The following is a 57671-nucleotide window of genomic DNA, read 5'->3' on the forward strand; positions in this document are numbered from 1 at the left end:
CGGCGGTGCGCCCTGCGAAATGCCATCGGAAGGTTGGGTGGAAGCTGAACCGTGCACGCTGTCCATAACGCATCCTCTGCTTAAGTGCGACGAATCCGACGATCTCCGTAGGCTCGTCGAAAGCCAGAGGCTAACTGTAGGTTGCGGACCCGGTGCCTTCAAGGCACTTTTCGAAGTCTTGTGTTCGGCGCCGCACAGAAAAGCGTCGCTGCTTTGTTGGCGGTGTTCAGCAGACTGGCGAGCAAATGCACGCGTGAGGCGGATCTGCGCTCAGGACTGATCTGGAAGGAACATCCCGGCGATGCCTGTTGCTTTACGAGAAAACGTTAAAGCCCGACATCAGCACTTGACAGGCAGATAAAATCTGACATCGCACTTAGCAGAATCCTGTCGCCGGGGTTTTATGCTCGTTAGTACAGGCGCACCGACTACGGCACGATCACCACGGCATTTTTTCGCAGCCCCCGTATCGGGACGCTTAAAAAGCGTATTGATTCGACCGTCTGTTTCGTGTCTCTATCTTCGATTAACGCTACGTCAGGAATTCTGTGAAAAAAGCTGTACGGCGGCGCATTCCGTCAAGCAGCGATGTCGTATTGAGCGCACACTCCGTTTCGGGTTGAACGATCGATAAACCCACGCGTTTTCTTTTGTAAATCGCACTCAACACCCATCACTCTTTCTGCTGTCTCAAGCCGCCTGATGCATCTGGACAGGCGCGCAATCAAAAGCACCGGTCAACAGGCCAACGCGGGTCAATACAAAAAAGTACAAGGGGAGACGATCGCGAGACAGCGTCGCAACTGACGCCATTTGCACGCTCAGGGAAAGCGTGCCGGTTTTTCTCGTGAAACCCCGAGTCCTTTGGCCAGCATTGGCCACCCGGCAATGTTTATTGAACATCGTCACGCAACCGTGCGCGGGCTCCGGATTCTCGTTCACCGGCGCTTATGGGGCGTGACATCGACACGATGCCACAATAAAAGCTCGACGCGGGTTGGATGTCCCGGCTGACGAAGCGCGAATTACAAATTCTCGCTTTGATTGCCCAAGGCAAAAACTCCTATCAGATTGCGGGAGAACTTGAAATCACCGCCTTTACTGTGAGAAAACACCGAAGCAATATCACCAGAAAATTCAATTTGCATACCACTGCCCAACTCGTTTCCTTCTCCATCAACTATTCCAGTCCCCAGATAGCAATCCCCTCTGACATCGACATCACCCAACCCGATTCTCTAAGCAAGCGCGAAAAGCAGATTCTCCACACGCTATCGCTGGGTTTGACCGGCAAAGAGATCGCGAGAAATCTCGGCATCAGTCCGAGAACCGTCGGCAAGCACATCGAAAATATCAAGCTCAAGACCCAGGCACAATCGCTCGCCGCCCTGATGAAGCTGTCAGTTGATATCGCCCGCAAAGACAACGAACAGGCGTAATTCAACAGTGAGCCCTCGCACGCGGATTCCCTTGGTGCGTCCCGGTGGCAACGAAGTAACGGCTGACGACATCGACGAAAGTGAAACAATCGGACGAATTGAGTCGGAAAAAAATTCATTCGTCGTACGTATTCTGAGTAATATCGGCCGGCCTTTGCACAGACAACACTGGTTACAGCGGCAAACGTTTGACGTCGCTCTCCCCGAATGAACACCACGTGCGAGGTAACGAGACCATGAACTGGAATCGCTTGTTCACTGACCTGATCCGCAACGGCAGGCCTGCTTACTGGGGCAACTGGACGCTCTCTCCAAAACTCAAACCGGGTGCCGTAGGCATCATCGCGCCTGACAGCGGGGAATTCACGCTTGTCAGGGAGGAAACGCCCGGACAGGTCATCGGCACCCGCGATGTTCCAAACCAGTGGAAGCTCTCATCGGCCAACGTACACCGCACCGAGGCCAAGGTCGAGCTTGACGGGTCAGGCACCGATCCCGATACGGGCACGAAGGTCACTGCGGGCGTCGAAGTGAAGTGGGAATTCTCGGTGATGGGTTCGATGGCTTCGGAATTCGGTATCGCGTCCGAAGCCTACATCAGCGATCTGACCGTGCTCACCAGGCCTGAAACCTTGAAGTGGCTGGCTGAACAGGCGGAATCCGTAAGCATGGGCTCCGGGGGAAGCATTGCGCAGGGCTTTGGCGTCGTTACCAGCGCGATCTACGCGCATAGCGGCCTGAACGTCGGATCACAGGACAACAGTTCCTCGTTTTCGATGACGGGTTCGGCGAGTGCCGTCCATGAGATGCTCGGCGGCGCGAACGGCAAAGGCTCTTTTCTTTCGGTCAACCAGAACAAGAGTGTCGATCAGCACATGTGGCCGTACAAGGCGGAGGCGCTTGCAGCATCGCCGATTCCAATCGCCTACACCGTTGCATCGTTTGACGGAAAGCTGCTGATTCCGAACTGGATCACCCGCCTTGGCGCCTTTGAGATTCTGTTCAGCAACAAGCCTGGGTGCACCTACGTCACGCACATCCAGCTCAGCTACGACACCCCGCAGGGCCGTCGCAACGACGAGTTCTCGCTAACCGGTGGCATTTCAAAAACAGCGGGAAACATCCCTCTGAGCGCGACGAACATCCATGTCGACGTGAAGTTCCAGGGTGTGGTGAACAGCGACCACTACACGTTCAACTGGCCGAGCCCGCTTGGTCAGTGGCTGACAGGGCGTCGCGAGATCGAGATGACAGGTGTCTGGCCCGGCCAGACCCATGCCGCCGAGCACTAGTTCGAAGAGACACTTCCGCAGGTTAACCCGTGATGTCGGGTGGATGTGGACTTTCGCGCCGGTGTCCGCCCGACATGAGCCAGGCCTCGGTTACACCGGGCCGTTCAAACCAGGAGCAGGATCATGAAGATTACGCCTCCAGACCGGAGCACTGTGCATCAGCCCGCAAGCAACGGAACGGTCGATGCTGCAGTCCTGATAAGCGGCATCAAGCAGAGCGTCGCGCTAGCTCAGAAAATGCAACGACCGGATGACCTCGTCAATACATTTACCGGCAATTTTCAGCAGCTCGCAAAGTGCGAAATGGGAACCCCAGCGTTCCTTCTCACAGTCGCGAGCCTGCCAGGTTGCTTTTTGCTGCTGAGTACGGCGCTTAGCAGTCGCGGAGGAGGAGCCGTAACGGCCTTTATGAATGGGGCAGGCTGGCCGCAGATGACAATATGGCTCGGACAGCATGCTCCGCTCGTCAGCATACCGAACGTCCAGGCCCTTCTCCTCCAATGGGACCAGGCGTTGGGTAGCGCGGCTAATGCACGAAATCTGGCCGGGCAGCTCATTCAGGCATTGCTGTTGCCTGTCCTTGAAGCGCTGTAGCACATCACGCGATCTCCTGCGATGGTGGCCATCGTCCCTCCCGTTGCAATCCAGACGAACCGGATCGATCTGCACCCCATCGCCGCAGCCGACGTACGTGCACTTGCAACGCTCATGTGTGAGCCCGCAGTACTGGTGTGGATGCCGGCGATGGGGGTGTCTCTTTCCATCGATGCTGCCGTGACGATGTTTGAGACGTCAGTATCGAACGCCGAATCGCACGGCGCTTTCGATCTTGTCGCTGTCAGACGGAACGACAGTGCCCTCATGGGACAGGTGACCATTCCGTCTCCCGGCGGCAAGCTCGAGTTCTGGCTCGGCCTTCCCTTCTGGGGATACGGATACGCCACCGAGATGGTGAACGCGGCATTGCAACTGCTTGCCGCCCACGACGCAGCAGATCTGCTGACAGCCCGGGTCCATCGGGACAATCTCGCCTCACGCAAGGTTCTCGAAAAAACGGGCTTCAGATTGACAGGCGAAGCGTGGTGCAGGTTTGATAGCTATAAGAACCCGTTACCGATACTCGACTATAGTCTTTGAGACTCCTAATGCGCATGTGCTACGTTGGTTAAAGCGCGCCGCCCAGATGAAGAACAACAAAGAACGTCGCGGCGACAGCAATGATGATCAACGCGTTGATTCTCGTGGTCATGACGATTACCGTTGCAACGATGGCGGTAACCCAGGCGAACCAGCCGCCGTCGAGCCCCTTGATCAGCACGTAGACGCCCGCAAGAATCAGCCCCGCTGCAACCGGACGAAGCCCAGATTGCAACGCGTTCTGCCAGCGCGCTCCGCGATGCTTCGTCCAGAGATGCGCGACGCCGTACATCAGGAATGCCGTCGGACCAAACAGCGCGAGCGTCGCGATGACTGCACCCGGCAGTCCGCCGACCTGCCAGCCGATCAGGGTCGCGAGGAGTGAGCCTGGTCCTGGAGCAAGCCTTGCGATGGCAAAGTCGCTGACGAACTGCGCGTGCGTCATCCAGTGATGCACGTCCACGACCTGCCGCTGGATGTCCGCAATGATGGCCTGACCACCACCAACGGTCACTATCGACAACGGCGCAAAAACAGAGACAAGGGCAATGAGTGTTCTGGACAATTGATTGCTCACGCAAGGTTAAAGCCGTGCTTACGCATCTTTGGACAAGCGGACATATTCAAGGCCGACACTCATCGTCCCTGCGATCAGTACAGTCCAGACAAGTGGCAGTGCGAAGATCGCGACCGCAGCGAACGTCGCGACAAAGATCAAGATCGGAAAGATACGTCGCGGCAACCGGCGTACTGCCGTTATCGCCATCGAAAGGGACAGGCCGATGGCGCCGGCCGCGGCACCTGCCAGCGCGAAACGTGTCAGCGAAAAACCCTCCATCGCCGAGAAGAACACGCCGAGGATGACGATCGATACCGCCGGTGGGAAGATGATTCCGCAGAAACCGGCTACCGCGCCTCGCCAGCCGAGCAGACGGTGTCCGATCCAGATCGCGAGGTTCTTGACGTTGACGCCGGGCAGCGCCTGCGACAACGCGAGTCCGTCAAGAAACTCTTCCTCCGTGAGCCATTGCCGGTCCTGCACAAATTCACGCAGAAACCATCCGCTCAAACCACCGCCGAAACTTGTGAGCCCAATTCGCGAAAAGATGAGAAATAGTTCGAGTGTCGTCGGCTTTGGGCCCGGGTGCGGCGCCAGAGCGCTCCTTGCTTCGCTAGCTGGAGTTCGCTCGTGTGGCTCTTGTTTACGTGCATTCCTGGTCAAGGCAATTCCTCCGGCATGCAGCGGTCGCGCTCAGGAAGCCGCCGTGCTGATCGCGGAAGTATCCCATAGTGAATGGAGGCAATGCAGTGAACGCCGGGGATACGGCTCGATATCGCGCCGCACTCCCGGGCTGCAGAATTTCATGCAATTACAAACGCTAACAGAGCGCTTTCGATGGCTGACGCCGGCCCTACGAATGGTTCCGCGCAAGGAACTGCGTACAACGACACACGCGCTAGTGGCTCGCTCCCAGATAGGCTGCCTTCACCGAGGGATCGTTGCGCAACTGCACCGCCGGTCCGTGCGTCGCGATTCTGCCGTTCTCCAGCACGTAGCCGTAATCGGCGACATTCAACGCGGCCGCTGCGAACTGCTCGACGAGCAGCATCGTCACGCCCTGCTCCTTGAGCCGCTCGATGATCCTGAAGACTTCGTCGACGAGAATCGGCGCCAGTCCCATCGAAGGTTCATCGAGCAACACCAGATCCGGATTGAGCATGATCGCGCGCGCCATCGCAAGCATCTGCTGTTCGCCGCCCGACAGCGTGCCGGCGAGTTGGTTGCGCCGTTCCTTTAGTCGGGGAAACAGCTCGATCGCACGTTCGAGATCGGCGTTCACGTCGCCGCGCGGGCGCGCCCACGTCAGGCGTGGAAACGCGCCGAGAACGAGATTGTCCGTCACCGACATCGTCGCGAACACGCGCCGCCCTTCCGGCGAATGCGCGAGGCCAAGGCGCGCGATGCGATGCGAGTCGAGCGAATCGATGCGTCTGGCGTCCGCGCCCTGGCCCATCGTGATCTCGCCCGCGCTCGGGCGGATCATGCCGGAGATCGCGCGCATCGTCGTCGTTTTGCCGGCACCGTTCGAGCCGATCAGCGTGACAACCGACGCCTTGGGTACGTCCATCGAAATACCGTGCAGCACTTTCACCTTGCCGTAGCCGGCGTGCAGATTGCGTATCGAGAGCATGATGCTGTCCCCGTTCCTGTTCTGGTTTGCGCGGGTATCCATCAGGCAGCGACGCCGCCGAGATACGCTTCGATCACCTTGTCGTTCGACTGGATTTCCGCCGGCCTGCCCTCTGCAATCTTCTGGCCGAAATCGAGTACCGAAACGGTGTCGCACACGCTCATCACCACATCCATGTGATGTTCGATGAGCACGATCGTGATGCCATGGTCGCGCACCTTGCGGATAATCGTGACGAGTTCCTTGATGTCAGGTGCGGTGAGGCCAGCCGCCGGTTCGTCGAGCAGCAGCACTTGCGGATCGAGCGCAAGTGCGCGTGCAATTTCGAGCAGACGCTGCTTGCCATATGGAAGGTTGCGCGCTTCCTCGGCGACGACGTTCTCCAGCCCGACAAAACGCAACATGCCGAAAGCGCGGTCACGTGCTGCACGTTCTTCGCGACGGTAACGCCCCGTCATCAGACCCACGTCGGCGAAATTCGATTTGAACGTGTGGTGCAATCCGACAAGCACGTTCTCAAGCGCCGTCATTTCGCCAAAGAGCTGCACGTTCTGGAACGTGCGCGCAATGCCCGACAGCGCAATCGACGCGGACGTCCGCCCTGCAATCGATTCGCCGCGATACGCGATTTCGCCGGCGGTCGGCACGTAGATGCCGGTCAGCACGTTCATCATCGTGCTCTTGCCCGAGCCGTTCGGGCCGATCAGCCCGTGAATCGTGCCGCGTTGCACGGTCATGTTGACGTTGTTCAGCGCCTTCAGACCGCTGAACTGCATCAGCACACCGCGCAGATCCAGAATGACTTCCGCGCCTTTGGAGTGCACGTCGAGAATGGCGTCAGCCGAAATCTCCGCTGGTTTCTCCATATCGACCGTAACCGTGCGTACGCGGCCGTGCATGACGAACTTGCGGACGAAACCGACCACGCCGTCCTGAAGGTAGTACACGACGAGCAGGATCATCAGGCCAAAAATTGTCAGGCGCCAGTCCGTGAGTGCGTCGATCCAGTACGAGAACACCGCGAGTCCCGCCGTGCCCGCAACCGGAATCGCAACGCGGTGCGGCGTGCTGGACTTGCGTACCAGCGTGAATGCGGCGCCGGTCACCACGACGGCCGCGAGTATCGTGGCCACTGTGCGAAACATCACGATATCGTCGAGCAGCTTTGGCAGCATCACGATGATCGTCGAACCGATGATCGCGCCGGTGCGCGTCTTGCGTCCACCCATGATGATCGCGAGCAGGAACAGGATCGTCAGCTCGAAGTTATACGTGTTCGGCGAAATGTACTGTTCGGAGTACGAGTACAGACACCCGGCCAGGCCTGCAAACCCCGCACTGATCACGAACGCGTACACCTTGTAGCGATAGACGGACACGCCCATGCAATCGGACGCAATCGGGCTGTCGCGCAGCGCTTCGAACGCGCGACCCAGATGCGACTTCAGCACGCGATGCACGACCACGAGCGACAGCACCAGCAGCGCGGCGACCAGCCAGTAATACTGGACCTCGTTGAGTACATGACCGCCGAACACCGGCTTCGTGATCTTGATACCCATCGGGCCGCTCGTCAGGAAATCCATTTCGTTGATGAGGATCTGGATGATCGTGCCGAACGCAAGCGTCACCATCGCGAGATACGGCCCCGACACGCGCAACGCCGGCAGCGCGAGAATCGCACCGAAACCGGCCGTCACGGCAATCGCGAGCGGCGCCGTCACGTAGAACGGCATGCCGAGCTTGATGAACAGCACGCCCGCCGTGTACGCACCGACACCGAAAAGCCCCGCATGGCCAAGCGACACCTGCCCCGTATAGCCGACAACGATATCGAGACCAAACAGCAGGATCGCGTAGATCATGATGGTCTCGACAAGATGGATGTAATACGGATTTCCCGACAGCACGGGAAACACCGCGAGTGCGATCAGCCCGATGGCCGACGCAAGCAGTTTCATGTTCTTCACGGCGGACCTCAAACTTTTTTGATCGCGGTTTTACCGAAGAGACCTGCCGGCTTCAGCGCAAGCACGATCAGCAACAGGACGAGTCCCGGTACATCCTTGTAGCCTGTGGAGATATAAAAGCCCGTGGTGGTTTCGGCGATGCCGAGAATCACGCCGCCGACAATGATGCCCATGCCGCTCGACAGGCCGCCGATGATCGCCACGGCGAACGCTTTAAGGCCTAACACCGCGCCCATCGTCGCGCCGGTGAGCGTCAACGGCGCAATCAGCACGCCCGCGAACGCGGCCGTCAATGACGACAGCGCGTACGAGAACGTGATCACGAGGCCCGTGTTGATACCCATCAGCGCGGCGGCATCGCGGTCGTTAGCGGTCGCGACAACGGCCTTGCCGAAGATCGTCTTGCGGTTGAAAAATTCGACCGCGAGCATCATGACCAGCGCGCCGCCCACTACCAGCAGTTCCATCGGGAGCACGTTCGCGCCGAACACTTTCAGCGGCGCTTCGGGCAGCGGCGAAGGAAAGCGCAGGTCGTCGCGACCCCAGACGTTTTCGGCCACGTTCTTGAAGATGATGCCAAGCGCGATCGTCGACATGATCCAGCCGAACTCCGACTTGATCCGGATAGCAGGCCGCACGCCAATACGTTCGACGAATGCGCCCTGCAGCAGGCCGAACACGCAGACGAGCGGAATCATCAGCCAGTAATTGACGCCGAGCGTGACGAGCGTGAGGCCGACGAGCGCGCCGAGCATCAGCGCATCGCCCTGGCCGAAATTCAGCGTGCCAGAAGTGGCGAAGGTAAGTTGATAGCCGAACGCGATCACGGCGTAGATCATGCCGAGCGCGATACCGCTATAGACAAGCTGAAGCAGAATGGCCATGAATTAAATCGCCCGAAAACGTAGTGCATTGAATCCAGTGGATTCAGGAAGGACAGCGCAACGACAAGGCAAAGCCGCGCCGGCCGTGAGGCGGGCGCGGCTTGCGGTCAAGGTCTGAAGATCAGTTGGCGCTTGCCTGCTTCGCGCGCAACTGGCTGCCGCCCTTCCTGTCGTTGTCGTACGCGTAGACGACGCGGCCACCCTTCACTTCGCCGACCACCGGCACGTTCGGGCTCACGGCTTCGTGATCGTCGTGCGTGAACGGCTTGTCGTACACCATCACGACGCCTTCCACTTTCGCGTTCAGGTTCTCGAGCGCGGCGCGCACCTTCGGGCCATCCGTCGAGCCTGCCTGCGTGATCGCAGCGGCCAGCAGATAGACCGAGTCGTAGCCCTGGGCGGCCGACACCGGCGAATCGATGCGGTTGTTCTTCGGCTTGAACTCCTTCAGGTATGCGTCGATGAACGCCTTGCGCTTCGGCGTGTTCGGTTCCTGAATGAAGGTTTGCGGCATGCGGGCGCCTTCGCCGTTCGAGCCGGCGTTGTCGATGTAGTTCGCCATCGAAAGCGTCCAGCTTCCGATCAGCGGCACCTTCCATCCGAGCTTCGCCATGCCGTTCGCGATCTGCGCGAGTTCCGGCCCGATGCCGTATGTCAGCACCGCTTCAGCGCCTGCTTCTTTTGCCTTCAGCAACTGGGCCGTCATGTCGACGTCCTTGATGTTGAATTTCTCGACCGCGACAGGCTTCACACCTTTAGCGGCAAGCGCTTTTTCAAGGTCTTCACGGCCGAGCTGGCCATAGTTCGTGGAATCGGCCAGGATCGCGACCTTTTTGAAGCCGCGCTTCGTTACCGCTTCCTCGACGATCATCGGCGCCTGGATGCGGTCGGCGGCTGAGTTGCGGAACACGTAATTGTCGGGTTGATCGGTGAACTGCTTCGTCACGACGCTGCCTGTCGCGACGTTATTGAAGACGGGGATCTTCGCTTCCTGGAAGAAGCGCTGCGACGCGAGCGCGACGCCGGTGTTGATGTACCCCACCACCGCGACGACTTTTTCCTTGTTGATCAACTCCTGCGCGATCTGCACGCCGCGTTCGTTCTTCGCTTCGTCGTCGCGTTCAACCAGTTCGATCTGGCGACCGAGCACGCCGCCCGCCTTGTTGATTTCAGCTGTCGCGAGACGCACGCCATCGCGCATGCTCACGCCCATCGAAGACGACCCGCCGGTGAACGGTCCGTCGACGCCAATCTTGATCGGATCGGCCGCGTAACTACCGGTTGTCACCACACACAGCGCGAGTGCTGCCGCAACGCTTTTCAGGCGAAGTCCCATGATCGTCTCCGTAGCTTCTTTCTTTGAATGACCGACGCCCGTCGATGACGGACGCCGCCCCGATGCCTCTTGCAAGGTCATCCGGTGTCGGGCACCGGACATTATTTTCGGTGACCTAGTATAGAAATCGTAAGGTACCTGTCACATGCGGAGTTACCCGTAATAAACACTCAAGCCGATTGAAGACGTTCGTTTCGATGCACAGGAAAGGTGCGCGCGCAACGATTGGGGCCGGATGAAATCGACGCTCGCATGCTGACAGAGTCCGCAACGACGGATCGACGATAATGGCTGCGACGAAGCACTCAACGATATCGTCGGCACCGTGGAATAACACCCTGTGCCGTTTGGACCATCACCATGCCAATCAACTATTTGCGCGGCTTCGCAAGCCGCGAGCGAACCGAGACGACCAACCGCCGCCTGGGGCGCTGGCTCGCATTCGTCGCCGGTGCGGCGAACGCGGGCGGCTTTCTTGCGGTCGGCCAGTACACCTCGCATATGTCGGGCATCGTGTCTTCGATGGCCGACAATCTCGCGCTTGGCGAAATCGGGCTCGTGACGGCAGGCCTCGCTTCGCTGCTTGCGTTTTTATCCGGCGCCGCAACCTCGGCGATCCTGATCAACTGGGGGCGCCGCCGCGATGCGCACAGTCTGTACGCGACGCCATTGATGCTGGAGGCCGTCCTGCTGATGTGTTTCGGCCTCGTGGGCGCCAGGCTCGACAGCCATCATCTGTTGTCCGTCACGGCCACTGTCGCCGGTTTGTGTTTCGTGATGGGCTTGCAGAACGCGATCATCACAAAGGTCTCACGGGCGGAAATACGCACGACCCACGTCACGGGACTGGTCACCGACATCGGCATCGAACTGGGCAAGATGGCGTACTGGAACGCCCCTGGATCGGTTGCATTCCCCGTGCGCTCGGACCGGCAAAAGCTCTTGCTGCTCTCGTCGCTGCTCGGCATGTTCCTCGTCGGGGGTCTCATCGGCGCGCTCGGATTCAAGCACCTCGGATTCGTCTCCACGCTGCCGCTCGCGTTTATCCTCCTCACGCTGGCGGTTGTGCCGGTGCTGGACGACATCCTCGGCAGGGTGCCACCCCACAACCGTTAGGCCGCGCGGGGCGTACCTGCATGCGAACTGGCGATGCAGCAAGGCACGAATGCAACTGGCACATCAAACCTTTTTGGATTTCCCTGCTTTCACCTGGATATTGGCGGGTGCACTCTTCTTCGCGTTCTTCTTCAATTTGCTCAAGTTGAATTCGATAGCGGCGCGGACCAGCGCTTTTAACGCACGATCGTCAACCTTGTCGCCCTCGAAGAAATCGATCGCCCGCCTCGCGTTGCCTGCAAGGCCTGCGTTAAAGAGCCGGTCAGGGTCCGGGATGTGCGCCCCATGGGCAAAGGTCAGCTTCACCTTCCCTTTGTGGGCGTTAGCGACCGCGATCATTCCGTCGCGAGACCATACCGGGCTGCCCATCCACTTCCACTCCTCGATGATCTCCCTGTCGGCTCCAAGCATGCTCTTGCGAATGCTGGCAAACGTCTTGCCACGCCAGTCCGTGAGTCCTGCGATTAGTTCGTCGATTTTTTCCGCTGGATTCATTTGATCTCCATGCATCGAATTTAATTCGCGCTTCAGGTAATCACAATAATCATGGAGTGACTGCGTTGTCAAACCGGACGCAGATAGCAATATGACAAGGTCAGCATAATAATTGCGCTCGTGATACAGCACGGCGATACTACGATCACGATTGAACAGCCTGGGCGCTTGACCGTTGTCGCCTGTCAAAACCTTCCATATCGGTAAATGAGGCATACATGCTGAGAAAATCGAAGTTAGTCGCGCGTGTCATTTTCTTTTTCTCGACAATAACCATATGGGGCACGGCCATCGAGGCCCGGGCTCAAGTCACCGATGCACACGGCTGGGCCGGTACGGGATCGATTTCCTCGCGCTATGGAAATCTTGATTTCGTGGGCGGCTACCCCACGGCGGACACGGGCCGAAAGCTGGACGCGTTACTGGTCGTGAATCGCGCAATCGAAGCGTATCTGACCCAAATGCCGACCGTGTCGTGGTATCGGGTCTGGAAAGGCGTTGCAGAAGCAGGCACGGCAACGCCGAATCAGATGGTTGTGTGGGAGAGCCTGATGAACGCGCAGACGTTACTTCTGACCGGCAACACCGAAACGGTGTACGCCATGAGCGCACTTGATCTGAAACGCAATGGCCCGACCGTCATCGAAGCACCACCCATGTTGCTCGGCGGCGTATCGGATCTGAGGCAAAGCGAACTCGCCGGCATTGGCCCGACGGGGGCCGACAAAGGCCGGGGCGGCAAATTTCTCTTTCTGCCGCCGGGCTACACAGGCACGGTCCCTGAAGGATATATTGTCGCCCGATCACCCACCTGGAAGGCGGTGTTCGGCGTACGCGGCTTTCTCGTGGACGGCAAGCCTGACAAGGCTGTCGCATTGATGAAATCGACGAAGATCTATCCGCTGGCGCAAGCTTCGAAGCCACCGAAAATGACGTTTGTCGATGGCTCTACTTCACCTGTCGATACGGTTTTCGACGACAACTTTCAGTATTTCAGCGATCTCGCCGACATTGTCACCTCTGAGCCCGCTGACATCGTCTCTTCGACCGACCGCTTCACGCTCGCCAGCATTGGCATCGCGAACGGGACGCCTTTCTCTCCCGACGCGAACCGCAAGGCACTTCTCGACGAAGCCGCGCGTCTCGGTGGCGCCATCGCGCGTGAAAATACCTTCGCGTCAAACGATCCCGCGCGCCTCGTCTATTCAGATCGTCGCTGGGAATACCTGTTTATCGGCGGCAGTGCGACCTGGGATTCGCAAGGCTATCTGAATATCGACCGGCGTGCGGGATTTGCCTATGCCGCGATCGGCATGTCGCCCGCCATGGTGGACAAGGTAGTCGGCAAGGGATCGCAGTATGTCTGGACGCCCCGGGATGCTAACGGCGCGTGGCTCGACGGAGCGAGGAACTACCGCCTTCACCTGCCTCCCGGCATTCCGGTCAGCAATTTCTGGTCTGTCGTGGTCTACGATCCGCAAAGTCGTTCACTGCTGCAAAACGGCGAAAAATTCCCGAGTGTCAGCCAGTACACGCATCCCGTGACCAACGCCGATGGATCGGTCGACATCTATTTCGGACCAGCCGTGCCGGGGGAACAACGCGCGAACTGGATCAGAACAGTGCCAGGCAAAGGATGGTTTCCGATCATCCGGTTCTATGGTCCCTCGCAGTCCTTCTTCGACAAGACATGGAAACCCGACGATATCGTCCCTACGTCATGAGTATTCGCTGACGGGAAGGAATGAAGCGCTATGGTGTCATCGGGTACTGGAGAGTGTGTTCACCGTCGAAATGTCTTCCTGTCACCCGGATTTTCGATTGTGTTTCATTCCCCCTTTGCGCGGCCGTGGCTGAGGCGACCGCCGTTCGCGGCCGCCGCCTGATCCAGAATCCTTGTCCGGCTTCGATAGCGGTAACGTTTCTGGCGCAGCAGGTTCATCGCTGGCGTCGGCATGCAACGCGCCGTCATCCGCTTCTTTCATGATCCATTGACTGAACGCGCGCATCGCAGGTGTCGCCGGTTTCGCCTTTTGCCAGGTAAGCCAATAGCTGCCCGCGTGCACGTCGATATCGAACGGACGCTCGAGGCGCCCCATCGTCAGATCCCGTTCGAACATCGAGGCAGGGGCAAGCGCGACGCCTGCGCCTTGTATCGCGGCCTCCACCATCAGTCGCGATGAATCGAACACGGGGCCGCGCACGGGACGCGGCGCAAGTCCGGCTGCGTCGAACCAGTTCGCCCAGTCGTCGGCGCGATAGGAACGCAGGAGCTTCTCGCTGGCGAGATCGGCGGGCGCGCGCAGACGCTGCGCGATCTCCGGCGCGCAGAGCACCGACAGCGGCGCGTCGAACAGCTTCAACGCACGCGAGCCCGGCCACGTGCCGTCACCGAAACGGATCGCGAAGTCGAGGCCTTCACCAGCCAGATCGACGAGATTGTTGTTCGTCATCGTGCGTAGTTCGATGAACGGATGCGCATCATGAAACGACTTCAGACGCGGCATCAGCCATCCCACGGCAAACGTCCCGACCGCGCCGACGGTGAGCACCTCGTGAAAGTGCCCGCCTTCGAACTGCCGCAACACGGCTTCAATGCGATCGAACGCGTCGCTGAGCACGGGGCGCAGCGCGAGCCCCTCATCCGTGATCGCCAGCCCGCGCGGCAGGCGCTTGAAAAGCTTCGCGCCGAGCCGTTCCTCGAGCATCCTGACCTGCTGGCTGACGGCCGCCTGCGTGACGTTCAACTCCAGCGCAGCGCGCGTGAAACTCAGATGCCGGGCGGAGGATTCGAAGGCGCGCAGCGCGTTGAGAGGCAGATACGGTCGCATGATCGATTCATAAGAATTTCTGGGGCATCAATCAATTTATCATCGTTTGTCACCGGTCTGCGAAAACGCGATAGTGGCGGCTCTTCAAGGAGGCGCAATGGTTACGCGGCAGCGATTCACAATCGGGGGTGCGGACAATGGGTTAGCTCGTCTTGCGGGTCGGGCACCCGGTACGCTGGCAGTCAGGAGAATGATCCTGCTCGCTGCGCTTTGCGTCACAGCAGGTGCAAGCCACGCGGAAAGCGTGGAACGCGATCGCATCGGGCACGCAGTCGACGAGGCGATACGCCCGATGATGGCAAAGGACGACATTCCCGGCGTAGCGGTCGGCATCATCGTCGATGGCAGGCCTGCAGTGTTCAACTTCGGCGTGGCGTCGATCCAGACGCACAAGCCCGTGACCGGCGAGACGCTCTTCGAACTCGGCTCGGTGACCAAAACCTTCACGGCCACGCTGACTTCATGGGCGCAGGTGAACGACCAGTTGTCGCTCTCCGACAGCGTCGGCAAGTACCTGCCGTCGCTGCGTGGCAGCCCGTTCGGAAACGTAAGTCTGCTCAACCTCGGCACGCATACGCCGGGTGGACTTCCCTTGCAGGTGCCCGACGACATTCAGAACGATGCGCAGCTGATACGTTACTTCAAGGCATGGCGTCCGGCGTATGCGCCGGGCACCTGGCGTACCTACGCGAATCCGGGCATCGGTACGCTGGGCGTGATCGCGGCAAAAAGCATGAATCAGGATTTCACTTCGCTAATCGAGCAGCGCCTTTTTCCGGCGCTCGGCCTGAAGAACAGCTTCATCGACATTCCGCCCGACCGTGCAGCCGATTATGCGCAGGGCTATACGCGGGACGGCAAGCCCATTCGCATGGCGGGAGGGGTGCTGGCGCCTGAAGCGTATGGCGTCAAATCGACAGCCGCCGACATGCTGCGCTTCGTCGAAGCCAACATGAAGCTGATCAAGGTCGATTCCCAGTTGCAGCGCGCAATCACGGATACCCACACCGGCTACTTCACCGCAGGGCCGATGACGCAGGACCTGATATGGGAGCAGTATCCGTATCCCGTTGCATTGAAGTCGCTACTGGAGGGCAACGGGCCGGCGATGTCACTCGACGCGACGCCTGTGACGGCGATTGTGCCGCCGCTGCCGCCAATGAACGATGTCTGGATCAACAAAACAGGTTCGACCAACGGGTTCGGTGCGTATGTGGCGTTCGTGCCGGCGAAGCGATTGGGCATCGTCATTCTGGCCAACCGGAATTTCCCCATCGAAGACCGCGTCGCCGCTGCACACGGGATTCTCACGTCGCTCGACGACATCAGACAGTGAAAGCTGAGGTTCTCATGAACGCGTTTCGTCGTGCTCTATTCGTTCTGGTCGCCGTCGCATGCGCACCTTTCGCACGTGCCGCCGATTCGACGCCCGAGGTGAAAGAGACTGTCGTGCTGCAAAGAGTGGCCGTACCGCAAACGGACCGCGAGATGGGAATGGGCATCGCCGAATTTCCGCCCAACGCGACGAAACCGCGTCACAAGGCGACGGGCCCGGAGGTGTGCTATGTACTCGAGGGCGAGGTATCCGTGCAGATTGCCGGACAGCAGACCACAGTATTTCGCGCTGGCGAGACGTTCACTCTGCCCGCCAACGTTGTGCACGTCACGACGGCGGGTCCGGCGGGCGCGAAAATCCTCGCAGCGTGGGTTCATATACCGGGCAAGCCGTTCAACGTGCCTTCAGGCGGTGAATGAGCCATTCGTTCCGCGCGACTCGACAGGCACGTGAAGACTCGCCGGTTGGGGCTGAGATTCCCCGGCCACACGGACCGACTTAAGCTCTGATTTCGTTCACCGCCTTCCACGTCGATCTTTGCTGTCGTGTCGGGCATGGCGATCCTCAAGCGCCGTTCCCCCGAGGCCAGCACACTTTTTCAGTGTGCGAAGCCCGAGGGAACCACGGCAGTTCCGAATCGTGCGAAGTCCCTCGTCAGATCACCGCATCCCGCCACTCGCGGCAACGTGCTCGCCTGTCATCCAGCGTGCGTCATCAGATGCGAGAAACACTGCGATCGACGCAATGTCATCCGGCTGGCCCAGTCGCCCGAGAGGCGTCTGGGTGAGCGCCCATGCATCGAGGTCGGAACCAATGATCCCGGCGCTGTGGGTGCCCTCGGTTATCACCACGCCGGGGTTGATTGAATTTACCCGGATTTTCCTCGGCCCGAGTTCGCGCGCGAGCACACCGGTGATCGCATCGACTGCGCCTTTCGTGCCGCTATAAACGGCACTTGCCGGCGGCGTAATCGTCGTGACGACCGAACTCACATTGACGATACTCGCCCCCTCGCCCAGGTGACGCACAGCGGCCTTCGTGGTGAGCAGCACACCGAGTACATTGGTGTTGAACTGTTTGTGGAAATGCTCTTCCGTGACATCTTCGATCTGTGAGAATTCATAGATTCCGGAATTGTTGACGAGGATGTCGAGGCGGCCGTACGTTTCGATGGCCGCGTTGACGATGCCTTGCGCGTCTGCCTCTTTTGATACATCGCCACCCACGGCGATCGCCTTGCCGTTGGCTGCGGTAATTGTCGCAACGACCGAATCGGCGCCTGCCTTGCTGCTGGCATAGTTGACAACCACTGATGCGCCCTCGGCCGCAAGCGCCACTGCTATTGCGGCCCCGATACCCTTGGATGCGCCCGTAACGACGGCTACCTTACCTGCAAGCTTACTCATGATCTTTGCCTTGGAGAGATGTTGTGCTGTGAGAGCTGATCGACAGTTGATCGAACCATCTGTCAGCGACCACGCAAATCTAGACGTCTGAGCGCTTGCGATAAAGGCGCTGAGAACGAATTGACTGGATGGATTTCCCGAACAATCGAAGGGCGACCGCGACGCGACGCTTGGGTCGCGCTACCAGGAGGGGTTGTGGTTGTTCGATGCCTTGCGCGACATATTTCTGGATATGCCGGCACTTCCCGATTCGAATCGAAGCGCGACGTTGTTGAACCGACCGTCGTGCACCTTGTCTTGAGTAACTTCGCCCCGATAGTGGCATCGAGTGTCGAAGACCAACTAGACCTTCCACGGTGCGACGGCCGTGGGCAATGAACCGCGGCTGGACAATAAGGACGCGCAATACCTTTAGACGCAAAGCGTTTGCGGCAAGCACTGCACGCCGTGCTCAAGTGCCGGAAGCGTTCGTGCAGTCGCAGGTGCTGCGGGGAGGAGTCGGTTATCTGGGCGGCGGGAGCGAAGGATCGAGCTTCGCCGATTCCCTGACGAGTTGGTCGGTCATTGCGGCCGCGACCGGGTTCGAGCCCGTGCCTGGTTTCGAGCTACGCTGGTCCAGGGCGGCGCGGGTGGCGGACGTATCCGGTGGCGGGAGCGAAGGATCGAGCTTCGCCGATTCCCTGACCAGTTCGTCCGTTTCCGGTGTCGCGCCCTGAGTCGTGATCGCGCGACGGTCGAGCCCCTCTTGTCCACGGTGGGCGGGCTGCGCCGAAACCACCTTCGGCGTACCCGCCTCGTGCACGTTCACCGTCGCGACTGCCGTCGATGGAGCCTGCTTCAGTTGTGCGGGCGGTTTCGGTTGCACGGCGACCTGTGCGGCGAGTGGACTGGCTGCAGACGCGGCCGCCGGGGGCGCAGGGACGCCTGCCAGCGCGGAAGCCGGAGCGGGAACCGCGGGCTGGTGTGCGAGGGCAGCGTCGCCCGGGATTACCGCGGATGGCCCCGAATGGTCGATACTGCCTTCCGTCACGTGATCGCTGATGCGCGAATCGACAACGGGAGGGCGCGCGGAGTCATCGATGGCTGTGACTTCTGCCGTTGCGCGGCGGTCGTCCTGAAGGAGCATCAGGTACGTGGTCCCTGCTGCGCAGAGCAGCAGCCCTCCGACAATCATCGAAATCTTTCGGGTATTCATCATACTTGCCGACGGATCGTTCAAACCTCATGAACCACCCATGATAAACGACCGGCCACTGCTTTTATCAGACGAATACGGGTTGGTCCAATGATGGCGGGCGACACACCATCCGCAGCAGAAGAGTCCGCGCTAGCGGCCAGGGTTCAGGCAGCAAGCGGCGGTCGCATGTCTTCAAAGACGCCCGGATGGGTGAGCGCAAGGCGCCCTCTACCTGCTCGCCGATGCCACCTCGAGGCGCTTGCGCTGCAGGAACCGGCGCACGGCCGGATCGCGCTCGAGTCCGATCGCGAGCTCGTACGCGCCGAGCGCTTCAGCCGTCGCGCCGGTGCGCGCGAGCAGGTCGGCGCGCGCGGCCCAGTACGGCTGGTAGTCGGCGAGCCGTGGATCGGTGGCATACGGTTCCAGCGTGTCGAGCGCCGCCTGCGGGCCATCCCGTTCCGCCACCGCGAGCGCGCGGTTAACCGCGACCACCGGCGAGGCCGCAATCGCGAGCAGCGCATCGTAGAGCTGCACGACTTCGTCCCAGTTGGGACGACGCGTCTGGCAGCGGTGCACATGTGCCGACTGCAGCGCGGCTTCGAGCTGAAAGCGTCCGATTGCGTTGAAAGTGTTCGCGCGCCGTAGCAGTGCGTCGGCTGCCTCAAGCATCGGCGCGTTCCATTTCGCCGGGTCCTGAGCCGACAGCGGCACATAGTCGCCGGCCGCATCGCGCCGCGCATCGCAACGCGCCTGCGCATACAGCATCAACGCGAAGAGGCCAAGCGTCTCTGGTTCCCCGGGCAGCAGTTCGACGAGCAGTTGAGCAAGAAACAGCGCCTCGCCGGTGAGATCGCGTCGTCCGGTATCGCAGCCGACCGGGTCAGTCCACCCTTCCGCATACACCGCATAGACCGCTTCGAGCACCGCAGCGAGCCGGTCGCGCAGTTCCTCCCGCTCGGGCACGCTGAACGGAATGCCCGCTTCGCGGATCTTGTTCTTCGCCCGCACGAGTCGCTTGCCCATCGCAGCGGGCGACATCAGGAACGCCGAAGCAATCGTCTTCGCCTCGAGCCCCAGCACCACCTGCAGCATCAGCGGCGTACGAATCGCAGCCTCGAGCGCAGGGTGCGTGCACGCGAACAGCAGTGCAAGCCGCCGGTCGGGCAACGCGCCCGCTTCGGTTCCGTCGATCTCGTCGGCAAGGATCGTGAGCTGGTTGACCACTTCGTCGCCGGCTCGGCGATGACGCGCGCTGTCGATCGCCCGGCGGCGCGCGACCGTCATCAGCCACGCTTCGGGATTCGCCGGGGAGCCACGCTCGGGCCAGTCGGCGAGCGCGGCCGCAAACGCGTCGGCGAGCGCGTCCTCGGCGGCCGCGACATCGCGCGTGCGCATCGCCAGCAGCGCGACGAGCTTGCCGTAGCTGCGACGGGCAACCGCCTCGGCAATCGCACGCGCGGCGCCGCCGGCGTCACGGCCGCAACCGGACGAACTCATGCAGCAGATGGCGCGTCGTACGGGGCAGTCCAGACCGGACGCACTTCCATGAGTCCGTGCGCCGCGCCGGGACAACGCGATGCCCACGCGATCGCCGCGTCCAGGTTGGGCACGTCGATCAGGTAGTAGCCGGCGAGCTGCTCCTTCGAATCGGAATACGGTCCATCAAGTACCTGCGGCTTGCCGTCGACGAGCCGCACCGTGGTCGCCGTATTCGTGTTCTGCAGCCGGTTGGCACCCACCAGAACCTCCGCTTTTTTCAACGATTCGGTGTACGCGTGATACGCGGCGACACCTTGCTGCCGCTCGCTGTCGGTCATCTGGTTCCAGCCGTTTTCCTGGGAATAAATCATCAGCAGGTATTGCATGTGAGCCTCCGTCATGGGGTTGAGGCGGGGAAATGACATCGAGCCGCCATCACAATGACGCGCGGCCAGCATGCTAACGGACAGGCTGCCTCGAAAAAATCGCGAACGAAGCGCCGGACGATTTTTTTAAGCGATCGCCTGGTCAAGGAATCCGGGTTCCCCCCAATCATCGGGCAACCCATCCGGGGTTCCGTCGATCCGATCGCTGTGAACGCAAAGTGTGCACCGGAACCCGGCTACCTGGCCAGCACAGGCATCTGGAGGGAGGCGCAGGTGCCACCGGTGTGAATGACATGGGGCGCCGCTGCTGGCGGGGACATACTCGCGTATCCCCGGCATCAGCGCGCCCAGAAGACTTCGCCAGCCAGTACGTTGACCGGGTGCACACATGACGGCACTGCATCGACGGTGTGCGCGGTAGAATCAACCCTCTCTCTTCATCGCGTAGCCCTTATGACGCCACGCATTGAATCCGGATCCGCCGATCCGGCAGATCATCAGCAGGGTATCGAAAGCGCCGCCGCGGCGCGAGGTGGGAACGTGCCAATTCCGGCTATCGTTCCAGCGCAATCCGCTCTGCTGGTCATGCATTATCAGACCGACGTCCTGAAGTTATTTCCGTCAGTCGCGCCCACTTTGCTCGCCAGCACGCGCAAGCTGTGCGACGCAGCGCGCGCCAGAAGCATTGAAGTCTATTTCGCGCAGATCCGCTTTAGTCCGGGCTATCCGGAGGTGAGTCCGTTGAACAAAAACGGACAGGGCATCAAACAACTGGGGCTTTTCGTCAACGACAGGATCTCGCCAGCGCTGGGCCAGCAGGCCGGTGAACCACTCATCATCGCGCATCGCGCCAGCGTGTTCTTTGGTACCGATCTGGAGGCACGACTTGCCGCGAAGGGTATCGATACGCTGCTTATGGCAGGTATAGCCTCGACCGGTGTCGTGCTGTCATCGATTGCCTATGCGAGCGATGCGGATTTCCGCTTATTCACGGTCAAGGATTGCTGCTACGACCCGGATCAGGTCGTGCACGATCATCTCTTTTCAACCGCGTTCGATTCACGGACGACAGTGCTCTCGCTCGCTGATGCCTTGTTGTTGCTGGCCTGACCGTGCCTGGCTGCGGCTCGACGCTTCACTCAAAAAACAGCAGCGCCCGCAGTTCGATGCTACGGCGCGGCGGTGCATCCGCGGGTGAAGAGGGATCATCGAATGCCGTATGCGCGGTCAGCCGCGCGACGTCGTCCCCTGCCGAATCGTAAATCTTCAATAGCAGCACTTCTTCCGGCGTCATCTGCGGAAAGTAGTACCAGCGGTGTCGCGGATTGAACACGAAGGCATAGGTTTCGCCGACCTTGTCGGGATAGATGAGATCCGACGGCACGAGATCGTTAAGTGCGATGCTACGCGCGTCACACAACGCAAGCGGTGACGATTCGACCGTCGACCCGACCGGACGCCACAGGTTGACGATCGCCACCCTGCCCTTGAGCAGTGCTTCGGCCTCATCCGGCGGCAGGTGGTCGCGCACGCGTCGCGGACCGGACACGAACGTCTGGTCGTTATGAATGTACTTGACGGGCTCACGGACGCCCTTAGCCCGCGTCGCCTCGCCGTCCCGTAGCGTGTGATCGAAAATGACGACACGCTTCGCGCCCGTCGAGCGCCTGAGCAGCGCCTCCGATTCCGGGTAATACACGTGCTCGATCGCGTCCGGGTCGGAGAAGTCGCGCAGTTCACTCGTGTGGCGTCGCAACTCGAAACCGTTCCGGTCAAGCGACAGTCCGCCCGGGGGCGGCGAAACGCGCGCATTGGTGACGCTCACACGGTGCATCCGGTACGTGCCGCTGCGCAGCGGCACGCCGGCAGGCGGCTCGTATGCGTATGTGGCGGGCTTTTCTCCCGTCGCGACAAGATAGTTCAGATCCGCCTCGACGGCGGCGGCCTGCTCAATGACGATATCGCTCATTACCTGCGCTCCCGATATGCGCGTCCAGATCAGTCCGGCGATATTTCACCGATGACATGAAACATATCGAACGTGTAGCCCATGTTGAAATAGCCGGCGCGCGCGTAGACAGCAATCCGTTCGAGCCGTTCGGCATTCTCCAGTGGCGTACGTTCTGCCTGCGCGCCCTTTTGCCGGTTGCGTGCTGCCTGGAACGGACGGAATAGCGCTTGACCGTAACGCAATGCGAAGTTCATCGACATGCTGTGCCCTCCTGCGCCTGGCGATATCGATGGAATCTAGTCAGTGGCAGGGCATTGCACAAACAAGCATTTGTGCAATGCATTTGCGAGGCGCCGCCGGTCCACCCATCGAAGCGCCGGTGAATAAGCTAAGAACAAAATATTGGTTGGTGCCGGGCAGGAATTCGCTAACGTGAGAGGCTCGCATAACGATTCGCGCGCGCGTGATCACGTCTGGAACGCCATGCAGCACACTGCCGACAAGCTAGCCGACTGGCTGCTCTCCAGCCTCGAACTGAAGAGCACGATTTTTCACGTCGGCCAGTATTGCGGTACATGGCAGGCGTCCACGGCCGGCCGTCAGCTGGCGAGCTTTCACGTCGTGCTCCATGGCGAGTGCTGGCTGCACCTGCCCGCCAGCGCGGAGCGCGAAGCACACAGTCTGCGCCTGTCTACTGGCGACGCCGTGTTCCTGCTGCGCGACATGCCGCATTGCCTTTCGCCCGATCCACACCCGCCCGCGCGCGGCCACGAGAGCGAGCGTTTCGGCAGCATGTCGCCGCTGGTTTCCCCGGCAGGTACGTCGGCGCTGGCCGTCGGCGGCGTCGGGATCGCATGCGGATTCTTCGAGTTCAACTCGGCGCTCGACGACATGCTGCTCAGCCTGCTGCCCGATCACATCGTCGCGCGCCGCGACAATCCGTCGCTCGACGGAGCGCGCGCCGTGTTCGAGCTGGTTCGTGCCGAAGCGCTGCGCAATGGACAGTTGCCTTCGCCGGTCATCTCGCGTCTCACCGACCTGCTGTTTGTCTACGCACTGCGAGCGCTCCGTACCGACGACGAAATCGATCCGTGTTTCTGGTCGCTGATGCGCTGCGCGGAATTCGCGCCACTGGTGACCGCGATCATCGAATCGCCCGGCGAACGCTGGACCACCGACACGATGGCGACGTTCGCCCACATGTCGCGGGCCCGCTTTTGCAAGCACTTCGTCGAGATTTCCGGGCAACCGCCCGCGCAATTCGTCACGCTGATCCGGATGAAGCTGGCTGCGGCAATGCTCAGGAGCGGCGCACGCACGCCCGACGCCGCGGAGCGCGTCGGCTATCAGTCGGAGTCCGCGTTCTCCCAGGCATTCAAGCGCGTGACGGGGGTTCAGCCCGGTGCATGGCGGCGCGCCTCGATCGCCCACGATGCCGTCGATATGCAGGCCGCCGCCGAAACAACAAGCGCTGCCGCACTGCACTGATCGCGACACGCGCACGCGTGTCGTCATCGTTATCGTTATCGTCATTCTCATCGCGAGACAGATTCGCAGAAACCGCAGACAACGGCGCATTGTGGACGCCCCCTGCGGCTACCACAATCAAGGCCTGTCCATGAGGAACCGACATGAGCCGTCTACCACTGCAAACAATCGAAAGCGCGCCTGAAGCGAGCCGTCCCTACCTCGAACGCGCGCAGGCGGCCAATGGCTTCCTGCCGAACCTCGTCGCTTCGCTGGCGAATGCACCGACGGCACTCGAAACGTATCTGACCGTCGCGGAAATCAACGGCCGCAGCGGTCTTACACTCGCCGAACGCGAAACAGTGCAGATCACCGCAGCCGGCATACACGGCTGCGGATTCTGCGTCGCGGGCCATACCGCTGTGGCGTTGAAGAAAGCACAACTCGATGCGCAACTGGTCGAGGCGATCCGTGAGCAACAACCGCTGCCCGATGCGCGCCTCGACGCCGTGGCGATCTTCACGCGGGCGGTGATCGCCACGCGCGGCGCGGTGCCCGACGCCGCGCTCGCCGCATTCCGCGCGGCGGGATTCAGCGACGCCAACGCACTCGAAGTGGTGCTCGGCGTGAGTCTCGCGACGTTGTGCAACTTCGCCAACAATCTCGCGCAAAACGAACTCAATCCGCAACTGGCCGCGTATCGCTGGGAAGCGAACGCGCACGTCGCATGAGCGCCGTGCCGCTCGTCGCCATTGCGCCTGAACCGGCGGCATGGCTCGACACCCACGCCGAGGCGCTCGACGCGCAGCAGGAGCTTGCGCGCGAGATCCTGCCGCAACTAGCGGGCGCCGGTCTTTTTCGTATCGGGGTGCCGGCGAATCAGGGCGGCCTGGACGGCACCACAGTCGATGCGATCGAAGCGATCGCGAGCGTGGCCGGTCACTCGCTGACGGCGGCGTTCGTGTTCTGGGGTCAGCGCACGTTCATCGAATACCTGCTGCACAGTCCGAACGAAGCATTGCGTGAACGCTGGTTGCCTGCGTTGCTGCGCGGCGATCTGGCGGGCGCGACGGGGCTGTCGAACGCGATGAAATATCTGTCCGCGATCGAGCCGCTGCAGATGCATGCAACGCGCCGCTCCGGTGATAGTTCAAGCGCTGGCTGGACGCTCAACGGCAAGCTGCCGTGGATCACCAACCTGCGCCGTGAGGGTTTCCTTGCGGCCGCTGCGTTCGATCATATCGAGGGCGGACCGCCTTCGATCTTTGCGATTCCGCATGATGCAGTGGGCGTGGCGCGCAGCGACGATCTCGATCTCGTCGCGCTGCGCTCCAGCAACACCGCTGCGCTCGCGCTCGACGGCGCCGTGCTCGACGCAAGCTGGCAGATCACAGCCGACGCGCCCGCCTTCCTCGCGCGGGTACGCCCGGCGTTCCTCGGTCTTCAATGCGGACTGTCGACGGGTCTTGCGCGCCGCGCGCTGGCCGCCATCGAAGCGGCCAGCCCCGCCGCCCGCGCCGCCGTCGAGGACGAAGTCCGCCCGCTTGCACGCGAACTCGACAGCCTGACCCGGCGACTGCTCGACGGCGTTCAGCACGGCACCTTTCTGTCGACACCCGCTGCGCTCTTCGAAGTGCGGATAGGCCTCGCTGCCGTCGTCGACCAGGCGGTACGTCTCGAAGTCGTGACGGCCGGTGGGCGCGGCTATCTGCGCGACCAGGGCGGCACCGCGCGGCGCACGCGCGAAGCCGCGTTTGTGCCGATCGTCACGCCGAGCATCGTGCAGCTGAAAAACCAGCTGGCACAGCATCGGCAGACCAAAGCCGCATGAACGACACAGCCAGCACAAACGCACCGCGCGTGAACGTACGGCAAGTCGGACTCGGCTACGCCGGGCGTCGCGTGCTGGACGGCGTCGATCTCGACGTGCGCGCGGGCGAACTCGTCTCCGTACTGGGTCCGAGCGGCTGCGGGAAATCGACGTTGCTGCGCATTGTCGCCGGCTTGCAGCATCCGGAATCCGGGCAGGTTGTCGTCGATGGCACGGCACTGCGCGGCCCGCGGCCCGACGTCGCACTGGCGTTTCAGGATCCGTGTCTGCTGCCGTGGCTGTCCGTCGAAAAGAACGTGGCGTTCGGGCTCGGCTTTTCACGTCAGCCGGATGTGTCGCGCAGCGCGCGGCGCGAGCGTGTGACGACCGCATTGAATCAGGTCGGGCTTGCGCACGCCCGTCACTACGTGCCGCGCCAGTTGTCGGGCGGCATGGCGCAGCGCGCAGCGCTCGCGCGGTGCCTCGCCCGCAAACCGCGCACGCTGCTGCTGGACGAGCCGTTCGGCGCACTCGATGAAGTCACGCGCGCCGAAATGCAGCAACTCCTGGTGAGCGTGGTTCGCGAGACCGGTGCCGCAACCCTCCTCGTCACGCACGATATCGACGAAGCGCTGCTCGTTTCCAGCCGCATTGTCGTGCTCGGCAATCGGGGCAGGCCAATCCTGCAACTGACAGTCGATGTCCCGTCGCCACGCGACATGCACCTCGACGCGCTCGGCGCGTTACGCATCCAGATTCTTCAGGCGCTGCACGATTCGATGTCGCGCGTGGCGCTTACCTCTTCCACCTAGAAGGCAGACACGCATGTGCCAGCTTCCGATGTCCCGCCGCGAGTGGCTCAAGCTCGCCTCCATGTTCACCGTGGCCGGCGCTGCCCCGTTGCTCGGCGCGCTCAACGCGCGGGCCGCCACGGACCCGGATGCACCCGTGCGCATCGGCTATCTGCCGATCACGGATGCCGCTCCGTTGCTGGTCGCCCATAACAACGGCTATTTCGAAGCGGCGGGCCTCGCCGTCGAAAAGCCGACGCTCCTTCGCAGTTGGGCGCAGCTCGTGGAGGCCTTCCTGTCCGGTCAGGTCAACGTCGTGCATCTGCTCGCACCGATGACGATCTGGGCGCGCTACGGCGGTCAGGCTCAAGCGAAAATAGTCGCGTGGAATCACGTCAATGGCTCGGCGCTGACCGTGTCGCCGGACATCGACAAGGTTGGCGACCTGGCTGGAAAAACCGTCGCCGTACCGTTCTGGTACTCGATCCACAATGTGGTCGTTCAGGACCTGTTGCGCGCGCAGGGGCTCGCGCCGGTCGTGAAGAAAGACGGCGAGCTCAAGCCAGACGAGGTGCGGCTCGTCGTGATGGCGCCTTCGGACATGCCGCCCGCGCTCGCGTCGAAGCAGATCGCCGGGTTCATTGTCGCCGAACCGTTCAACGCAGCGGCCGAGCAGCTGAAGGTGGGTAAAGTGCTGCGCTTTACCGGCGATGTCTGGAAGAACCACGCGTGCTGCGTCGTGTTCATGCACGAGCGCGATCTGACCGAACGCGCTGCGTGGTCGCAGAAGGTCGTTGATGCGATCGTCAAGGCACAGTTGTGGACGCGTACTCACCCGCAGGATGCCGCCCAGCTGCTGTCGAAGAGCGGCCAGAACCACTACACGCCGCACGCCGCTGCCGTATTGAGCGACGTGCTTGCGCCTGCGCCTGCCGATCAGGGCCGTTATCTGGCCGACCGCGCGATCATCCATGCGGACTGGCACGCAAAACGCATCGATTTCCAGCCCTATCCCTATCCGGCCTACACCGAAGAACTCGTGCAGCGTCTGAAGACGACGCAACTGGAAGGCAACACGCAGTTCCTGCGTCAGCTCGATCCGGCGTTTGTCGCGCGCGACCTGGTGGATGACCGCTTCGTGAAAAACAGCATCAAGGCGGTTGGCGGCATGCAGGCATTTGGCTTGCCGGACGGGTTTTCGCGCACGGAGACGATCGTTGTCTAGTCTGGCCACGCGCCCCGTCGACGCTCATACCGCCCGTTCGGTCCCGCGTACGGGCGGCACCGCTTCGGGCTGGCTGGGGCGCGCCGCGCTCGGGCTCGGCGGACTCGTGGCTATCGTCGCGATCTGGTGGCTGGCAACGGCGCTTTTCGCCGGACCGGGGACCCTCGCCGCGCAGTTTTCACCGGCCCGGGCGGCGGCAGCGCTGCCGTCGCTCATCACCGAAGACCGGCTTGCCGTTCACATCGTCACCAGCTTGCGGCGGATCGCCATCGGGCTGCTGTGGGCGCTGCTGACGGGTGTGCCGCTCGGCTTTCTGATCGGCCGCATGAAGGCGCTCGATACGGCCCTGTCGCCCACACTTCAGTTTCTGCGCATGATCTCGCCGTTATCGTGGATGCCGATCGCCGTGATGTCGCTCGGCATCGGCGATCGCGCCGTGTATTTTCTGCTGGCTTTCGCCGCCGTGTGGCCGCTGATGATGAGCACCGCCGCCGGCGTCGCGCAGATCGACAGGCGCTGGTTGCAGCTCGGCGAAAGCCTCGCCGCGACCCGCGCCGAAATGCTCTGGCATATCTATGTTCCCGGCATTGCCGCCCATGTGCTGACCGGCGTGCGGCTCGCCATCGGCATTCTCTGGATTGTCCTCGTGCCAGCGGAAATGCTCGGCGTGAGTTCGGGCCTCGGCTATCTGATCCTCGATACGCGTGACCGGCTCGCCTATTCGGAACTGACCGCAGTTGTACTGGTGATCGGTGCGCTCGGCTTTCTTCTCGACTTCGCGGCGCGCCTTGCTTACCGGCGTTTCGGTCTCAATCAGGTCGAGCAGGAACGGTAGTGTGACTGGCTGATGCAGGCGTCAGCGCGACGCTGGCGCGCCAAGGCGCTAACGCGCTAGCGCATTCACGCGCACGCCACCTGACGGCGTTGCGCGCGCCGCGCGAACTCGCCCCTCGCCAGAGAGCAGGACGGCTCGTGCTGCACGCGCCGGGTGGCGGCCGCAGCGTTTGTTTTCATACGTCACGCCGTGAAAAAAAGCGGTTTTCAGGCCGCGGTAACCCCAGGTTCTCGCGCAGAGTCGTACCTTCATACTCGCGCCGGAACAGGCCTCGTTTCTGCAACTCGGGAATGACCTTGTCGACGAAGTCGTCCAGACCGCCCGGCAGCCACGGAAACATCACGTTGAATCCGTCCGAGCCCTCTTCTACCAGCCATTGCTCCATCTGATCGGCAATCGTCTGCGCAGTGCCAACCATTTCAAGTCCCGAATATCCGCCCATACGCTGCGCGAGCTGACGGACCGTCAGCCCGTCACGCCGCGCCCATTCGACCACACGTTGCCGCGCAGTGCGGCTCGCATTGGTCTCGGGGATCCCGGGCAACGGACCGTCGGGATCGAGACCGGACACGTCGTGCCCCAATGCAATCGACAACGAAGCGATACCGCTCTCGTAATGGACGAACGTATCGAGCCGCTCCCGGATTTCGCGCGCCTGATCCAGCGTATCGCCGACTACCACGAACGCTGCCGGCAAAATCTTCATGTGATCGCGTGAACGCCCAAGCTTCTCCATCCGGCCTTTAACGTCCGCATAGAAGCGCTTGCCGTCGGCGAGCAGGGTCTGCGCCGTGAAAACCACTTCAGCGGTTTCGGCGGCGATCTGACGCCCCGCTTCCGACGATCCCGCCTGCACGATGACCGGCCATCCCTGAATGGGCCGCGCGATATTCAACGGACCGCGCACCGAGAAGTTCTCGCTGCGATAGTTGAGCACATGCATCTTCTCCGGATCGAAGAAGATGCCGCTTTCGGTATCGCGGATAAAAGCGTCGTCGGCCCAGCTGTCCCACAGGCCCGTGACCACATCGAAAAACTCGCGGCCGCGCCGATACCGTTCGTCGTGTTCGACATGCTCGTCGAGACCGAAATTGAGTGCGGCGTCGGGATTCGAGGTCGTCACGAGATTCCATCCCGCCCGGCCGCCGCTGATATGGTCGAGTGAGGCAAACCGCCGTGCGACGTGATAAGGCGCGTCGAAGGTCGTGGACGCGGTTGCGATCAGGCCGAGCCTCTCAGTGACGGCAGCCAGCGCGGGCAGCAGCGTCAGCGGTTCGAACGACGTGACCGTGTGGCTGTGCCTGAGCGCGTCGAGCGGCATATTGAGCACCGCCAGATGGTCGGCCATGAAGAACGCGTCGAAACGGCCACGCTCGAGCGTCTGCGCAAAGCGTTTCAGATGCGTGAAATTGAAATTGGCATCGGGGTAGGCGCCGGGATAGCGCCATGCACCGGTGTGAATGGTGGTCGGACGCATGAACGCGCCGAGGCGAAGCTGACGTGGCATGTTGCGGCTCCATCGCTAACAGGTCGAGCCAGTTTAATCGTGCTTCGCCGACGTTGCTTGTTGTCGCTCCGCTCCCAGCGTGCTGAACCGTCAGGCGTCCATCGTCATCGAGGCAACGGGGTCCGGTACGCATCGCGCCGTTGACGATGGTCGACCCGTCGCGACCGGTCGAGGTTGCAGTAATTGATGTCCGTTTGTGGGAGCGATGTTGACATGGCCATCCTCATTCCCGTAAAGCGGCTGGGTTGGTTGCGTAACGGTCAGCAGCTTTATCGCGCGGCTTCGAGCGCCGCCGGTTGTTGCCACGCCATCGCTACCATGTTATAAAACCGCGTCGGAAAAGGCAGACTTGGTTTGGTAAGCCCAAGTCCTTTCGGTAACGAAAGCTCTGGTCTTTGGCCTCGCGCACGAGATCCCCGCGACGAATATTTGGCGCTGTTCAGGCGTCCAAACGTTCGTCCGTGTGGCTCCCGAATGAGGAACGCTCCGGTCGGACATCGACAAGGAGCAGTTCATGCACGAGCATCATCAAGATATTTACGACGTCGTCATTGCTGGAGCCGGTCCCGTCGGCCTGTTTCTCGCCTGCGAGCTGCGCCTGTCTGGCCTCTCGGTCCTGGTGCTCGAGCAAGCCGAAGACCCACACTCTCCCCTGAAGCGCCTTCCGTTTGGAATGCGCGGCCTTTCGGTGCCCACACTTGAAGCCTTTTACCGTCGTGGGTTGCTGGACGAAGTCGTCGCGGCGCAGCGTGCGAGCGATGCCGCAGGCAAGACTGCTACCACCCCGCACTGGATGCGACAGCCGCGCCGGCCTGCCGGCCACTTCGCAGGCATTCAGTTCTACCACGATGACATCGAAAGCTCGAAGTGGCCGTTTCGTCTGCCAGGTCCAGCCGACACCCCCATGGCAGTTGCACTTGAGACACTCGAAACCGTGCTGGCGCGCCGAGCCTGCGCGATGGGAGCCGAGATCCGGCGTGGCTTCGGGGTCGGCGAATTTCAGGCATCAGACGAAGGCGTGACCGTTCACGCTGGCGCGGACACTTTTCGTGCACGCTGGCTCGTCGGCTGCGATGGGGGCCGCAGTGCAATTCGCAAGGCAGGCGCCTTTGATTTCGTTGGCACCGATCCCGAATTCACGGGCTATTCGGTCGAAGTCGAGATGGCCGACCCGGCGGCGCTCCGCCCCGGCCGGCACTACACGCCCACTGGCATGTACACCTATGCGCGGCCCGGCACGATCGCGATGGCTGATTTCGACGGCGGCGCCTTTCACCGGATCCGGCCGATCACGCTGGAGCATGTGCAGACGGTCTTGCGCCGCGTGTCTGGCACAAATATCACCCTGACAAGACTTGAGCTCGCTACCACCTGGACGGATCGAGCCTTTCAGGCGACAACGTATAGAAAAGGACGCGTGCTGCTCGCGGGCGATGCCGCACACATCCACTCTCCCCTGGGCGGTCAGGGGCTCAATCTTGGTCTGGGAGACGCGATGAATCTGGGTTGGAAGCTGGCATCCACGATTCGTGGCGACGCACCGGCCAATCTGCTCGACAGCTATCACCGGGAACGGCATCCGGTGGGAGCGGGCGTTCTCGACTGGTCGCGCGCGCAGGTGGCACTCATGCGGCCTACCCAAAGCACGCGCGCGCTTGCAGCCATCATCCGTGATCTCATCGAGACCCGCGATGGCGCGACATACTTTGCTGGGCGCGTATGGGGGGTTTCGCTCTGCTACGACCTTGGCGGCAGTCATCCTCTGGCAGGCCGCAGCGCTCCTGATTTCGAACTGGTCGACGGAACGAAGGTCGGCAGTCTTCTGCGCGAAGGAAAAGGCCTGCTCCTGGAGTTCGACCCGACCGCATCGCTTCAGGCGCTGGCGAGCCGTTGGCGAGAGCAGGTCATCTATGTGGCAGGCGAGGTCAAGGAGCGGCTGGAATTGCGCGCTGTACTGCTGCGTCCTGACGGGGTCATCGCGTGGGCGAGTGAAGCCGCCCCTCGCTATGAGGAGATTGCCGGGGCCTTGGCGCGATGGTTCGGTAAACCCAGGAATGCGGGTGGATGAGGGACCGTTTCCCGTGGCACGTAAAGCGGTGATCTGCGGCAGGCGACGCGGAGCGCCCAGCCATCGCTACGAGGAGCAGACGCGTGACGCGCGTAATCAGACTGGCGTTGCTCCAGTGCCGCTATCCTTGTGCGTATTCCAGATGCCTGCAGCACGGATTGCCCGCGCGGCCTGTTAGCGTCCCGGGCTCGCTCGCCTGGTGGCGGGCAAGCCTCAACCGCGGAGCGCCACAGTGGCCACAACGAGAGCCGAGAAGATCAGCGCTGGGGCGAGATGCCGGAACGGCTCCCGGTTTCGCAGCAACGTGAAGAGCACGGCGACCAGAATGGCACCGGCCAGCGTCAGGCCCAGGACTCTGGTTTGTTGTCCAAAGAGAAGTGCCGCACTCAACAGTTCAAGCGCGCCACAGAGCAAATGAAACCATGCCGGGTAACCCCAGCGCGCGAAGTCGCGCTTCACCGTGCCGCGTCCTGTGAGATTGACCACCCCGGCAACCGCGAACAGAACCGCTACGATCATCGCGAGAATCGATTCGAAAGATGCACTGGCCCACACCATGATCATGCTCCGCTGATCTGCTGAAAGTGCTTTTGTGCGGAGAGGTCCGCAATCAGGCCGGGGCCATGGGGCTGCCACGCAAGAACGCGCCGGGCATGCTGGCCGCTTACGCTCTGGTCGAGCGCCAGGGCGTCGGCGAACGGTCCGAGCGATTTGCGAGCATCGTCGAGCGGCCAGGGTTCGACGCGACCGGCGCCGACCGACGCCCGGATCGCTTCACCCATTTCGGCTACCGCAACGGCGTCTTCCGCGACCACGTTGAAGATCTGTCCCGCGACTCGAACGTCCCCGCTTGTCGCCCCTTCTACCGCGCTCAGGTAGGCCGCAGCGAGGTCATCGACGTGAACGGCAGGCCAGTGGTTGCGACCATCGCCGACGACCCTCACACTGCCGGTCTGACGGGCCATGCCGGCAAGCATGCCGAAGACGCCGCCGCCGTAGCCGTGCACCATCGCCGGCCTGAGGATCACTGCAGCAATCGAGCGGCGTGCTGCCAGCGTCAGCACCTGTTGCTCCACTGCGGGCCGCCAGGCGATGAGCGGTGTCGGGTTCAGCGCCGATGCTTCGGTCGCGGGCTCCCCCTCCGTATTGCCGTAGACCCAGGTGCCCGACGTGTAGACAAACGCCGTGCCTGGACGCAAATGCGAAAGCATCGCTACAGCCGCGGCCTCATCAGCCGCGGCGGCGGAAGCATCGTTGGTCGACGCGGCGTGCACGACGCCATCAGCGGCACCGGCAGTCGCAGCGAAAGACTGTGGCTCACGCAGGTCGCCGGAATGCAGTGTCACACCGAGACGCGCCAGCGCGCTGGCGGCCGCCGAGCTGTCCTCGCGCACCAGCGCCGTCACCTGATGACCGAGGCTGATCGCCTTGCGCGCGACCGCTTGCCCGATGAAGCCAGTACCACCTGTAATGAACAGTTTCAAAGCGTTCTCCAAGATTGGCTGCGAAGTTGAATAGCCACACAAACGAGACTAATCGGTCTCGTTTTGACAATCTAAACGAGACTGCCCAGTCTTGTCAACTATTCGACGATCTGTTATTTATCTCGCATGGACACTTTCTCTTTCCCGGGCCTGAGCCCGCTGCAATGCCGCAAGCGGTCTGCAATCCTCGACGGCGCGAAAACCATCTTCCTGCGCGAGGGTTTTGGTCAGGCAACGATGGACGATGTCGCCGCGGCCGCCGGCGTCGGCAAACAGACGGTCTACCGCCATTTCAAGTCGAAGGAGGCGCTCTTCGTTGGTCTGGTGAGCGCGATGTGCGCGCAAGTGGGCGCGGTGCTTGCGAGCGCTCAGGGCGAGCAATCGGGTGGCGCACCCGAAGTCGAGTTGCGCGAGCTGGGATGGTCGCTCGCACGAAGCCTTATTACGCTGGATAATTTGCGGCTTTACCGCGCCATCGTTGCTGAGGCCGAGCGTCTTCCGGAACTCGGCCAGGTGTTCTACGAAAATGGTGCAAAGGTCGTGCGCGCCTTCGCCGCAACAATTCTGCGAAAGCGATTCGACGAATCGACTGCTGCATTGCGGGCAGCCACATTCGTTCAGTTGGTGCTAGGCGACGCGTATCTGGAACTGTCAATTGGCTACACGGTGCCTGATGTTGAAGCGCGCTTTGCGCTGCAGATTGACGAGGCGGTAGCGGCTGCACTTCGCTAAGGAGCGCCGCACAGTATGCCGAGCCGCTGCATGCGGAGCGCAAGAGCGTGTAGCGCGGGAAGGAAGACACCGCGTGCGCGAACGTCCAAAGCCGGGTTGCGATCCGGACATTCGCTTCGCGATGCCCGTCGCAACGAAGTGTTCCGTCGACAATTCTCCGCCTTCGCGGTCGTTGAGAAGTACGATGCCTTACCTGATAGCCGCTTTGATTGCACGGGCCGCCTCGTCCAGAGCGCTAGCCGTTGCAAGCGACTCGCGTGGAATGGCTTTTCCTGCTGCGGCGCTCGTCGGGCGCGCGGCCTGATCGGGATATGATGAAAACTTGACGATCGTGAGCCCGACTTTGGGATTCACGAGAATCGACTGGCCAAATCGCCCGCCGGCCGCAAATGACCGGTCACCGTCGTTCACCTGGTACCAGTAGTCGTGATAGGAATAGCCGGGCCGTCCTGCGGCGTCACTCCGACGTTGCCGTGAATCTGCACGGCCTTGTCCGCGATTTCGAAGCAGCGTTCCGACACGAACAGCTTGCAGGCTGCCGCCTTCATGCGCAGATCGGCGCCCGCATCGGCAAGCGCGGCCGTCTGCGCGATCATGCTTTCGCACGCCCACAGCGCCGCGGCCATATCGGCAAGCATGTGCTGGATCGCCTGAAACCGCGCGATCGGGCCGCCGAACTGCCGCCGTGTGCGGGCGTAATCGAGCGACGCTTCATAGGCTGAGGTCGCAAGGCCGAGCATCGTCGGACAATGCAACAGCCGGTTGACGTTGATGCGCGACATGCCAAGCCTGAAGCCGTTGCCCTCGCCGCCGAATACGTTCGCACGCGGCACGCACATCGGCAAAGCGGATATCCGCATCGATGTGCTGTCCCGACATCGGCACATATTGTTGCTCCACCGTCACGCCAGGCAGATCGAGATCAAGGAGCACCGCGGTGATGGCAGGCGGCGTGGTCGTTGTGTCTGTCACGCACATGACGATCGCGAAATCGGCGAACGGCGCGCCGCTGATGTAATGCTTGACGCCATTGATCACCAGTTCGTCACCGGCTACAACCGCCGTGGTGGAAATGCTCTGCGCATCCGAACCGGAGTGCGGTTCGGTTAGCGCGAAGCAGGTCGACTTCTCGCCACGAAACGTCCGTGTTCGTCAACGACGAGGACTTCGGTCTCGCCCGTGGGACGGCCGCACGACGCGAGCCGCTCCGGGCGATGGAGAATCGCGTCGGCATGATCGGCGATGGAAAGACGTGTGACGCCCGAGGTCGACTCGCTCGCACCGTAACCTTGCGACAGCACCGGACCGATACGCGTCCACGCTTCCTGAATACGCGCCGGCGCCATTGGCGCCGCACCGTAGCCGAGCATCTTCAGGCTCGTCAAATCGGCCGCGTCCAGTGCGGGATCGTTGAGCAGCATATTGATCATCGCGGGCACCATGAACACGTGCGTGATCCGCAGCCGCTCGATTTCCCGCAGAAAATGCGCGGGCTCGAAGGAGTCGAACAGGACGAGCGTGGCGCCCGAATACAGGTACGGCTGCATCAACATGCCGGATGCGTGCGTGACCGGACCGATCAGGGCGAGCCGGTCGCCGGGTTTCGCCGGACGATCCATGCCCAGCAGAATCTTGCGTAGCGACGCGAGGCGGTTGCCGTAGGTCTGGATGGCGGCCTTGATCCTGCCGGTCGAGCCGGAGGAGAAATGCAGCACGGCGAGATCGTCGGACGACAACACGACATCGGGCAAATGCGGGCTGGCGCGCGAGATCAGTGTTTCGCAATCGATGTATCCGTACGCGGGAACGCCGAGTGAAATGAACGACTCGACCGAACCGAACCCAGGCGACGCACGATCATAAGCCGTGAATCCTTCGCCTGCGATCATGACGCGCGGCGCGCAATTCTCGACGACGTCAGCGGCTTCGTGCGCCGTGAAGCGCGGATTCAGCGCCGCCTTGACAAGCCCTGTCTTGTATAGCGCACATTCGATTTCCACCAGCTCCGTGCAGTTGCGGGCTTGAACCGCAACCCGGTCTCCTTTTGCGAGCCCAAGGCCGAGTAGTGCATTTGCCAGCAAGGTCGAGCGCTCGTCGAGCTGACGGTACGTCAACTCGCGGTTGCGATGAATCACCGCAACGGTGTCGCCCCAATAGCGCGCGGCGCGGCGCAGAAAGCAAGCAAAGCCCAATCGGTGTCTCCTTTAACAGTGCTGACGTTAGTCTGTAAGATGCATGTCATCACCGCAATGCGGCATTGGCCATAAATCCATAACCAACAGGAATGACCATGGAGACGCGGGATCTGGATTACCTGCTTGCGGTCGACGAGCACGGCGGCATCGGCAAGGCCGCGGAGGCGCTGGGCATGAGCCAGCCGGCGCTCACGAAAGCCATTCAGCGTGTCGAGGCGCAGACCGGGCTCGCGTTGTTCCAGCGCACCGCCCATGGCGTCGCGCCCACTCAGGCGGGTTCGCTATTCCTCGCGCGGGCACGGCGGATTGCACTGGAATACGAGGACGCGCTGAAGGAAATGCGCGCGCTCCGCAGCGGCGAACAGGGCGTGCTGAGTCTCGGCTATTCGCCGACGGTGCCGCGGCGCTCGTTCTGGGCGCATGTCGCCAGTTGCTGAAGGAACGACCTGCTGCACGCCTGCGACTGCGGCGTCGGCTGGCGCGCGATCTTGTCGATTTACTCGTTGAGGGCGAACTCGACCTGATCGTGGCGCCCGAGCCGCCCCCGGATGCGAACGGACTGTCATTCGTCGAACTCTTTCGCGACAGCCTGTCCGTGCTCGCTGATGAGTCGCATCCGCTGCACCGGAAGCGCAATCTGCGGCTGGCCGACCTGGCGGATCAGGAATGGCTGCTACCGGGGCCGACCATCCCCCTTCGTCAGCAAGTGGACTCGGTCTTCGCGAGGCAAGGACTCGCCGCGCCAAAGCTGCGTGTCGAAACAGACTTCGGCAGCACCTCGCTGCTGCATCTGCTCCGCGGAACCGCGATGCTCTGCGTTGCGGGCACTGAATCGTTCGATACGCTCGAAGGACTGCGCGCGCTCAACCTCGACACGAACGAACTCGACTTGCGCAGGCACATCGGCGTGGTGTTTCGGAAGGAGGCGTATCTTTCTCCGCTTGCACAGCGCGCGATGGCGCTGTTGCAGGAATGGACCAACTGAGCAATGCTGACATTGGATATCTGTTGACGCCCCTCTTGTGTCCTGACTTTACGCTGGTAACCACCGACCGTCCCTTCGACCAGGTATGGAGCAAAACATGGCCTATCGCAACTATCACAAGCGCAAGATTGCCGATCGCGATCTGCACCCGGAAACGCAGATGATGTCGTACGGCTACGATCCATTTCTGTCCGAAGGGTCGGTGAAGCCGCCTGTCTTTCTCACGTCGACATTTGCGTTCCGCACCGCCGAGGACGGCGCCGAATTCTTCGATATGGTTTCAGGCCGCAAACCTCTACCGGAAGGGGAAAGCGCGGGCCTCGTGTATAGCCGCTTCAATCACCCGAACCTCGAAATCGTCGAAGACCGTCTCGCGCTGCTCGACGGTTCTGAATCCGCGGTTGTGACGTCGAGCGGCATGTCCGCCATCGCTGCGATCCTGCTTGCGTTCCTGCGGCCCGGCGATTGTGTGGTGCAGTCAGTGCCGCTCTACGGAGGCACCGAGACGCTGATTTCAAAGTTCCTGCCAGAATGGGGAGTCAGCTCACAGGTGATCGATAATGGTCTATCGGTAGAGGCCATTCGCGCCGCACTCGAAGCAGCAGCGCAAAAGGGCCACGTACGAATGTGCTACATCGAAACGCCGGCGAACCCGACGAATGCACTGTTCGATCTTGAAGGATTGCATCGGGAAATCGATGCTTTCGAGAAGCGTCACGGCTATCGTCCGCTCTCGGTGTGCGATAACACGTTGCTTGGCCCGCTGTTCCAGAAACCTGCCAGACAGGGAATCGACCTGAGTGTGTATTCGCTGACGAAATACATTGGCGGCCATAGCGATCTGGTCGCAGGCGGTGTCACGGGCAACCGCAGCCTGATCACGAAAATACGGGCAATCCGCAGCACACTGGGTTCGCAACTCGATCCGCATTCGTCCTGGATGATTACGCGCTCAATGGAAACGCTTGTGCTGCGCATGGAGCAGGCCGCACGGAGCGGCAGCGCTGTAGCACGATGGCTTTCGATCAACCCCTTTAAGCCCGTCAAGGTACTCCATTCGGAACTCATCGACGACCCTGCCTATCAGGCTGTCTATCAGCGGCAATGCAGCGGGCCTGGCTCGACATTCGCTTTCATCCTCGACGGCGGTCGCGAACAGGCGTTTCGCTTCATCAATGGCCTGACGCTCTTCAAGTCTGCGGTAAGCCTTGGCGGCACGGAGTCACTGATCTGTCATCCCGCCTCGACGACGCATTCGGGCGTCCCCGCGGAAGCGCGCGCTGCGGCAGGCGTGTCCGAAGGTTTGATTCGCGTATCCGTTGGCCTGGAGCATCCTGACGACCTGATCGCTGATCTGTCGAACGCGCTTGAACGCTGCTAACGCAATCGGGATGCGTGACGACGTAACGCGTCGTTGCGCCATGGCAGACAAAACGGTCGCTGCGACATAAGCCGCTGAAGATGCAAAACATCCCCAGGAAAGGGATCCGGTGAATCAAATGCGGGCCTGAAGGCCGGTTCCGAACGCTGGATGCGGATCAGCATTCTTGCGACAAGTTTTCTATTATGAATCGGTAAGCCATGAAAACGCTGCCTGCCGGCTGGCGCACTGCCTCCGTTGCCGCGGCGCGGTAAGCGCGACACGTTTCGCGCTGCATGGCTCTGGCGCCACGACGAGGCGCAACCCGTTTGCAGAGATCGGGCACAAGACTGCGGAAATCGCAGTGTCGAACCGCGTTCCCTTTTGCTGCGGCTTTGCCGGCCGGATTCGCCTGAACCAGCCTGGGTGCCCGCGGCGAAGCACGTCGCCCATCCGCCATGCCCAGCAAGGGAGTCGAGATGTCTCACGAACTCTACATCCAGGTACTTAGCGCGATGTTCCTGTTCTGGAACGGGGCGCGCATCCTCACCTACCTCCCCACCATCGGCAAACTCCTCGCGAGGGAAGCGGACATACGTAGCCACAGTCTGCTGAGCTGGGGAAGCTGGACGCTCAGCAATGGCACTTTCGCGCTCATGCTCCTCGAAATGAGCCGGGGGATTCCGAACGGCATGTTCTGGATGAACCTCGCCAACACGCTGATGTGCGTCATCGTTTCGCTCATCATTCTTTTCCGACGGTTCCCCCGGTTGCACACAGGCGTGAGCAAAGTCTGGGGAAAGATCAGACGAATTGAACCGGCGCCTCGCGCTGTCTCCGGACAGTCAGCGTCGCTGAATCTGGATGCGGGTAGCCCAGTTGGCGCCCATCCTGCGGATAATCAGGCGCCAGTCTCAACTCATACGTGGTTCGGACGTCCTGCGGCCTGGATTGCAGCGGCAGGCGTCCTGGCCTTCGGGGCCGTGGGTGCTGTCACGTTTGATGTCCGGCCCGACCATGGTCAGAGCGGCTTCGTCCAGTCGCAGGCGAGCACAGAACAGTTGCCGGGAATAATCGAACCGACGTCGCCCACGCAACAGGTGTCTTTGCCTGCTCCGGCCACGCCTGCAATTGCAGCACCGCCCGTTCGCGAGATCGCGAGCGCTCGTACCGATCTCACGCCACCTGTAGCGTCCGCTTCGTCAGAACGCCGCGCGGCGCCTTCCCGGGGTTCTGCTGCACCGCGACCGTCCACAAGAGCGCGGCAAGCCAGGGCAACTGCCGTCGCGTCCCAGGATCACGGGAACTGGGCGACGCACTTTTTAGCGAGCGTGAAACAGACGCTCGGCATCACCCCATCGGCGCCGCCAAAGCGGCCAACACCCTCCTCGCGCCGTGGCGTCGCCTCGTCGTCGGGTTCTGCTCGCGGAAGTGCGGTTGCGCGTGCTGAGATCGTCCGGCATGCGCCTTCCGTTTCGAACGATCATGGCACTCCGTCATCGCGGAATTCCGCCCCACCGCAACTGCCAGCAGCGCGGTCTGGTCATGCAGACGATTTCGTCACGCAGGATCGTCCGCATTCGTCGCAGAGCGCCGTGTATGCCGCGCCGCCCACGGTCGTCTTCGGAGCGATGCCCGTCGCGTACGCACAGGCCCCTGTTGCCTACGGCTACGGATATGCCGGCGACTACAGGGAAAGCCGGCAATGGCACGACAACGGCGGGCACAAGGGCTATAAACATCCCCAGCAGGACGAGAACGACGATTAACGCAGGCCGTGCCAACGAGGTTGCGCTGTATCGCGGTCGAACGCTGATCATGACGCCGCCTGCGGCAACGATCGGCGCCATCAGGCCACGCAACACAACTCCGGGCGCACGGTAATCATGTACTCAGCAATCTGGTTACCCATCGTCACGCCGTTTCGCGGCGGCAGAATTGACATCGACGCGTTGCAGAACATGCGGGCCGAGCCTGCCAGCACAACGGGTTAGCTTTCAATGATGGCGTTCGGCCTGCGACGACCTCCACCCACTTCATATGCATGCGCTCAATCGATACGGGGCGCCCGCCAGACTAAAGCCCCTTCAGGAAGGCAACCAGCAAGTCGCTCACTTCGGCTGGGCGCTCGCGCTGAATCCAGTGCCCCGCTCCATCGAGAATATGGCATCCGCGTAGCCCTGGTAGCACATGAGCCAGATTTTCGATGCGGGCTTTCGAGCCTGGAAACTTGAGGACGTCGTCTTTCGCGCCGGCGACGAATAACGAAGGTTGCCGGATCACGCATCCGCGCCACGCCGACATGAGTTCCGATGAACGTCTAAAATTTCGGTACCAGTTCAGGCCGCCTCTAAAGCCCGTGCGCCTGAATTCGTTCGCCATGTAAGTGATTTCTTCGCTGCTCAACCAGCCTGGCAGTGTGCCAGGATCCACTGTGCTGTCGAGAAAACCCGCGCCAGGCGCCATTATTCCCGCCACCACGCGACCGGGTCCATCGCCCGACATACTGAAGGTGACGCGCCGAATGGTCGCTTCGGGATCAGCCTCGAACTCACTCTCGGCTACGCCGGGTGTCTGGAAATATTGCATGTAGAACGTGTGCACACCTTGTCGTTCCAGCATACGCAGCAGGTCTTCCTGTGCCGGCGGATGAAACGGCACACTCATGCCGGCAACAGCACGAAACAGATCGGGTCGCAACATCGCCGCGTTCCAGGCCACCGGTGCACCCCAGTCGTGTCCGACGATGACCGCCTCGCTCTCGCCGAGAACATCGACGAGCCCCACCATGTCGCCGACGAGATGCAGCATCGTGTACGACTGCACATCGGGTGGCGCATCGGTGCCGCCATAGCCGCGCATATCGGGCGCGACAGCCCGGAAACCAGCGGCGGACAGCGCCGCCAGCTGGTGTCGCCACGAATACCATGACTCCGGAAAGCCATGGCATAGCAGCACGAGCGGGCCGCTGCCCTGGGTGGCCACACGCATGCGCAATGCGCCTACCTGCAATGTCTCAAGTTGAAGTTCGTGCAAGGTCCGCTCCATGATGTTCAGGTCAGGGTGGCAAGCAACGCTGGCAGCTTCGCAGCGGCCGCCGCAGCCTTGGCTCCGGTCTCCTGCAACAAGGCGATTTTGGCGGTGTCGTCCGGCCGCATGCCACGCATCATCGCGTTGATACTGTTCAACCGGCAAGTCGAAAGCCATGCGTTCAAACCCTCGTCCTGCCGCCAGCTGGTCATGTTGGCAAGCGTCACGGCCCACATGCGTAGCCAGTCAACCGGACGCTCGGGGCTGGGCACGAGGCGACACAGCGCGTTCTTCGCGGCCTCATCGGCGATGTGGCTCTCGACCCATGCAATCAGCGCGGCACTGAACACAGGTTGGCACCAGCGCACCATCAGCAGATTGATCTCATCGCCATCGAACACGGGCAGCGCCGGCGGCATCTGTATTGCGCTGGCGGAGCAGTCGACGTAGAGCGTGTCCGGTTCGGCGGGCAGCGAGCCTCGATCCAGCGTGATCTGCGCGGGCTGCACCGAACGCAGGTGTCCAAGGCGCACAACATCTTCGATGCGCCGCAGTTGCGCCAGCTCCGCCTGCGAAATGATCGCGCACCGATACGTGCCCGGCTCGACCGTTTTGTCGATGCGCAGGAGCACACCGCGCTGTTCCAGCCTCGCAAACAGATCGGCAATTGACGTTGCCTCGATGATGGCCTCGAACTGATCGATAGTGCTTACCATCGAGCGCTCGAAATTCTCCGCGCCGGGTTGCGTGTTGGCGCGATCGATCAGCCATGCGTCGCGCGGCATGATCCAGCGGATACGCGATGGAGGCACCCCGTTTTGCAACAACCAGAGGCACGCATCCATTCCGGTCTTGCCAGAGCCTACTACCGTATAGCGAAGATACGGCCGCTGAATGTCGGGCAACCCGTTCAGCGGTATGCAGTCCACGCCCTGCGCAACCGCGTAGCGGGGACGATGCGTCGAAGGCACGGCTGTCCGCGCGTGGGTGGCGTTCACGCGTTTTCTGCGCGCGACGACCTGCTGTTCTTCGCCATTCAGCAATGATTTGAAGTGATGCGCGCCGCCGTCGCCCGCGCTGTATTCGCTCATCGGAAACCATTGAACACGACCCGAAGGCAGGAAGCGCTGCCGCATCACCTGGTCGAAGTGGCTCAGTACTTCTGCGCCGGTGGCGAGCTCGTACATGCCCTGATTCAGGCCGGTCGTGTCTTTGGTCCACGTGCTCAGTTCGCGCGAATTCACACCGTAAAACGCCGAGGGCTGATGCAGTCCGACGAACGAATAAGCATCGTTCCAGTGACCGCCGGGACGATGATGTCGGTCGACCATTACAACGTGAGCATCGGACTCGCTGAGCAACGTGTCGACGAAGGCCATCGCAGTCGCGCCGGCGCCGATGACAAGGTAGTCGGTTTCGAGTAGTTTCGTATTCATGGTCCCTCGCCAGCAATCCGTTTTACAACGTCGACGCGTTGCGGGTGAATCACGTCGACAACGTATGTAAACGCTCCAGCGGATCAGAAGATATTGATGGTGTCGGTACCCGTCCCGCGAGGAAGTCGCTACACCGGTGCACGGAAACGAGCAGGTGCGTCGCTCTCAAGCATAGTCAACGCCCGTCGCATTGCAACGCTCCCTCTCTCGTCGCCATCACTATTCGCACGCGATTAATTTGCATGCTATTGACATTCACGATCCCTTTCTTCAATATGCATCGCATAAGATCTAATAGCGTGCAATCTTAAAACTCAAACACCCTCCCAAATCAAGGAATCTTTACCGCGTGATCTGATCAGGCGGCTGCTTCTCACCCGGATCTTCCTGATGGTTCCGGCCCGGCTTGACCGCGCCGGAGCCCGTCTGCTACGAAATCCGGTCCGGCGGTAGCACCAGCGCCCCGCACCCGGTATCGGCGACGAATGTTGCAAGCAACCTTGCTCCCTGCGTCGGATCGGGATTCTCCGCAAAAAGATGGAGTGCCTGCGGCGGCTCGAACCATGTCTGACCGCTCACGTACTCGATGGGCAATCCGCCCTCCAGTTGAGAGCGGATTCTCCCTTCCAGCACGACCGCCGTCACCGAACCTGGATGCCGATGCGCGGGCGTGAAGCCTAGCGGCGGAAAGTCGACGATCGCGGTTGTCACCGACTTGCCCGGCATGTCGGGCATCACCTCACACGAAAGAATCCGGACCGTCGAAGCGGGCCGGCTGGCGGCGCCGGCTTCGGGCCATGCGCCGGACAGCAGCGGAACGCCGTTGCTACCGCAGATGCCTGCAAACCAGTCTGACCGGGGCACTGCTGCGCTGAGCATCAGCACGGACGTGACCATCGCGACAAACATCGCGGGCCTGCCCGACAAGACCGGAAGGCAACCAGCCAGCGATGGAGCACGCGGATTCATACGCGCGTCTCGAGACGCATGTCCGCCGACCAGTCAAGCTCACGTTTGGCCTTCTCACTGGTGACCTCGGCGCCATCCTGCGCGATGTTATAGACCCCTGCCTTGCCCCGTTGAAGCGCAAGCAACGCCGCATACGCAGCGGCTTCGACATGCAGCGGGCTTGTGCCGGCAGGCGCGTCGGCGCCTGTGCCGGGCCCGTAAATCTGCCCATATCTAAGCACCGTGCCAGTCAGCGGTGCGGTTTCGAGCACGTGTCGCTCCAGCGCCGCGACACCCCGCACGCTTGTACCGCGCGGACCTTGCGCGTCGATATCGAGCGGACAATTTTCGTCATAAGGCGTCGCGGCCGGCCGGTACGCCCACGCGATGCTTTGCGCAATCATCCGCTCGCTGCCGGCTGAAATGGCAGCCGCAACCAGGTTTCGTGTGCCCTCGTCGCGTATCCGCGCGTTGGCTGTCACGGCCTGCGCCATACGAGCCGGGTCGAGTCCGAATGGCAGGTCAGTCAATTGATGAATCACACTATGCGGCTCGATACGAAGCAGTGCGGCGCGTAGCGCGACCGCATCGAACACGTCCACGACAACCGGCGTGACACCGGCATCTTCGAGCTGTTTCGCCCGCTCCGCGCGTCGCGTACTGCCGAACACCGTGTAGCCCGCGGCAATCAGCAGCGGCACAAGCGCGGCGCCAATCGCGCCAGCCGCCCCGGCCACAAAAACCTTGTGTGTCATTTCGCTTCTCCCGTCTGCGATTACGAATGTCTGCAACATCGGCCGCCCGTTCAACGAAGAGCAGGATAAGACTGTTAATGGTCATGAAAAAGGTCCATTATCGCGATATTGACTAGACCAATATGAAGGACCGAATGCGCCGCGCCGAACAGATCGAGCTTGCACTGGCCCCACGGCCGAACGGGATGTCGCTGCAGCGCTGGCTCTATGACGAACTGCGCGCGGCGATCCTGGCAGGCCGGCTTTCGCGCGGTGCACGGCTGCCGTCGTCGCGCGATCTCGCCGCGCGTTTTGGTCTCTCGCGCGGAACGGTGCTCGGCGTGTTTTCGCAACTCGCGGCCGAAGGGTATTTGACGGGCGCAGTGGGACGCGGCAGCTTCGTCGCACCCGAACTTCCAGACCGACGTCTCGACGTAAGTGATCGCCCGTCGACCAAGAAGCGCGATGGACGGTCCCTTGCGCAGGGCGGCAAGGAAGACACCGAAGACAGTGCGCAGTCGCACGGCATTGCACTTTCGACTCGCGGACGTCTTCTTGCGCGCACCGCTTTTGACGTGAGCGGTCGTCCGGGTCCCGCACGGGCTTTTCGCACCAGCCAGCCTGACCTCGATGCGTTTCCGTTCGAACTCTGGACCCGGCTCGCGGCAAAACGCACGCGTCGCGCCCGGCGGGATCTGCTCGGCGACGGTGAGGCGCAAGGCTATCGGCCGCTGCGTGAGGCGATCGCGGGATATGTGGGCATGTCGCGCGGTATCACGTGCACGGCGGATAGCGTCGTGGTGTTGAACACCGTCCAGCAGGCGATCGATCTGGGCGCGCGCCTGCTGCTCGATCCAGGCGACGCCGCGTGGATCGAGGATCCGGGTTATCCGGGCGCGCGCTTCGCACTCGAAGCGGCGGGTGCCCGGGTTATCGGTGTGCCTGTCGACGCGGGCGGTATGAGTGTGGAATGGGCGCGGCAGCACGCCCCTGAGGCGCGTCTCGCCTACGTCACAGCCGGGCGGCAGACGCCACTTGGGCCGCCGCTCGCGCTCGAACGACGCCTGGCGTTACTCGAATGGGCGCGGGATCGGGGCGCCATCGTTATTGAAGACGACTACGACAGCGAATACCGCTTCGAGGGCAATCCACTGGCCGCGATGAAGAGTCTCGACCACGACGGACACGTGATCTACTGCGGCACGTTCAGCAAAGTGCTGTTTCCTGCATTGCGGACCGCGTATGCAATTTTGCCCGACCGGTTAATCGATCCCTTCGTGGCGGCGTTGTCGTTGACGGCGCGGCATGTTCCGCTGGATCAGCAGTCAGTGCTGCATGAGTTCATCGCGGACGGTCATTTTGGCCGGCACATCCGGCGCATGCGCATGCTGTACGGCGAGCGCGCCGAAGCGTTGAAGATCGCCGCCGACCGGTATCTTTCCGGACGGCTACACGTTCCTCGAATCATCGCGGGACTCGATGCACCGGCTTTCCTGCCACCCGGCATCGACGACGCCGACATGGCGCGCCGCGCGGCGCGCCACGGCGTCGAGACGCGGCCGCTCTCGTTATACGCAATCGACCGTCCGGCACCACCGGGGCTGGTGCTGGGTTTTGCGTCTATTGACAGCGACGCGATCGAGTCGGGCGCGATCGCGCTTGCGCGCGCGCTGGAGGGGCTTCGGCACAGGCCATAAGCGGACTCGCTGAACTCCGGTTTCACGCTGGACCGTTTGCGCACCTTGACCGGCCCTTCGCACGACCGCGCCCTCAAGGTCCTGGTGCCTTGCCCGTGCGGTCGTTTTCGTCTTCACGCCCCTGCGCGTCTCTGGCTTGTGTTTTGATCGGGTCGTCGCCGCGGAGCAACGCGGGTGCAAAGAAACAGCCCATGACTGCCGACAGAATAATGAAAATGGAGGCCGCATCAACCAGCAGTCCGAGACGCACGAAAATAAAGAAGCAGAACAGGACGTTCAGCAGATGCAGGGAAACGCCCAGAACGGCGGAACCCTTGGGCACGGCCCGCAGGAATACCGCAAGCCGCGACTGGGTGCGCGGCACATACCAGATGATCAGCAGCCCGAACGCCATGATGAAGGCGCTTTCCGCCCATTTCAGCCACGTGGGGCGGCGCAGGAAACGACCCTCGAAAATCGTCTCGATCACCTGCGCCTGAATTTCGATGCCTGGCACCAGTTCACCCAGCGGGGTCGTGCGCATGTCGGTTGTGCCGGTGCCGGTCAGGCCAACCAGCACCAGTTTGTCCCGGATCCGTTGCGGATCGACTGTTCCCTTCAGAATGTCGCGTGCCGAGACGTAGCGGCTCAGCGTCGACCGGATGGACGCGAAATGCAGCCAGATGTCGCCGCCGGGCTGCGTAGGCACCTGCACATCCGCGACACCGACTGCCTGCACACCCGATCCGTCCGCAAAGACGTCGATCGCCGATGAGCCTGTTGCAAGGCGGAGCATTTCCATCGGCAGACCCGGAACCACCTTGTCGCGCAGTCCCATGATGAGCGGAATATGCCGGACCACACCCTGCTCGAGTGTGACGCTCAGCATCGCCTGCCCGTGCGCTGCCTCCTGCAATTCCGGCAGACTGGCGAGCACATAGTCGTACCGTCGCAAACTGTCGAGTGGGTCGGTGCCGTGCACGAGAACCGGTGCGCTTCGCAGGTCGGTGCTGGCGGTGTCGGTGGCATGATCGAGCGCCGCTGCACCCAGTATGGTCGGCGCCGCGCGCAAGGATCTGGCGAGGATGGCTTCGTGACTGGGAAGCGCCCGCAACGCGGCGGCGAGCGCCGCCGCCGTTTCCGGCAGATTGGCGGCCACCTTGTCGGGCGAAGTCTGATCCGGCTCCGGCATGTAAATGTCGAGACCAATAGCCAGCGGTTTGAGCGCCGCAACGGCATCGATCAGGCCCGCGAGCCGGTTTCGCGGCCAGGGCCATTGGCCGACCGTCGCCAGCGTCTCCTCGTCAATCTCGACAATGGTCACAGGCTGGGCCGTCGGAATCCGCGGGAAGTGACGTTGATACTGGTCGAACAGAAGTTGGCGGGCCGTTCTGAAGGAGTCAGGGACCGCCTCGTCAAGCGCGCCCACGAAAGCCGGACGACCCATGTTGCTGGGCCACTCGCTCGACAGATTGAGCAGGCTCAGGCTGAACAACACCACAAGCGCCATCGGACGCCCCTGAGCCGCCTTCAGCAGATTCCTGATCCGGACAAGCCAGGGGTCGAAATAGCGTTTCATCAAAGGAAAGGCCATTCAGCGTCGATGACGGACTCGGGTCACTGGATTGTGATGACTACGCGTCGATTCATGTGATTGGGAACGCCATCTGCCGTGGGGACCAGCGGCTCGCGCTTGCCCCGGCCAGCAGTCTCTATCTGTCGGGCAGGAATGCCTTGCTTGATCAGGAACGCTGCAACTGTCTCGGCCCGCCGCATCGACAGTCTGTCGTCGAACTCCTGAGAGCCCGCCAGATCAGTATGACCGACCACGACGACCTGAGGCGCCGGCCAGGTCGCCAGGACGGTTTTCAGCTTTTTGACCGTGGCGGATGACTCCGGAGCCAGTTCGGTGGCGGAATCAAACAGAAAAAAAAATCGTGAACGTCATGGGGCGCGGAGGCCGTGCCGCGAGTAGCTCGCCATATCGTGCCTGCACAGTGGACTGGCTGCCCACCGTTTTTTCGATCGCGCCGCCCTTCGTGACGTCGGCCTCAGCGTAGGCCTTGTCTATCGTTTGCTCGCCGGTGGCGCTATGGACAATGACCTTTCCGACTTTGCCCTCCGGATCAGGCAACAGGATGATTCTGTCCGGGGGCGTGCTGCAGCCGGCGAGGAAAACGAGCGCGGCGAATGCCGCCCCAGATGCCAGCCCGTGACGTCGGATCGCAGCCTTCAACGTGCACGCTCCCCGGTATCGCCGACTTCGATGATAAATTCCGTGCCCCGCACGCCCAGCGTGGTGGTCGGTGTGCTGAAACGTACGGCATCGGGGTTTGCCTTCGCCAGCTTCCCGGAAATCACGGCTAGCGAACCGCGTTTGATGGTGGCGTCGAGCACACCGTCGTGGGTCGTGCTGTTGAACGCGAACCGGTTGAGGTCGAGGACGGTATTCGCGCCAGCCGAAAGTTGCGTGCTGTCGCGCAACGTGATGCCGACGGAGGATTCCGGGCCGGTCACGATGCGATCGCTGCCGTAAACCTCGCCGCCGATGGCCGCGCCCGAACTACTTCCTGCGCGCTCGATTTGAACCTTGCCTTTGACGGTCTTGACGACGCCTGCCGCATCGTCGGCAAGTGCATCCGCGACGCCCACGCACCCACACCCGCAGGCAAGAACCAGCGCATATTTGAAGGCCTGAAGACGCATCGGTGGCACCTGATTGCGTAAGCGCTGCTATCTGCGGGTCACCGCGGCTCCCCACTGTCGGCTTCGCGTTGTGAGCGATCATTCACCGACTGCCCGTAGAGCCCAGGCTTGTGAAGGACGTGCAGCCACACTGCTTGTTGAAGCCCGATGGTGACGTCTGCGCGCGATCGGACAGAGTACCGCACTGATCCCGATGACTCTGTGCGCTTCCGCGCATATCGCTATCGGGCGCTTCGCTGGCGGTCGGGGGTGCTGCGGTGTCCGTGGTATGGAGGATTGTCATCGTTCTGTCTTCGGACCCGCGAATCATGCAGCTTCTGCAGCTCCGAACGGCGCCAGTCCGCCGGCGTCATGCCCATGTGCCGAGTGAAGGCGCATCTGCATGCAGCCACCGATTTGTAGCCGACGGTCTCCTCCACTACTTCGGTCGATACGCCAGGGCTTTTTCAGTTCGTTGGCGACCAACGCGATGCGGACTTTTGCCATGGCGGCCGAGGTGTATCCCGGAAGATGCCTGCTTCAGCAGCGTGGGCAGGCGCAAAGGTTCTTCGAGAAGCCAGAGCACACGTTGCCAGCGCGAATTTTCAAGGTGATGGGCGACGATATTCACAAGCGCGCCTGGTAACCCGATTGTGGGTTTTCCCCTGCTTGTGCGAACAGCCTTGTTAGATGCGAAATATTACCTATCGTTGATTCAGGATCTGCGCGTCGGACGAGGAGAGGAAAACATGAAGGCACGTAACGTCGTGAAACTGCTCGTCGTCCTGGGATGCGTCACGCTGACGTCGAACGTCTACGCGCAAGCGAGCAATGCCATGCCGATGGCGTCAAGTCCGACGGCAAGTTCAGGCAAGGCGACGCCAGCGGACAAGCACCTGGTTCGCGATGTACGCAAGGCGTTATCGAAAGCGCCTGGCTTTGACGTGTCTAACGTATACGTCAAGGCGCGCGGAGGTGTGGTGACGCTATCCGGCAGCGTGCCGGACGGTCCCCAGATCGAGCAGGCCACCGAAGTCGCGAAGGGCGTGCCGGGTGTCACTTCGGTGAGTAACCATCTGACGCTCTATACGAAAGGATATTAACGCTTCAAGGCCGCGCCGGGACGTATCCGCCTTTAAGGGGCCTCGAAACGCTCCCATTTGAATGATTCGCTCAAGACATCCACAACCAGGCCATCAACCGGAATTGAGTCGACGGAGCCGCACCACGCGGCAGGATATGCCTGCTGCTGCTTGCCCGCGGCATACAGGGCCGCCCAGACCTCGTGGGTTATCTGTGCTTTTCGCCGCAGAATTTCGCCGACGTCAAGGCGCTTAACATCGCATCCGTAGCGCACAAGTCCGCCGCTCGCCGCGTAAGTTTCTCGCATCGTCAGGCGGCGCACTGGCTGCCCGGCCACATGGCACGCGTCGCCAGCGGTTTGCTCCCAGTGCTGATTTCGCGAAAACCACAGCACCGGCATGCCGGTCGATTCGATGTCGATGCCAATGCCGCCCGGGATGAGCATCCCGCTTGCGCTGATGTGCTGATATTTTCGTGCCGTAGTGTAGTGCCATGCCAACATCGATTGCTCCGATCAGCTTTGCCAGCTATTGCCATTGTTTGCTTCCTGTCTGTATCTCGATGGGTGCGCGATGTGTCACGCAACCTGAGCGCCCGAGTTCACCCGTTCACTCACACCGAAGCAACGCGAAATCAGCAGCGTATGCGAACCCGCATCAAGCGGCACGCGCACCCGTCCATCACCCCATTCGACACTCGCACCGTCGAGCACTGCGCGTGTCCCACCGGACTCTTCAGCGGATTCAACGCGAATCTCATACCGGGTCGACTGTATCGTCACGGTTGCATCAAAACCCGGCCACGTGTCCGGGATACAGGGGTCGATCACAAGAAAATCGCCCTCGCGACAAATTCCAAGAATGCCCTCCATACCCGCCCGGTACATCCATCCAGCGGATCCCGTGTACCAGGTCCAGCCACCGCGCCCAACATGCGGCGCCACGGAATAGACATCGGCGGCTACGACATAGGGTTCGACCTTGTAGCGGTCGACTTCCATCGGTGTGCGCGCATGATTGACCGGATTGACCAGTGAAAACAGCGAGGCGGCCTTGTTGCCATCGCGCATTTTTGTCAGCGCAAGAATTGCCCACATCGCCGCGTGGCTATACTGCCCGCCGTTTTCACGCAGTCCCGGCGGATAGCCCTTGATGTAGCCGGGATCGTGCGACGTTTTATCGAACGGCGGCGTGAAAAGCAAAGCAAGTCTGTCGTCCCGACGGATAAGGTGCTTTTCCAGCGATGCCATCGCCAACGCCGCACGCACGGGATCTGCCGCGCCCGACAGCACAGCCCACGACTGTGCGATCGAATCGATCCGACACTCGTCACTGTCTTTCGAGCCAAGCCACGTGCCGTCGTCAAACGTCGCGCGGCGATACCATTCGCCGTCCCATGCCTCGCGCTCCAGCGCCTCGCGAACCGAGGCCGCATGAGCACGCCAGCGCGCAGCGCGCGCAACGGAAACCGCATCGCGCGATGCAGCGAGGGGGGTGAACAATTCGATCGTCCGCAAAAGCAGCCAGCCCAGCCAGACGCTTTCTCCCTTGCCTTGTGCGCCGACGCGGTTCATGCCGTCGTTCCAGTCACCCGCGCCGATCAGAGGCAAGCCATGCTCGCCGGTCAGTTCAATGCATTGATCGAGGCCGCGCGCGCAATGTTCGAACAGCGACGCTGATTCATCTGCGATGATCGGCTGGAAGAACGCATCGTGCTCGCCGGGTTGCAGTGGCGGTCCATCGAGGAACGGCACGATCTCGTCGAGAATCGCGACGTCGCCCGCGCAGCCGATGTACGTCGCCGTCGCGAATGCGAGCCACACGCGGTCATCGGAAATCCGCGTGCGCACGCCTTGCCCCGATTGGGGCAACCACCAGTGCTGGAAATCGCCTTCGACGAACTGCCGCGCCGCGGTGCGTAGCAAATGCCGCCGTGTCTCGTCCGGCTGGGCATGCGTCAACGCCATGCTGTCCTGCAGCTGATCACGGAACCCATACGCGCCGCTCGCCTGATAGAACGCCGAGCGCGCCCAGACGCGGCACGCGAGCGTCTGATACAGCAGCCAGCCGTTTAGCATCAGATCCATCGCGCGGTCGGGGGTCTTCACCTGGACGGTACCGAGTATGTTCTGCCACTGGCTCGTCACTTCAGCGAGGACAGCGTCGAGATCTGCCTTGCGATAGCGCTCGATCAATGCCCGCGCCTCTTCGACGCCAACGCATTGCCCGACGAACCACACCACTTCGACAACCTCGTCCACGCCCAGCTCAATGACACGCTGCAACGCGGCACAGGGGTCCAGACCCGCGCCGGTTGCGCCGGAGAGCCGCGCGTTGCCGTTCAGCGCGGCGGGTGCCGCAGCCCGGCCGTTGCGCCCGAGAAATTCAGTGCGATCGGCCGTCCACGCGGTCTGCTGGCCGCCCAGGTCGGCGAACGCGACGCGCCCCGCGAACCCCATGCTCCACGGATTGCGCGCCAGCATCGCGCCGGTTGCAGTGTCCATTTCTGTCACGATGAAGGGTCCCGATGCGCCGCGCGATGTGCCAAGCACCCATTCCACCCACGTCGTCACGGACAGACGGCGCGGCCTGCCGGACAGATTGCGCAACGTCAGCCTGGAAATCTTCACAGGGTCGGCGGGCGGTACGTACTGCAGCAAGTCGAGCGCGATGCCGTTCGCCTCGTGTTCGAAGCGGCTGTAGCCATGCCCGTGGCGCGCGACGTACGTCCCGCCATCCTGAACCGGCAGTGCGGTGGCACCCCACACATCGCCAGTCACTTCGTCACGCACATAGATGGCTTCGCCGGCTGGGTCTTCGACCGGATCATTCGACCATGGCGTGAGTTGATTCTCGCGGCTGTTTTCGGCCCACGTGTAGCCGCTGCCTTCCGCCGCGACCTGAAAGCCGAAACCGGGGTTCGCGATCACGTTGATCCACGGCGCGGGCGTCGTCGCGCCCGCAGCGAGAACGGTCACGTATTCCCGGCCGTCTTTGTCGAAACCGCCCAGACCGTTGAAGAACTCAAGCCTCGACGGCAGCGAAGAATGCGCGCGCGGCAGATAAGGCACCGCGGGCCATGGCGACGACATGGGCGGCCTCTGCAGGCGCAGCGCCGAGGGCTGGTCCGGCGCCTGCGGCAAGCGCGCGAGCTGTTCGGCGATTGAACCGCGACGCGCGATCAACGCGACACGCGCGACCGATTGCAGCAATGCACGGGCCTCCACGCTCATCAAATCGGCGCGCAGCGTAAAGACCGCCCCTTGCGCGAGTTCTTCGCCGAAATGCGGCCGCGCCTGGCTGCTGCGCACAGCTGTTTCGATCGCGCCCTGCAATTCCTGCATGTACGACGAAGCCCGCTCGTTGATGATGACGAGATCGACGGGGAGCCGCTTCATTCGCCAGTATTCGTGGGCCCTCAATAACTGCCTGACCTGCGCGATGTCCTCGACGTCGTCGATACGCAGCAGCACAATCGGCAGGTCGCCGGAGATCGCGTGCGGCCAGAGTCCCGACTGCGGACCCGCCCCGCGAACGATCGTGTCCGACGGCGCCCTGAAACGTGCATCGGCGTATATGACCGGCGCGGCCAGACGCTGAAAATCCGCCGCCTCTTCGGCTTCGACATCGAGATGACGCAACTGCACCTGAGCCTGCGTCCACGCTAGCGTTTTGGCGCGATCGAACGCGTTGCGGTCATGGTGCTTGTCGACCAGATCGAGCAACAGCGCCCGCGACTCGGCCACCACTGTCCAGAACGTCACGCGTGCGACCTTGCCCGGCGGAACCAGCACGCGATACCTGAGCGCAAAGACCGGATCGAGTACGGTGCCGACGGTGTTGGTCAGCGGCTGACCGTCGAAGATCGCTGCCGCCGTGCCGGCGTTGCGCCCGCGGCCCAGAAAGCGCGCGCGATCCGATTCGTATTGCGGATCGGCGACGATCTCGCCATCGACCACCGCGAAATGCGCAGCCCACGCCTGTTTTTCGTCGTGCGAACGCGGACGGCGCGTGGCCACCAGCGCGCCGAATTCCGCGAGGTGCGCGGTCTCGACAAACATCCGCGAGAAGGCCGGATGTGCGTTGTCGGCAGCGGGCGTCGCGAGCACGATTTCGGCATAGGAAGTCAGTTCGATCTCGCGCGCACGGCGGCCGCTGTTCGCCAACGACACGCGGCGCACTTCGCCGTCCGCTTCACCGGAAACCAGTACGTCCATCGTCGTTGTCAACGCGCCGTCGCGGCGGATGAATTCCGCATGGTCCTCGCCGAACACAACCTCTTCGTAGCCGGCTTCGCTACCGGCCGGCTGTGCGCCTGCTGACCACACCTGGCCGCTCTGCATATCGCGCAGGAAGATGAAGGAGCCCCAGTCGTCGCGGGTTGCGTCTTCGCGCCAGCGGGTCACGGCCAGGTCGCGCCAACGGCTGTAGCCGGCACCGGTCGCTGTCAGCATGACCGCGTAGCGTCCATTCGACAGCAGGTGTGTCACCGGCGCAGCGCCCGCCACAGCCGACGCAGCGAGGCGGCGTACCGTCGGCGGCACAATGCCGGCGACGGTTGCTGACGTGTTCACTTCTTCGGCCCGGGGATGCGCAACAGCCACGTTGCGCGGCATACGTTCCTGCAGCAGCAGTTCGCTCGCCTGGATCATGGGTTCGCGATGGAAACGTGCTCGCATCTGCGCGTCGAGCAACGTGTTCGCGATCGACACGATCGTCATGCCCTGGTGATGCGCCATGAAATTGCGCACGATCGCAACATCCTCGTTGTCAGGTAGCCGCGAGCGGGTGAAATCGAGTGCTTCGTAGAAGCCGTAGCGACCCAGCGCGCCCAGTGCGGCGAGTTGTGCGTAGTTCTCTCGCGCGGCTTGTGGGTCGACCATCGCGGCTAGCCCCGTCGCATACGGCGCGATCACGCGGTTCTCCGAAAGCCCCCGTTTGAGGCCAAGACCGGGGACGCCGAAATTCGAATACTGGTAGGTAAATTCGATATCGCGCGCGTTGTACGCCGACTCCGAAATGCCCCACGGAATGCCGAGCGAACGTCCATACGCGGCTTGCCGCTCCACCACCAGACGGCTCGTCTGTTCGAGCAGGCTGCCGACCGGTGCACGCATCACCAGCGACGGCATCAGGTATTCGAACATCGACCCCGACCACGAGATCAGTGCCGAGCCGTTACCGACCGGCGTTGCAGCGCGACCGAGGCGGAACCAGTGGCGCGTCGTCACGTCGCCTTTCGCGATGGCGAACAGGCTCGCGAGGCGCGCTTCCGACGCCAGCAGGTCGTAACAGTTCAGGTCGAGGCTGTTGTCGGATTGCGAATAGCCGATCGATAGCAGCTTGCGTTCCGGATCGAGCAGGAACGCGAAGTCCATGTCGAGCGCCATCGCCCGCGAGGTATCGGCGAGCGCTTTCAGTCGCGCCCGCAGAAGGTCCGGTGCCACGGCGCGTTGTTGCCGGTCGCGGGCATGTTCGACCACACTTTTGCTCAATGCGTCAATCCAGAACATGAGGTCTGCGGAACTGGCGTCGCCGCCGGCGGGCACGAGTTCACGCGTTGCCTTTGCGGCCTTTTCCGCCAGCCGCATGAGCGACGGCGACAGCGCTTCAAGCGTCTGCGGGCCGTGCAACTGCTTGCTGATCTCTTCGAGGATCGCAACCAGTTGCCTGCCGCGCTCACCGCCTGCAGCGGGCAGCGCGTCGATGGCTTCACGCGCGAGTTGCAGGTTATCCATTAACCCGGACCGCGCGGCCGACGCGAGCAATTCATGCGGCCACTCTTCGCACGCGTTAGCAAGGACGATCAGATGACCGGCCAGATTGCCGCTATCGACCGACGAAACATACGCCGGCGCCAGCACCTGGAGATCGAGCGTTCCGTACCAGTTGTAGAAATGCCCCTTGAAACGCGCGAGCTTGCGCATCGAAGCGAACGCCGCTTCGAGCCGTTCGACAGTTTCCGTCGTCCCCGCCCAGCCGAAATCCCGCGCGGCAACCGCCGACAGCAGATAAAGGCCAAGGTTGGTTGGCGAGGTGCGGTGTGCGACGACGGGCTTCGGATCTTCCTGGAAGTTGTCGGGCGGCAGCATATTCTCTGCCGGCGTAACGAAGGTCTCGAAGAAACGCCACGTACGTCGCGCAATGAGGCGAAGGCTGCGCGCGTCCGCGTCCGCCATCGCGAAACGCCGCGCGACGGTCGGCGACCGGCTCGACCACAGCGCGAGCGCCGGCGCGGCGAGCCATAACAGCGCAAACGGCAGCGCGAGCGGCCAGTGCGACGGCGCAAACGCAATCGCACCAGCCGGCAGCGCGAGACCGAGCGCGACACCGCCTGACATCTGCCGATAAAAGCCGCGCAGATCGAGACGGGGGCTGCCCTTCGACTGCGCAGCGGTCGTCCATTCGAGCAGCCGGCGATGCGTCACGAAGAGCCGTATCAGCGTCCGGGCGATTGCATCGCCCATGCGCCACGCGTGGTCAGCGAGGAACGCGGCCGACAGGAATGTTTGCAACGCCGCGAGCCGCACATCGGCGGCCAGCACGTCCAGATGATTGCGTAGATGGATGCCGCTGCGGCGCGGCAGGATCGCGAACAGCGCAGGCAGGAAAGCGGGAATCGCGAGCGCACTGAGGACCAGCAACGCGCCGGCAATCCCGGCGCGGATCGGCATCAGCAGACACAGGCCGAGCGCGGCGACCATGAAGGGCGCCAGCAGCGAGCGGCGCAAATTGTCGAGCATCTTGAAGCGGCCGATCGACGGCATCGCGTGCCGGTCCCGGCCGCGATAGCCGACGATCCACGGCAGCAATTGCCAGTCGCCACGCGTCCAGCGATGCTGCCGCTTGCCAATCACGTCGTAACGCGACGGCACTTCCTCGACCACCTCGATATCCGACGCCAGTCCGGCGCGCGCAAAAATCCCTTCGAACAGATCGTGACTGAGCAGCGCGTTCTCTGGCACGCGTCCACGCAAAGCCGCTTCAAATGCATCGACGTCGTAAATGCCCTTGCCGGTGTACGACCCTTCGCCGAACAGGTCCTGATAGACATCGGACACTGCCGCCGCGTACGGGTCCATTCCGCCTGGGCCGGAGAAGACGCGCTGATGCAGCGACCCTTCCTGCCCGACAGGCAGCGACGGCGTGACACGCGGCTGCAGGATCGCGTAGCCGTTGACGACGCGTTGATCG

48 protein-coding genes and 5 pseudogenes (2 of these 53 running past the window's edge) are annotated in these 57671 nt (G+C 62.0%); 22 read left to right on the top strand and 31 right to left on the bottom strand.

Annotated features, from left to right (window positions below; all coding sequences use genetic code 11):
- Window positions 1-66: the 5' end (the start) of a methyltransferase gene (locus LPA36_RS22160; RefSeq protein ID WP_267478904.1), read on the bottom strand. 1005 nt of this gene lie to the left of the window's left edge; the window shows 66 of its 1071 coding nt (coding positions 1-66); the start codon lies at window positions 64-66; its stop codon lies beyond the left edge, outside the window.
- A gap of 935 nt (window positions 67-1001) precedes the next feature.
- On the opposite strand from LPA36_RS22160, the gene LPA36_RS22165 reads away from it, so the two are divergent.
- The 4 genes from LPA36_RS22165 (at window position 1002) to LPA36_RS22180 (ending at window position 3868) form a co-directional block, all read left to right on the top strand.
- On the top strand, window positions 1002-1439 hold the full coding sequence (locus tag LPA36_RS22165) for a response regulator transcription factor (protein WP_228881555.1): 438 nt from the start codon (window positions 1002-1004) through the stop codon (window positions 1437-1439).
- 236 nt (window positions 1440-1675) lie between these two features.
- Window positions 1676-2731, top strand: coding sequence for a hypothetical protein (locus LPA36_RS22170; RefSeq protein WP_228881557.1), 1056 nt, complete (start codon window positions 1676-1678; stop codon window positions 2729-2731).
- 123 nt (window positions 2732-2854) lie between these two features.
- On the top strand, window positions 2855-3325 hold the full coding sequence (locus LPA36_RS22175) for a hypothetical protein (protein WP_228881558.1): 471 nt from the start codon (window positions 2855-2857) through the stop codon (window positions 3323-3325).
- A gap of 21 nt (window positions 3326-3346) precedes the next feature.
- Complete coding sequence (locus tag LPA36_RS22180) at window positions 3347-3868, top strand: GNAT family N-acetyltransferase (RefSeq protein ID WP_228881559.1); 522 nt, start codon at window positions 3347-3349, stop codon at window positions 3866-3868.
- A gap of 28 nt (window positions 3869-3896) precedes the next feature.
- On the opposite strand, the gene LPA36_RS22185 is transcribed toward LPA36_RS22180, so the two are convergent.
- The 6 genes from LPA36_RS22185 to LPA36_RS22210 form a co-directional block, all read right to left on the bottom strand.
- Entirely contained in the window at window positions 3897-4433 is a 537-nt protein-coding gene (locus LPA36_RS22185) for a chromate transporter (RefSeq protein ID WP_228881560.1), read from the bottom strand.
- Between the two features lie 30 nt (window positions 4434-4463).
- Window positions 4464-5090 carry a chromate transporter gene (locus tag LPA36_RS22190; RefSeq protein ID WP_407674322.1) on the bottom strand — a complete coding sequence of 209 codons (627 nt, stop codon included), beginning with the start codon at window positions 5088-5090 and terminating at the stop codon, window positions 4464-4466.
- A gap of 235 nt (window positions 5091-5325) precedes the next feature.
- Window positions 5326-6060: an ABC transporter ATP-binding protein gene (locus LPA36_RS22195; protein WP_228881845.1), complete on the bottom strand. Its 735-nt coding sequence runs from the start codon at window positions 6058-6060 to the stop codon at window positions 5326-5328.
- Window positions 6061-6101: 41 nt separating this feature from the next.
- Window positions 6102-8021, bottom strand: coding sequence for a branched-chain amino acid ABC transporter ATP-binding protein/permease (locus LPA36_RS22200; RefSeq protein WP_407674326.1), 1920 nt, complete (start codon window positions 8019-8021; stop codon window positions 6102-6104).
- Between the two features lie 17 nt (window positions 8022-8038).
- A complete protein-coding gene (locus LPA36_RS22205; RefSeq protein WP_228881565.1) occupies window positions 8039-8914 on the bottom strand; it encodes a branched-chain amino acid ABC transporter permease in 876 nt (291 codons plus the stop codon).
- Between the two features lie 121 nt (window positions 8915-9035).
- Window positions 9036-10250, bottom strand: a complete 1215-nt coding sequence (locus LPA36_RS22210; RefSeq protein WP_228881567.1) for an ABC transporter substrate-binding protein — start codon at window positions 10248-10250, stop codon at window positions 9036-9038.
- A 360-nt stretch (window positions 10251-10610) separates the two neighbouring features.
- On the opposite strand from LPA36_RS22210, the gene LPA36_RS22215 reads away from it, so the two are divergent.
- Complete coding sequence (locus tag LPA36_RS22215) at window positions 10611-11366, top strand: YoaK family protein (RefSeq protein WP_228881570.1); 756 nt, start codon at window positions 10611-10613, stop codon at window positions 11364-11366.
- Window positions 11367-11429: 63 nt separating this feature from the next.
- On the opposite strand, the gene LPA36_RS22220 is transcribed toward LPA36_RS22215, so the two are convergent.
- The gene (locus LPA36_RS22220) at window positions 11430-11861 is read right to left on the bottom strand and encodes a DUF1801 domain-containing protein (RefSeq protein ID WP_228881573.1); all 432 of its coding nucleotides are present in this window, start codon (window positions 11859-11861) and stop codon (window positions 11430-11432) included.
- A gap of 551 nt (window positions 11862-12412) precedes the next feature.
- Here LPA36_RS22220 and LPA36_RS22225 point away from each other — a divergent pair.
- Complete coding sequence (locus tag LPA36_RS22225) at window positions 12413-13585, top strand: DUF1254 domain-containing protein (protein ID WP_228881585.1); 1173 nt, start codon at window positions 12413-12415, stop codon at window positions 13583-13585.
- 249 nt (window positions 13586-13834) lie between these two features.
- Here LPA36_RS22225 and LPA36_RS22230 read toward each other — a convergent pair.
- Window positions 13835-14692 (bottom strand): annotated as a pseudogene (locus LPA36_RS22230) (LysR family transcriptional regulator); the annotation flags it as partial.
- A 190-nt stretch (window positions 14693-14882) separates the two neighbouring features.
- On the opposite strand from LPA36_RS22230, the gene ampC reads away from it, so the two are divergent.
- On the top strand, window positions 14883-16028 hold the full coding sequence (ampC, locus tag LPA36_RS22235; RefSeq protein WP_228881588.1) for a class C beta-lactamase: 1146 nt from the start codon (window positions 14883-14885) through the stop codon (window positions 16026-16028).
- 14 nt (window positions 16029-16042) lie between these two features.
- Window positions 16043-16447 (top strand): cupin domain-containing protein, encoded by a 405-nt coding sequence (locus LPA36_RS22240; protein WP_228881589.1) that lies wholly within the window; start codon window positions 16043-16045, stop codon window positions 16445-16447.
- A gap of 240 nt (window positions 16448-16687) precedes the next feature.
- Here the strand turns inward: LPA36_RS22240 and LPA36_RS22245 are convergent, their stop codons facing one another.
- From LPA36_RS22245 to LPA36_RS22260, 4 genes are all read right to left on the bottom strand, one after another.
- Window positions 16688-17434 carry a glucose 1-dehydrogenase gene (locus LPA36_RS22245; RefSeq protein WP_228881592.1) on the bottom strand — a complete coding sequence of 249 codons (747 nt, stop codon included), beginning with the start codon at window positions 17432-17434 and terminating at the stop codon, window positions 16688-16690.
- A gap of 502 nt (window positions 17435-17936) precedes the next feature.
- Window positions 17937-18608, bottom strand: coding sequence for a hypothetical protein (locus LPA36_RS22250; RefSeq protein ID WP_228881594.1), 672 nt, complete (start codon window positions 18606-18608; stop codon window positions 17937-17939).
- Window positions 18609-18839: 231 nt separating this feature from the next.
- Complete coding sequence (locus LPA36_RS22255; RefSeq protein ID WP_228881597.1) at window positions 18840-20108, bottom strand: RNA polymerase sigma factor; 1269 nt, start codon at window positions 20106-20108, stop codon at window positions 18840-18842.
- A complete protein-coding gene (locus LPA36_RS22260; protein WP_171925839.1) occupies window positions 20105-20476 on the bottom strand; it encodes a YciI family protein in 372 nt (123 codons plus the stop codon). The genes LPA36_RS22255 and LPA36_RS22260 overlap by 4 nt, the downstream gene beginning before the upstream one ends.
- A 453-nt stretch (window positions 20477-20929) precedes the next feature.
- On the opposite strand from LPA36_RS22260, the gene LPA36_RS22265 reads away from it, so the two are divergent.
- Window positions 20930-21586, top strand: a complete 657-nt coding sequence (locus LPA36_RS22265; protein WP_228881599.1) for an isochorismatase family cysteine hydrolase — start codon at window positions 20930-20932, stop codon at window positions 21584-21586.
- 25 nt (window positions 21587-21611) lie between these two features.
- Here the strand turns inward: LPA36_RS22265 and LPA36_RS22270 are convergent, their stop codons facing one another.
- Together LPA36_RS22270 and LPA36_RS22275 are read right to left on the bottom strand one after the other, a co-directional pair.
- Complete coding sequence (locus LPA36_RS22270) at window positions 21612-22445, bottom strand: CmcJ/NvfI family oxidoreductase (RefSeq protein ID WP_228881602.1); 834 nt, start codon at window positions 22443-22445, stop codon at window positions 21612-21614.
- Window positions 22446-22474: 29 nt separating this feature from the next.
- Entirely contained in the window at window positions 22475-22687 is a 213-nt protein-coding gene (locus LPA36_RS22275; RefSeq protein ID WP_228881605.1) for a hypothetical protein, read from the bottom strand.
- A gap of 223 nt (window positions 22688-22910) precedes the next feature.
- Here LPA36_RS22275 and LPA36_RS22280 point away from each other — a divergent pair, with 223 nt between their 5' ends.
- From LPA36_RS22280 to LPA36_RS22305, 6 genes are all read left to right on the top strand, one after another.
- Window positions 22911-23915, top strand: coding sequence for an AraC family transcriptional regulator (locus LPA36_RS22280; protein WP_228881847.1), 1005 nt, complete (start codon window positions 22911-22913; stop codon window positions 23913-23915).
- Between the two features lie 143 nt (window positions 23916-24058).
- Window positions 24059-24625, top strand: coding sequence for a carboxymuconolactone decarboxylase family protein (locus tag LPA36_RS22285; RefSeq protein ID WP_228881607.1), 567 nt, complete (start codon window positions 24059-24061; stop codon window positions 24623-24625).
- A complete protein-coding gene (locus LPA36_RS22290; RefSeq protein ID WP_228881608.1) occupies window positions 24622-25725 on the top strand; it encodes an acyl-CoA dehydrogenase family protein in 1104 nt (367 codons plus the stop codon). The genes LPA36_RS22285 and LPA36_RS22290 overlap by 4 nt, the downstream gene beginning before the upstream one ends.
- A complete protein-coding gene (locus tag LPA36_RS22295; protein ID WP_228881611.1) occupies window positions 25722-26516 on the top strand; it encodes an ABC transporter ATP-binding protein in 795 nt (264 codons plus the stop codon). Before LPA36_RS22290 ends, LPA36_RS22295 begins: the two co-directional genes overlap by 4 nt.
- Before the next feature lie 13 nt (window positions 26517-26529).
- Window positions 26530-27720, top strand: coding sequence for an ABC transporter substrate-binding protein (locus tag LPA36_RS22300; protein ID WP_228881612.1), 1191 nt, complete (start codon window positions 26530-26532; stop codon window positions 27718-27720).
- Complete coding sequence (locus LPA36_RS22305) at window positions 27713-28555, top strand: ABC transporter permease (RefSeq protein WP_407674323.1); 843 nt, start codon at window positions 27713-27715, stop codon at window positions 28553-28555. Before LPA36_RS22300 ends, LPA36_RS22305 begins: the two co-directional genes overlap by 8 nt.
- Before the next feature lie 175 nt (window positions 28556-28730).
- Here LPA36_RS22305 and LPA36_RS22310 read toward each other — a convergent pair whose 3' ends face one another.
- Window positions 28731-30062: an LLM class flavin-dependent oxidoreductase gene (locus LPA36_RS22310; protein WP_228881614.1), complete on the bottom strand. Its 1332-nt coding sequence runs from the start codon at window positions 30060-30062 to the stop codon at window positions 28731-28733.
- A gap of 514 nt (window positions 30063-30576) precedes the next feature.
- Between LPA36_RS22310 and LPA36_RS22315 the strand changes: the two genes are divergently transcribed.
- Entirely contained in the window at window positions 30577-32130 is a 1554-nt protein-coding gene (locus tag LPA36_RS22315; RefSeq protein ID WP_228881619.1) for an FAD-dependent monooxygenase, read from the top strand.
- Window positions 32131-32343: 213 nt separating this feature from the next.
- Here the strand turns inward: LPA36_RS22315 and LPA36_RS22320 are convergent, their stop codons facing one another.
- Complete coding sequence (locus tag LPA36_RS22320) at window positions 32344-32688, bottom strand: DoxX family protein (RefSeq protein ID WP_228881622.1); 345 nt, start codon at window positions 32686-32688, stop codon at window positions 32344-32346.
- Window positions 32689-32690: 2 nt separating this feature from the next.
- Entirely contained in the window at window positions 32691-33614 is a 924-nt protein-coding gene (locus tag LPA36_RS22325) for an NAD-dependent epimerase/dehydratase family protein (RefSeq protein ID WP_228881624.1), read from the bottom strand.
- A 126-nt stretch (window positions 33615-33740) separates the two neighbouring features.
- On the opposite strand from LPA36_RS22325, the gene LPA36_RS22330 reads away from it, so the two are divergent.
- Entirely contained in the window at window positions 33741-34346 is a 606-nt protein-coding gene (locus LPA36_RS22330; RefSeq protein WP_228934149.1) for a TetR/AcrR family transcriptional regulator, read from the top strand.
- A gap of 455 nt (window positions 34347-34801) precedes the next feature.
- Here the strand turns inward: LPA36_RS22330 and LPA36_RS22335 are convergent.
- Window positions 34802-35483: pseudogene (locus LPA36_RS22335) on the bottom strand (acyl-CoA dehydrogenase family protein); the annotation flags it as partial.
- A pseudogene (locus LPA36_RS22340) lies at window positions 35477-36538 on the bottom strand (AMP-binding protein); the annotation flags it as partial. The pseudogenes LPA36_RS22335 and LPA36_RS22340, both read right to left, overlap by 7 nt.
- Window positions 36539-36636: 98 nt before the next feature.
- Between LPA36_RS22340 and LPA36_RS22345 the strand changes: the two are divergent.
- The 3 genes and pseudogenes from LPA36_RS22345 (at window position 36637) to LPA36_RS22355 (ending at window position 40655) form a co-directional block, all read left to right on the top strand.
- Window positions 36637-37526, top strand: a pseudogene (locus LPA36_RS22345) (LysR family transcriptional regulator).
- A 97-nt stretch (window positions 37527-37623) separates the two neighbouring features.
- The gene (locus tag LPA36_RS22350; protein ID WP_228881629.1) at window positions 37624-38907 is read left to right on the top strand and encodes a cystathionine gamma-synthase family protein; all 1284 of its coding nucleotides are present in this window, start codon (window positions 37624-37626) and stop codon (window positions 38905-38907) included.
- Window positions 38908-39365: 458 nt separating this feature from the next.
- A complete protein-coding gene (locus LPA36_RS22355) occupies window positions 39366-40655 on the top strand; it encodes a hypothetical protein (protein ID WP_228881632.1) in 1290 nt (429 codons plus the stop codon).
- Between the two features lie 307 nt (window positions 40656-40962).
- Here the strand turns inward: LPA36_RS22355 and LPA36_RS22360 are convergent, their stop codons facing one another.
- The 4 genes from LPA36_RS22360 to LPA36_RS22375 all read right to left on the bottom strand — a co-directional run bounded on the left by LPA36_RS22360 (window position 40963) and on the right by LPA36_RS22375 (window position 45055).
- Window positions 40963-41922, bottom strand: a complete 960-nt coding sequence (locus tag LPA36_RS22360) for an alpha/beta fold hydrolase (RefSeq protein ID WP_228881643.1) — start codon at window positions 41920-41922, stop codon at window positions 40963-40965.
- Window positions 41923-41939: 17 nt separating this feature from the next.
- Window positions 41940-43352, bottom strand: a complete 1413-nt coding sequence (locus LPA36_RS22365) for an NAD(P)-binding protein (protein ID WP_228881653.1) — start codon at window positions 43350-43352, stop codon at window positions 41940-41942.
- Between the two features lie 429 nt (window positions 43353-43781).
- Complete coding sequence (locus LPA36_RS22370) at window positions 43782-44321, bottom strand: cupin domain-containing protein (protein ID WP_228881656.1); 540 nt, start codon at window positions 44319-44321, stop codon at window positions 43782-43784.
- Entirely contained in the window at window positions 44318-45055 is a 738-nt protein-coding gene (locus tag LPA36_RS22375) for an NAD-dependent epimerase/dehydratase family protein (protein WP_228881658.1), read from the bottom strand. Before LPA36_RS22375 ends, LPA36_RS22370 begins: the two co-directional genes overlap by 4 nt.
- Before the next feature lie 134 nt (window positions 45056-45189).
- On the opposite strand from LPA36_RS22375, the gene pdxR reads away from it, so the two are divergent.
- Window positions 45190-46731, top strand: coding sequence for a MocR-like pyridoxine biosynthesis transcription factor PdxR (pdxR, locus tag LPA36_RS22380; RefSeq protein WP_228881661.1), 1542 nt, complete (start codon window positions 45190-45192; stop codon window positions 46729-46731).
- A gap of 73 nt (window positions 46732-46804) precedes the next feature.
- On the opposite strand, the gene LPA36_RS22385 is transcribed toward pdxR, so the two are convergent.
- The 5 genes and pseudogenes from LPA36_RS22385 to LPA36_RS22405 all read right to left on the bottom strand — a co-directional run.
- The gene (locus LPA36_RS22385) at window positions 46805-48220 is read right to left on the bottom strand and encodes a CHASE2 domain-containing protein (RefSeq protein WP_228881664.1); all 1416 of its coding nucleotides are present in this window, start codon (window positions 48218-48220) and stop codon (window positions 46805-46807) included.
- A 107-nt stretch (window positions 48221-48327) separates the two neighbouring features.
- Window positions 48328-48636: an OmpA family protein gene (locus LPA36_RS22390; protein WP_324250964.1), complete on the bottom strand. Its 309-nt coding sequence runs from the start codon at window positions 48634-48636 to the stop codon at window positions 48328-48330.
- Window positions 48629-48946: a hypothetical protein gene (locus LPA36_RS22395; protein ID WP_228881666.1), complete on the bottom strand. Its 318-nt coding sequence runs from the start codon at window positions 48944-48946 to the stop codon at window positions 48629-48631. The genes LPA36_RS22390 and LPA36_RS22395 overlap by 8 nt, the downstream gene beginning before the upstream one ends.
- Window positions 48943-49416 (bottom strand): FecR family protein, encoded by a 474-nt coding sequence (locus LPA36_RS22400; RefSeq protein ID WP_228881670.1) that lies wholly within the window; start codon window positions 49414-49416, stop codon window positions 48943-48945. The genes LPA36_RS22395 and LPA36_RS22400 overlap by 4 nt, the downstream gene beginning before the upstream one ends.
- Before the next feature lie 323 nt (window positions 49417-49739).
- Window positions 49740-49890: pseudogene (locus LPA36_RS22405) on the bottom strand (AraC family transcriptional regulator); the annotation flags it as partial.
- A 254-nt stretch (window positions 49891-50144) separates the two neighbouring features.
- Here LPA36_RS22405 and LPA36_RS22410 point away from each other — a divergent pair.
- Window positions 50145-50498: a BON domain-containing protein gene (locus tag LPA36_RS22410; protein WP_228881672.1), complete on the top strand. Its 354-nt coding sequence runs from the start codon at window positions 50145-50147 to the stop codon at window positions 50496-50498.
- Between the two features lie 32 nt (window positions 50499-50530).
- Here LPA36_RS22410 and LPA36_RS22415 read toward each other — a convergent pair whose 3' ends face one another.
- On the bottom strand, window positions 50531-50980 hold the full coding sequence (locus LPA36_RS22415) for a hypothetical protein (protein ID WP_228881674.1): 450 nt from the start codon (window positions 50978-50980) through the stop codon (window positions 50531-50533).
- Window positions 50981-51055: 75 nt separating this feature from the next.
- A protein-coding gene (locus LPA36_RS22420; RefSeq protein WP_228881677.1) for a GH36-type glycosyl hydrolase domain-containing protein crosses the window boundary here: on the bottom strand, window positions 51056-57671 show its 3' portion. Its footprint extends 1991 nt past the window's final position; the window shows 6616 of its 8607 coding nt (coding positions 1992-8607); its start codon lies off the right edge, out of view — the gene reads right to left on this strand; its stop codon occupies window positions 51056-51058.

Source organism: Paraburkholderia saeva (assembly GCF_907164555.1).
In the GTDB taxonomy this organism is placed as follows: domain Bacteria; phylum Pseudomonadota; class Gammaproteobacteria; order Burkholderiales; family Burkholderiaceae; genus Paraburkholderia; species Paraburkholderia saeva.

Excerpts from the sequence above, each read along its gene's own strand:
- LPA36_RS22165 (WP_228881555.1), top strand. The coding sequence starts at position 1,002 with ATGTCCCGGCTGACGAAGCGCGAATTACAAATTCTCGCTTTGATTGCC.
- LPA36_RS22170 (WP_228881557.1), top strand. The coding sequence starts at position 1,676 with ATGAACTGGAATCGCTTGTTCACTGACCTGATCCGCAACGGCAGGCCT.
- LPA36_RS22175 (WP_228881558.1), top strand. The coding sequence starts at position 2,855 with ATGAAGATTACGCCTCCAGACCGGAGCACTGTGCATCAGCCCGCAAGC.
- LPA36_RS22180 (WP_228881559.1), top strand. The coding sequence starts at position 3,347 with ATGGTGGCCATCGTCCCTCCCGTTGCAATCCAGACGAACCGGATCGAT.
- LPA36_RS22195 (WP_228881845.1), bottom strand. The coding sequence starts at position 6,060 with ATGCTCTCGATACGCAATCTGCACGCCGGCTACGGCAAGGTGAAAGTG.
- LPA36_RS22200 (WP_407674326.1), bottom strand. The coding sequence starts at position 8,021 with ATGAAACTGCTTGCGTCGGCCATCGGGCTGATCGCACTCGCGGTGTTT.
- LPA36_RS22205 (WP_228881565.1), bottom strand. The coding sequence starts at position 8,914 with ATGGCCATTCTGCTTCAGCTTGTCTATAGCGGTATCGCGCTCGGCATG.
- LPA36_RS22210 (WP_228881567.1), bottom strand. The coding sequence starts at position 10,250 with ATGGGACTTCGCCTGAAAAGCGTTGCGGCAGCACTCGCGCTGTGTGTG.
- LPA36_RS22215 (WP_228881570.1), top strand. The coding sequence starts at position 10,611 with ATGCCAATCAACTATTTGCGCGGCTTCGCAAGCCGCGAGCGAACCGAG.
- LPA36_RS22220 (WP_228881573.1), bottom strand. The coding sequence starts at position 11,861 with ATGAATCCAGCGGAAAAAATCGACGAACTAATCGCAGGACTCACGGAC.
- LPA36_RS22225 (WP_228881585.1), top strand. The coding sequence starts at position 12,413 with ATGAACGCGCAGACGTTACTTCTGACCGGCAACACCGAAACGGTGTAC.
- ampC (WP_228881588.1), top strand. The coding sequence starts at position 14,883 with ATGATCCTGCTCGCTGCGCTTTGCGTCACAGCAGGTGCAAGCCACGCG.
- LPA36_RS22240 (WP_228881589.1), top strand. The coding sequence starts at position 16,043 with ATGAACGCGTTTCGTCGTGCTCTATTCGTTCTGGTCGCCGTCGCATGC.
- LPA36_RS22245 (WP_228881592.1), bottom strand. The coding sequence starts at position 17,434 with ATGAGTAAGCTTGCAGGTAAGGTAGCCGTCGTTACGGGCGCATCCAAG.
- LPA36_RS22250 (WP_228881594.1), bottom strand. The coding sequence starts at position 18,608 with ATGATTGTCGGAGGGCTGCTGCTCTGCGCAGCAGGGACCACGTACCTG.
- LPA36_RS22255 (WP_228881597.1), bottom strand. The coding sequence starts at position 20,108 with ATGAGTTCGTCCGGTTGCGGCCGTGACGCCGGCGGCGCCGCGCGTGCG.
- LPA36_RS22260 (WP_171925839.1), bottom strand. The coding sequence starts at position 20,476 with ATGCAATACCTGCTGATGATTTATTCCCAGGAAAACGGCTGGAACCAG.
- LPA36_RS22265 (WP_228881599.1), top strand. The coding sequence starts at position 20,930 with ATGACGCCACGCATTGAATCCGGATCCGCCGATCCGGCAGATCATCAG.
- LPA36_RS22270 (WP_228881602.1), bottom strand. The coding sequence starts at position 22,445 with ATGAGCGATATCGTCATTGAGCAGGCCGCCGCCGTCGAGGCGGATCTG.
- LPA36_RS22275 (WP_228881605.1), bottom strand. The coding sequence starts at position 22,687 with ATGTCGATGAACTTCGCATTGCGTTACGGTCAAGCGCTATTCCGTCCG.
- LPA36_RS22280 (WP_228881847.1), top strand. The coding sequence starts at position 22,911 with ATGCAGCACACTGCCGACAAGCTAGCCGACTGGCTGCTCTCCAGCCTC.
- LPA36_RS22285 (WP_228881607.1), top strand. The coding sequence starts at position 24,059 with ATGAGCCGTCTACCACTGCAAACAATCGAAAGCGCGCCTGAAGCGAGC.
- LPA36_RS22290 (WP_228881608.1), top strand. The coding sequence starts at position 24,622 with ATGAGCGCCGTGCCGCTCGTCGCCATTGCGCCTGAACCGGCGGCATGG.
- LPA36_RS22295 (WP_228881611.1), top strand. The coding sequence starts at position 25,722 with ATGAACGACACAGCCAGCACAAACGCACCGCGCGTGAACGTACGGCAA.
- LPA36_RS22300 (WP_228881612.1), top strand. The coding sequence starts at position 26,530 with ATGTGCCAGCTTCCGATGTCCCGCCGCGAGTGGCTCAAGCTCGCCTCC.
- LPA36_RS22310 (WP_228881614.1), bottom strand. The coding sequence starts at position 30,062 with ATGCCACGTCAGCTTCGCCTCGGCGCGTTCATGCGTCCGACCACCATT.
- LPA36_RS22315 (WP_228881619.1), top strand. The coding sequence starts at position 30,577 with ATGCACGAGCATCATCAAGATATTTACGACGTCGTCATTGCTGGAGCC.
- LPA36_RS22320 (WP_228881622.1), bottom strand. The coding sequence starts at position 32,688 with ATGGTGTGGGCCAGTGCATCTTTCGAATCGATTCTCGCGATGATCGTA.
- LPA36_RS22330 (WP_228934149.1), top strand. The coding sequence starts at position 33,741 with ATGGACACTTTCTCTTTCCCGGGCCTGAGCCCGCTGCAATGCCGCAAG.
- LPA36_RS22350 (WP_228881629.1), top strand. The coding sequence starts at position 37,624 with ATGGCCTATCGCAACTATCACAAGCGCAAGATTGCCGATCGCGATCTG.
- LPA36_RS22355 (WP_228881632.1), top strand. The coding sequence starts at position 39,366 with ATGTCTCACGAACTCTACATCCAGGTACTTAGCGCGATGTTCCTGTTC.
- LPA36_RS22365 (WP_228881653.1), bottom strand. The coding sequence starts at position 43,352 with ATGAATACGAAACTACTCGAAACCGACTACCTTGTCATCGGCGCCGGC.
- LPA36_RS22370 (WP_228881656.1), bottom strand. The coding sequence starts at position 44,321 with ATGAATCCGCGTGCTCCATCGCTGGCTGGTTGCCTTCCGGTCTTGTCG.
- LPA36_RS22375 (WP_228881658.1), bottom strand. The coding sequence starts at position 45,055 with ATGACACACAAGGTTTTTGTGGCCGGGGCGGCTGGCGCGATTGGCGCC.
- pdxR (WP_228881661.1), top strand. The coding sequence starts at position 45,190 with ATGCGCCGCGCCGAACAGATCGAGCTTGCACTGGCCCCACGGCCGAAC.
- LPA36_RS22385 (WP_228881664.1), bottom strand. The coding sequence starts at position 48,220 with ATGGCGCTTGTGGTGTTGTTCAGCCTGAGCCTGCTCAATCTGTCGAGC.
- LPA36_RS22400 (WP_228881670.1), bottom strand. The coding sequence starts at position 49,416 with ATGCGTCTTCAGGCCTTCAAATATGCGCTGGTTCTTGCCTGCGGGTGT.
- LPA36_RS22410 (WP_228881672.1), top strand. The coding sequence starts at position 50,145 with ATGAAGGCACGTAACGTCGTGAAACTGCTCGTCGTCCTGGGATGCGTC.
- LPA36_RS22415 (WP_228881674.1), bottom strand. The coding sequence starts at position 50,980 with ATGTTGGCATGGCACTACACTACGGCACGAAAATATCAGCACATCAGC.